Annotated in this window: 31 protein-coding genes, 1 tRNA gene, 3 rRNA genes and 2 pseudogenes (1 of these 37 running past the window's edge); 10 read left to right on the forward strand and 27 right to left on the reverse strand. The window is 66.9% G+C overall.

Annotated elements, in window-relative coordinates; all coding sequences use genetic code 11:
* Positions 1-658, forward strand: the 3' portion of a protein-coding gene (locus tag EDL96_RS04595) for an aminotransferase class I/II-fold pyridoxal phosphate-dependent enzyme (RefSeq protein ID WP_233568683.1). Its footprint begins 164 nt before the window's first position; 658 of the gene's 822 nt are visible here — the last part of the coding sequence; its start codon lies off the left edge, out of view; it ends in the stop codon at positions 656-658.
* Here EDL96_RS04595 and EDL96_RS04600 read toward each other — a convergent pair.
* Positions 655-1,751, reverse strand: a pseudogene (locus tag EDL96_RS04600) (IS3 family transposase). The gene EDL96_RS04595 and the pseudogene EDL96_RS04600 overlap by 4 nt on opposite strands.
* Positions 1,752-1,809: 58 nt before the next feature.
* On the opposite strand from EDL96_RS04600, the pseudogene EDL96_RS14070 reads away from it, so the two are divergent.
* Positions 1,810-2,620, forward strand: a pseudogene (locus EDL96_RS14070) (DDE-type integrase/transposase/recombinase); the annotation flags it as partial.
* A gap of 62 nt (positions 2,621-2,682) precedes the next feature.
* Here EDL96_RS14070 and EDL96_RS04610 read toward each other — a convergent pair.
* Together EDL96_RS04610 and EDL96_RS04615 are read right to left on the reverse strand one after the other, a co-directional pair.
* Positions 2,683-2,756, reverse strand: a tRNA-Pro gene (locus EDL96_RS04610).
* Between the two features lie 121 nt (positions 2,757-2,877).
* Positions 2,878-6,330, reverse strand: coding sequence for a pyruvate carboxylase (locus EDL96_RS04615; protein ID WP_123824635.1), 3,453 nt, complete (start codon positions 6,328-6,330; stop codon positions 2,878-2,880).
* A 263-nt stretch (positions 6,331-6,593) separates the two neighbouring features.
* Between EDL96_RS04615 and EDL96_RS04620 the strand changes: the two genes are divergently transcribed.
* Entirely contained in the window at positions 6,594-7,823 is a 1,230-nt protein-coding gene (locus EDL96_RS04620; RefSeq protein ID WP_123824636.1) for an FAD-dependent oxidoreductase, read from the forward strand.
* A 29-nt stretch (positions 7,824-7,852) separates the two neighbouring features.
* Here EDL96_RS04620 and EDL96_RS04625 read toward each other — a convergent pair whose 3' ends face one another.
* The 9 genes from EDL96_RS04625 to EDL96_RS04665 all read right to left on the reverse strand — a co-directional run bounded on the left by EDL96_RS04625 (position 7,853) and on the right by EDL96_RS04665 (position 18,073).
* The gene (locus tag EDL96_RS04625; protein ID WP_123824637.1) at positions 7,853-8,725 is read right to left on the reverse strand and encodes a CPBP family glutamic-type intramembrane protease; all 873 of its coding nucleotides are present in this window, start codon (positions 8,723-8,725) and stop codon (positions 7,853-7,855) included.
* A 281-nt stretch (positions 8,726-9,006) separates the two neighbouring features.
* Positions 9,007-10,575 carry a ribosome biogenesis GTPase Der gene (gene der, locus EDL96_RS04630; RefSeq protein ID WP_123824638.1) on the reverse strand — a complete coding sequence of 523 codons (1,569 nt, stop codon included), beginning with the start codon at positions 10,573-10,575 and terminating at the stop codon, positions 9,007-9,009.
* Between the two features lie 50 nt (positions 10,576-10,625).
* Positions 10,626-11,324, reverse strand: a complete 699-nt coding sequence (gene cmk / locus EDL96_RS04635; protein ID WP_123824639.1) for a (d)CMP kinase — start codon at positions 11,322-11,324, stop codon at positions 10,626-10,628.
* Entirely contained in the window at positions 11,306-12,385 is a 1,080-nt protein-coding gene (locus tag EDL96_RS04640) for a prephenate dehydrogenase (RefSeq protein WP_233568693.1), read from the reverse strand. The genes cmk and EDL96_RS04640 overlap by 19 nt, the downstream gene beginning before the upstream one ends.
* Before the next feature lie 100 nt (positions 12,386-12,485).
* Complete coding sequence (locus tag EDL96_RS04645) at positions 12,486-13,685, reverse strand: pseudouridine synthase (RefSeq protein WP_123824640.1); 1,200 nt, start codon at positions 13,683-13,685, stop codon at positions 12,486-12,488.
* 308 nt (positions 13,686-13,993) lie between these two features.
* Positions 13,994-14,593, reverse strand: coding sequence for an SMC-Scp complex subunit ScpB (scpB, locus tag EDL96_RS04650; protein ID WP_233568685.1), 600 nt, complete (start codon positions 14,591-14,593; stop codon positions 13,994-13,996).
* Positions 14,590-15,492, reverse strand: coding sequence for a segregation and condensation protein A (locus EDL96_RS04655; protein ID WP_123824641.1), 903 nt, complete (start codon positions 15,490-15,492; stop codon positions 14,590-14,592). The genes scpB and EDL96_RS04655 overlap by 4 nt, the downstream gene beginning before the upstream one ends.
* Entirely contained in the window at positions 15,492-16,385 is an 894-nt protein-coding gene (locus EDL96_RS04660) for a ParA family protein (RefSeq protein WP_123824642.1), read from the reverse strand. Before EDL96_RS04660 ends, EDL96_RS04655 begins: the two co-directional genes overlap by 1 nt.
* A gap of 269 nt (positions 16,386-16,654) precedes the next feature.
* Positions 16,655-18,073: a cation:dicarboxylate symporter family transporter gene (locus EDL96_RS04665; protein ID WP_123824643.1), complete on the reverse strand. Its 1,419-nt coding sequence runs from the start codon at positions 18,071-18,073 to the stop codon at positions 16,655-16,657.
* A gap of 229 nt (positions 18,074-18,302) precedes the next feature.
* Between EDL96_RS04665 and EDL96_RS04670 the strand changes: the two genes are divergently transcribed.
* Positions 18,303-20,063 (forward strand): sensor histidine kinase, encoded by a 1,761-nt coding sequence (locus tag EDL96_RS04670; protein WP_123824644.1) that lies wholly within the window; start codon positions 18,303-18,305, stop codon positions 20,061-20,063.
* On the forward strand, positions 20,060-20,791 hold the full coding sequence (locus EDL96_RS04675) for a response regulator (RefSeq protein ID WP_123824645.1): 732 nt from the start codon (positions 20,060-20,062) through the stop codon (positions 20,789-20,791). Before EDL96_RS04670 ends, EDL96_RS04675 begins: the two co-directional genes overlap by 4 nt.
* A 4-nt stretch (positions 20,792-20,795) precedes the next feature.
* On the opposite strand, the gene EDL96_RS04680 is transcribed toward EDL96_RS04675, so the two are convergent.
* The gene (locus EDL96_RS04680) at positions 20,796-22,787 is read right to left on the reverse strand and encodes an AMP-binding protein (protein ID WP_123824646.1); all 1,992 of its coding nucleotides are present in this window, start codon (positions 22,785-22,787) and stop codon (positions 20,796-20,798) included.
* A gap of 229 nt (positions 22,788-23,016) precedes the next feature.
* Between EDL96_RS04680 and EDL96_RS04685 the strand changes: the two genes are divergently transcribed.
* The 4 genes from EDL96_RS04685 (at position 23,017) to EDL96_RS04700 (ending at position 27,382) form a co-directional block, all read left to right on the forward strand.
* Positions 23,017-23,745 carry a GntR family transcriptional regulator gene (locus EDL96_RS04685; RefSeq protein WP_123824647.1) on the forward strand — a complete coding sequence of 243 codons (729 nt, stop codon included), beginning with the start codon at positions 23,017-23,019 and terminating at the stop codon, positions 23,743-23,745.
* Positions 23,746-23,814: 69 nt separating this feature from the next.
* Positions 23,815-25,335: an MmgE/PrpD family protein gene (locus EDL96_RS04690; protein ID WP_123824648.1), complete on the forward strand. Its 1,521-nt coding sequence runs from the start codon at positions 23,815-23,817 to the stop codon at positions 25,333-25,335.
* Positions 25,335-26,243 carry a methylisocitrate lyase gene (prpB, locus tag EDL96_RS04695; RefSeq protein ID WP_123824649.1) on the forward strand — a complete coding sequence of 303 codons (909 nt, stop codon included), beginning with the start codon at positions 25,335-25,337 and terminating at the stop codon, positions 26,241-26,243. The genes EDL96_RS04690 and prpB overlap by 1 nt, the downstream gene beginning before the upstream one ends.
* Positions 26,240-27,382 (forward strand): bifunctional 2-methylcitrate synthase/citrate synthase, encoded by a 1,143-nt coding sequence (locus EDL96_RS04700; RefSeq protein ID WP_123824650.1) that lies wholly within the window; start codon positions 26,240-26,242, stop codon positions 27,380-27,382. The genes prpB and EDL96_RS04700 overlap by 4 nt, the downstream gene beginning before the upstream one ends.
* Before the next feature lie 213 nt (positions 27,383-27,595).
* On the opposite strand, the gene EDL96_RS04705 is transcribed toward EDL96_RS04700, so the two are convergent.
* The 11 genes from EDL96_RS04705 to EDL96_RS04755 all read right to left on the reverse strand — a co-directional run bounded on the left by EDL96_RS04705 (position 27,596) and on the right by EDL96_RS04755 (position 39,165).
* A complete protein-coding gene (locus EDL96_RS04705) occupies positions 27,596-28,819 on the reverse strand; it encodes a D-alanyl-D-alanine carboxypeptidase family protein (RefSeq protein ID WP_123824651.1) in 1,224 nt (407 codons plus the stop codon).
* A 105-nt stretch (positions 28,820-28,924) separates the two neighbouring features.
* Positions 28,925-29,923 (reverse strand): site-specific tyrosine recombinase XerD, encoded by a 999-nt coding sequence (locus tag EDL96_RS04710; protein WP_233568686.1) that lies wholly within the window; start codon positions 29,921-29,923, stop codon positions 28,925-28,927.
* A gap of 19 nt (positions 29,924-29,942) precedes the next feature.
* Positions 29,943-30,644 carry an NUDIX domain-containing protein gene (locus tag EDL96_RS04715; protein ID WP_123824652.1) on the reverse strand — a complete coding sequence of 234 codons (702 nt, stop codon included), beginning with the start codon at positions 30,642-30,644 and terminating at the stop codon, positions 29,943-29,945.
* Between the two features lie 90 nt (positions 30,645-30,734).
* Positions 30,735-32,468 (reverse strand): CTP synthase, encoded by a 1,734-nt coding sequence (locus EDL96_RS04720; RefSeq protein WP_123824653.1) that lies wholly within the window; start codon positions 32,466-32,468, stop codon positions 30,735-30,737.
* Between the two features lie 48 nt (positions 32,469-32,516).
* On the reverse strand, positions 32,517-34,253 hold the full coding sequence (gene recN, locus EDL96_RS04725; protein WP_123824654.1) for a DNA repair protein RecN: 1,737 nt from the start codon (positions 34,251-34,253) through the stop codon (positions 32,517-32,519).
* Complete coding sequence (locus EDL96_RS04730; protein WP_123824655.1) at positions 34,250-35,365, reverse strand: NAD kinase; 1,116 nt, start codon at positions 35,363-35,365, stop codon at positions 34,250-34,252. The genes recN and EDL96_RS04730 overlap by 4 nt, the downstream gene beginning before the upstream one ends.
* Before the next feature lie 37 nt (positions 35,366-35,402).
* Entirely contained in the window at positions 35,403-36,164 is a 762-nt protein-coding gene (locus tag EDL96_RS04735) for a TlyA family RNA methyltransferase (protein WP_199732534.1), read from the reverse strand.
* Entirely contained in the window at positions 36,161-36,382 is a 222-nt protein-coding gene (locus tag EDL96_RS04740) for a hypothetical protein (RefSeq protein WP_123824656.1), read from the reverse strand. The genes EDL96_RS04735 and EDL96_RS04740 overlap by 4 nt, the downstream gene beginning before the upstream one ends.
* The gene (locus tag EDL96_RS04745; RefSeq protein ID WP_123824657.1) at positions 36,379-37,410 is read right to left on the reverse strand and encodes an HAD-IIA family hydrolase; all 1,032 of its coding nucleotides are present in this window, start codon (positions 37,408-37,410) and stop codon (positions 36,379-36,381) included. The genes EDL96_RS04740 and EDL96_RS04745 overlap by 4 nt, the downstream gene beginning before the upstream one ends.
* On the reverse strand, positions 37,400-38,245 hold the full coding sequence (locus EDL96_RS04750) for a hypothetical protein (protein WP_123824658.1): 846 nt from the start codon (positions 38,243-38,245) through the stop codon (positions 37,400-37,402). The genes EDL96_RS04745 and EDL96_RS04750 overlap by 11 nt, the downstream gene beginning before the upstream one ends.
* Positions 38,242-39,165 (reverse strand): hypothetical protein, encoded by a 924-nt coding sequence (locus EDL96_RS04755; RefSeq protein WP_123824659.1) that lies wholly within the window; start codon positions 39,163-39,165, stop codon positions 38,242-38,244. Before EDL96_RS04755 ends, EDL96_RS04750 begins: the two co-directional genes overlap by 4 nt.
* A 206-nt stretch (positions 39,166-39,371) precedes the next feature.
* Here EDL96_RS04755 and EDL96_RS04760 point away from each other — a divergent pair, with 206 nt between their 5' ends.
* Entirely contained in the window at positions 39,372-40,583 is a 1,212-nt protein-coding gene (locus EDL96_RS04760; RefSeq protein WP_123824660.1) for a dicarboxylate/amino acid:cation symporter, read from the forward strand.
* A 406-nt stretch (positions 40,584-40,989) separates the two neighbouring features.
* Here the strand turns inward: EDL96_RS04760 and rrf are convergent.
* From rrf to EDL96_RS04775, 3 genes are all read right to left on the reverse strand, one after another.
* A 5S ribosomal RNA gene (gene rrf / locus EDL96_RS04765) occupies positions 40,990-41,106 on the reverse strand.
* A 182-nt stretch (positions 41,107-41,288) separates the two neighbouring features.
* Positions 41,289-44,423, reverse strand: a 23S ribosomal RNA gene (locus tag EDL96_RS04770).
* 593 nt (positions 44,424-45,016) lie between these two features.
* Positions 45,017-45,123 (reverse strand): 16S ribosomal RNA (locus EDL96_RS04775); the annotation flags it as partial.

Below are 45,123 nucleotides of genomic sequence, written 5' to 3' on the forward strand. Positions count from 1 at the left end.
CGGCAAACGGCGCGATGAGGCCGGACTGCGGCGTCGGCTGCGGGCGCTGCCCGGGGCGTGCGTGGACCTCGCCTCGAACGACTACCTGGGGCTGTCCCGGGATCCGCGCGTGGTCACGGCGGCGCGCGAGGCACTGGACGCCCACGGCACGGGATCCCGCGCATCGCACCTCGTCACAGGGACATTGGGGATCCACGCGCGGCTGGAGCGGGAGCTGTGCGCGCTCACCGGCCAGCCCGCGGCGCTGGTGTTCTCGAGCGGCTACGCCGCCAACACGGGGGTGCTCACGGCACTGGGAGATGCGGACACGCTCATCGTCTCGGATGCCCACGCACATGCGTCGCTGGTGGACGGGGCGCGACTGTCTCGTTCCCCGGTGCGGATCGCGCGGCACTCGGACGTGGCCCACGTGGCGCGGCTACTGGCCGAGCGCTCGGAGGCACGCGCCATCGTGGTGGTGGAATCGGTCTACTCGGTGTGGGGAGACCACGCGCCACTCCAGGAGCTCGCGGAGATATGCCGGGCGTGGAATGCCCTCCTGCTCGTGGACGAGGCACACGGCATCGGCGTGGCCGGCCGGGGGCGGGGGCTCGTGCACGAACACGGTCTTGCAGGATCCCCGGGCGTGAGGAACGAACTGATGACAGATTCGGTTTAGGCCGCGAGTGTGAGCGGCTCGGTTAGTTTCGCTTCGAACTCGATGGGCGTCAACCCGCCGAGCGTGTCCTGCGCTCGCTGCCGGTGATACTTCCGCTCGATCCAGACCACGATGGCCAGACGCAGCTCCTGGCGTGTGGCCCACCGTTGCTGGTTCAGCACGTTCGTCTGCAGCAGTGACCAGAACGATTCCATCGCGGCGTTATCTCCGGCTGCGCCGACTCTGCCCATCGAGCCGACCATGTCGTGGCGGCGCAGTTCCCGGGCCATGGCACGGCTGCGGAACTGGCAGCCCCTGTCAGCGTGCAGGATGCACCCGGCGACCTCACCGCGGCGGGCGCCAGCGTTGCGGACGGCGTCGACGGCGAGCTTCGCGGTCATCCGGTCCGAGATCGAGTAGCCGACGATGCGATTCGAGAACACGTCCTTGATCGCTCAGCAGTAAAGCTTGCCCTCGCTGGTCCAGTGCTCCGTGATATCCGTCAGCCAGAGCCGGTTCGGCTCGTCGGCGCGGAAGACCCGCTGGACATGGTCGTCGAACACCGGCGGGCCGGCCTTCTTGCCCTTCCCGCGCCGTCGGCGTTGCGCAGACGAGAGGATCCCGGCCTGCGAGCACAGCTTCCACGCCGTCCGCCGACTCATCCGCCACCCGGCCCGCCGAGCCTCGTCTGCCAGGTATCGGTATCCGAACGTCGGGTCGTCATCGTGGGCATCCCGCAGTGCGTTGATGCGGTGCGCACGGAGGAGGTCCGCGTCTCGGACGGGAGCGTTGCGCCACCGGTAGTAGGGCTGTCTGGCGAGCTTGAGGACCCGGCACGACACCGTCACGGGAATCCCCGCGTCGGCGAGCTCAGCAACGAGCGGGTATGTCATTTTGGGGAACCACCAAGGCGCAGATTCGCCTGCGACAGATACGCCGCAGTCTGACCAGGACGGTTGCCGTCCTCGACGTCGGCCTGGCGGAGCCAGTTCTGCAACGTCGCTTCGCTGATACCGAAATCCGTGGCGATCTGTTTGATGGTGACGCCGCTCTCGCGACGCCGAGCGACCGCGACGACATCCTCGCGGAACTCTCTGGGATAAGGACCAGGCATGATGACATCCTCCCCGCCAGCGCCCCTAAGCGCTAACGATCAGTTGTCACCGATTCGTTCCTCACGCCCCAACGAAACCTGGCAGTCCGACTTCACCCACTACCGACTCACCCGCCCCGACGGCCAACCCGGCCCAGACGTCGAGATCATCACCTGGCTTGACGACTGCACCCGCTACGCCCTACACGTAACGGCGCACCCCCGGGTGACCACCCCGATCGTGGTCGCCACGTTCCGCGAAGCCCTTGCAGACCACGGGACCCCCGCGTCCACACTCACCGACAACGGCATGGTCTACACCCTCAGACTGGCCGGCCACGGCCGCCAGGACGGCAAGAACTCCTTCGAGGCCGAACTGTCCCCATCGACACATCGTGCAGAAGAACTCCCGGCCTGGCCACCCCACCACCTGCGGCAAGGTCGAGCGGTTCCAGCAGACGATGAAGAAGTGGCTGCGCGCCCAACCCGTGCAGCCAGCCACCACCACCGAGCTCCAGACGCTTCTCGACCTCTTCGTCGCCGAATACAACCACCGACGACCGCACCGCGCCACTCCCGCGACACTCTACGACTCGATGCCCAAGGCGCATCCCGGCCCGGCCGCCGGCCCCATCACCCACAAGCGAGTCCGGCACGACCGCGTCGACAAGGCCGGGTCAGTCACCCTGCGACACAACAGCCGACTCCACCACATCGGCATCGGACGAACCCACGCCGGAACCTGCGTCATCCTGCTCGTCCAAGACCTCCAGATCCGCGTCCTCAACGCAACCACCGGCGAACTCCTCCGCGAGCTGACCCTCGACCCCACACGCGACTACCAGCCCACCGGAACACCCAAAGGCCCCACTCGACGACCCCTGAAATGAACAACACCCGGACCTGCAAACGCAGGTCCGGGTGTCGCCGATGTCCTGAGACATCACAAACGTCGGGATGACAGGATTTGAACCTGCGACCCCTTGACCCCCAGTCAAGTGCGCTACCAAGCTGCGCCACATCCCGTGGACGGCGAACCGCCCAACATGTGCTCCACAAGGCGGTCAGACCGCCCCGAGCACCCGCCATACATTACCCCAACGGCCCGGCGATTTCACATCGCCGGGCCGTCAGCGGACCGCAGAGATCAAGCGGAGGGTTCGATCTCCACCACCAGGTCCCCACCGTCAACCGGCGAGGGCCCGGTGACCACCACGCGCTTGACCGTGCCGCCCACGGGCGTGGTCACGGAGGCTTCCATCTTCATGGCCTCGATCGTCGCCACGCGGTCGCCCGCAGACACCGAGTCCCCCTCGGTAACGGTGGCAATGATCGACCCCGCGAACGGTGCCGCCACGTGCCCGGGCTTGGAGGAATCCGCCTTCTCCGCCTCCACGTGATCCGTGGCCACGGACGTGTCGCGGATCTCCAGCATGCGCATCTGACCGTTCAGGGTGACCATCACGGTGCGCATGCCCTTGTCGTCGGCCGGGCCGATGGCCTGCAGCATGACCAGCAGACGCACGCCCTTGCCCAGGGAGATCACGTGCTCACGGTCCGGCATCAACCCGTACAGGAAGTCACGCGTGTGCAGCACGGAGACGTCGCCGTAGTCCTTCTGCTTGGACTCGAAATCGGCCGTGGGTCCTGGGAACAGCAGGCGGTTGAGCGTGGCTCGCCGAACAGCGGACTCGCCGGAAAGACCAGAGAGGTCCTCGTCGGACAGCTCGGCCACGGAGGGCTTCTCGTGCCGCCCTTCCAAAGCACGAGACCGGAACGGCTCCGGCCATCCGGCCGGCGGAGTACCCAGCTCCCCGTTGAGGAACCCGATCACCGAATCCGGGATGTCGAACTTCTGCGGGTTCGCCTCGAACTCGGCCGGATCCACGTTCATGCCCACCAGCTGCAGGGCCAGGTCACCGACCACCTTGGACGACGGCGTCACCTTCACCAGGTGCCCCAGCATCTTGTCCGCGGCGTAGTACATGTCCTCGACCTGCTCGAACCTCTCACCCAGCCCCAGCGCGATGGCCTGCTGGCGCAGGTTGGAGAGCTGCCCGCCCGGAATCTCGTGCCGGTACACGCGCCCGGTCGGCCCGGACAGCCCGGATTCGAACGGCTTGTAGATCCCGCGGATGATCTCCCAGTACGGCTCCATGTCGCACACGGCCTGCAGGGACAGTCCCGTGTCCCGCTCGGTGTGCGCCAGCGCGGCCACCAGCGCCGACGCCGAAGGCTGCGACGTCGTACCCGCCATGGTCGCCGTCGCAACGTCCACCGCATCCACCCCGGCATCGATCGCGGCCAGCAGGGTCCCGATCTGGCCACCCGCGGTGTCGTGGGTGTGCAGGTGAACCGGCAGGTCAAAACGCTCGCGCAGCGCGGTCACCAGACGACGCGCGGCCTCCGGACGCAGCAGACCCGCCATGTCCTTGATCGCCAGGATGTGCGCCCCGGCGTCCACGCACTGCTGCGCCAGATCCAGGTAGTAGTCCAGCGTGTAGACCTTCTCCTCCGGGTCCAGCAGGTCAGAGGTGTAGCACAGCGCCACCTCCGCCACCGCGGTCCCGGTCTTCCGCACGGCAGAAATCGCGGGCGCCATCTGGGAGACGTCGTTGAGGGCGTCGAAGATGCGGAAGATGTCGATCCCGGTCTCCGCGGCCTCCTTCACAAAGGCATCCGTGACCTCCGTGGGATACGGCGTGTACCCCACGGTGTTCCGGCCGCGCAGCAGCATCTGCAGCGGAATGTTCGGCATCGCTTCGCGCAGGTACCGCAGCCGCTCCCACGGGTCCTCACCCAGGAACCGCAGGGCGACGTCGTAGGTCGCCCCGCCCCAGGCCTCCATGGAGAACAACTGCGGCAGGGTGTGCGCGTAGGCGGGAGCCGAAGCCAGCAGGTCACGGGTGCGGATGCGGGTGGCCAGCAGCGACTGGTGCGCGTCACGCATGGTCGTGTCCGTGACGGCGACGGCGGTCTGCGCGCGCAACTTGGCCGCAAAACCCTCGGGGCCCTCGTCCAGGAGGACCTTGCGCCAGCCGTCCGGCGGGGTGTGTTCGCCCGGTCCGTCGAAGGGGGAACGGTCCGGGTCCTCGACCTTGTCACCGGGGTACCGCGGCAACTTGGTGCGCGGGTCGATGCCCTCGATGCGCTCACCGTTGGGCTTGTTGACCGTGACCTCGGCCAGGTAGGTCAACGCGCGGGTACCGCGGTCAGCGGTTCCGCGGGCTTCCAACAGCTCCGGTCGGCGCTCGATGAAGTCCGTGGTCACGTTGCCCGCCAGGAACTCCGGGTCCTCCAGCACGGACTGCAGGAACGGGATGTTGGTGGCCACACCGCGGATGCGGAACTCGGCCAGCGCACGACGGGCGCGGTGCACGGCAGTCTCGTAGTCACGGCCACGGCAGGTCAGCTTGACCAGCATGGAGTCGAAGTGCGGGGAGATCTCAGCGCCCGCGTACAGGGTGCCGCCGTCGAGCCTGACCCCGGCGCCACCGGCCGAACGGTAGGCGGTGACCTTTCCGACGTCGGGCCGGAACCCGTTGGCCGGGTCCTCCGTGGTGATGCGGCACTGCATGGCGAACCCGCGAACGCCCAGTTCCTCCTGGCGGATGCCGATCTGCTCCAGGGTCTCCCCCGCGGCAATGCGCATCTGGGCCTGGACCAGGTCCACGTCCGTGACTTCCTCGGTCACGGTGTGCTCCACCTGGATGCGGGGGTTCATCTCGATGAACACGTGCTCACCGGCCCGCTCGCCCACCGTGTCCAGCAGGAACTCGACCGTACCGGCGTTGACGTAGCCCAGTTCGCGGGCGAACTTCACGGCGTCGCGGTGCAGGGCCTCACGGACCTCCGGGTCCAGGTTGGGCGCCGGTGCGATCTCCACGACCTTCTGGTGGCGGCGCTGCAACGAGCAGTCGCGCTCGAACAGGTGCACGGTCTCCCCCGTGGCGTCGGCCAGGATCTGCACCTCGATATGACGCGGGCGCAGCACGGCCTGCTCCAGGAACACGGTGGGATCACCGAACGCAGTGCCGGCCTCCCGCATGGCGGCGTCCAGCGCATCCGGCAGTTCCTCCGGCGTCTCCACGCGACGCATTCCGCGCCCGCCACCACCGGCCACGGCCTTGACGAAGATAGGGAACCCGATGTCCCCGGCGGCCGCGATCAGTTCCTCCGGGTCCGACGACGGCTCCGAGTCCTTCAGCGTGGGAATGCCCGCCTTCTTGGCTGCCTTGAGTGCTGCGACCTTGTTGCCGGCCAGGTCCAGCACGTCTGCGGCGGGGCCGATGAAGGTGATGCCGTTCTCCGCACAGGCCTTGGCCAGGCCGGGGTTCTCGGAGAGGAAACCGTAGCCCGGGTACACAGCGTCCGCACCGGATTCCTTGGCCACGCGGATGATTTCGTCCACATCCAGGTACGCCTTGACGGGGTGACCCTCCGTGCCGATCCGGTAGGCCTCGTCAGCCTTCTGCCGGTGAATCGAGTTGCGGTCCTCCAGCGGGTACACACCCACCGTCTTGGCGCCGAGCTCATAGGCGGCTCGGAAGGCGCGGACGGCGATTTCACCGCGGTTGGCCACCAGGATCTTCTTGAACACAGGCACTCCTTCTATACGGGACCGGTCCGGGCGTCGTCGTGGTTGAACGAACCCCAAGGTCCCTGACGCAGTTTCATGCGGTCATCCGGTCCACTCATCGTCGAGTGGGGACGGCAGTGGCACCAGCTTACGGTGACACCTATCTATTTGTGCGGTGTCACACCAAACTCAGCCCTCTGGGTACTTCATACCAGCATGACGTGTCCCGGGTGTAACCGCGCGCACCCGTGGACGCCGGAGACCCCGCTTGTTAGATTCCGGGCATGCGCGTTGTGGTAGTTGGCGGAGGCATTGGAGGCCTGGCCCTGGCCCAAGGGCTCACCCTTCGCGGTATCCACACAGACGTGTTGGAACGCGATACCAATCTCACTCGGACGGGCGGTTACAAGCTCCATTTGGGGCCAATGGCTGTCCGCGCTCTGCACCAACTTCTGCCACCCGAACGCATGGCCGATTTGAGGGCTGCATCCGTTCGCACTGAGGCATTCGAGCTGGCAGTACGCAACCAGCGGGGGCAGCTACTGCTCACAGCCGGGGAAGTTGAAACGGGCGAGTCCTTGGACATCGATCGCATCACACTGCGACGGATCTTGGCCGAGGGCCTGGAACCTCACCTTCTCACTGACCGAGCTGCCACGTCCTACGACCTCACGCGACGTCAAGTGACCGTTCACACGCGTCAGGGCCAGGTCCACCATGCAGACGTGCTGGTGATCGCCAATGGCGCGCACTCCACCCTGATCCAACAACTGTCCGGCGGTATCACCAACAGGCCAACAGGTCTGGTGGGGATCGCTGGTCGCACGGCAACATCCGCGCTGACCCACACTTCCCACGGCCTGCTGCGTGAACGTCCCTCTCTGGCTGTCGGCCCCGGCGGGGTGGGCCTCTTCACGTCCTGGCATGCACCGCAAATCTCCTACGGCCGGACTGGGCTCACCGAAGGCCCGCCTGAACCTGTGGTCATCTGGGGGATGATCGCCACTGAGGAGCAACTCCCGAGCGACTTTCGAGACCTACCGAGCCCCCACCTGGCTGAACTCGCAGCGGAACTGTTGGGCCGGCGTCGTTGGCTACGGGATCTTCAGCAACTACCTCAGCGCTCGAACCCGCAATCCGTGGGTGCGTTCCGCTTCCTGGCAGCCGACCCTCTGAACGTTGCCACTTGGGCACCTGGGCCGGTCACAGCCCTGGGCGACGCCGCCCATGCCATGCCTCCCACAGGTGGGCAGGGGGCGGCCACCGCCATCCGCGACGCCGCGCACCTGACCGCAGAACTGGCACGGGCCGCTGACGGTGAGGTCACAATCGCTGAAGCCACTGCATCATTCCAGCGCACCATGCTCGGCTACGCGCCCCAGGCCGTCCGGGACTCCCTGGAGCCCGTGCGGTGGATCAAGGCCTCAGCGCACCCGGTCGCTCGGGTGGCGCTGACGGGACTGCTCCCCGCGTCCGGGTACGCCTCGGCCGCGGTGAGGCGCTTCCGGCGGTGAGAGCGGTACGCCCTCCCACGCTGTCAAGATCATGCGTTGGTGCACTCTCTGGGCAGGATTCTGGACTGCTGCATGTCTTGGGCGGTCAGTGGTCTTGAGTGTCTGCCCGCCAGCGGTGGCCTCTGTCGACGAGCCAGGTGAACCAGCAACACCGCCGCACCCAGCCAGGCCACCCAGCCAATGGCTTCGACCGGCCAGGAGACAGAGGATGAGGAAGCCACCGACTGCGTGAAGAACACCCGAATGCTGTTTAGCGCTCCGTGCGCCACCACGGCCGCCCACACGGAGCCCGTGAGCTGGCGCAGTGCCAGCAAGAACGGCGCCCAGGACATGATGGCCAGCAGATAAGCCGCAGCCCGCTGCCAATCACCGTCCACAACAATCAACGGCACTGCGGGCAGGTGCCAGAAAGCCCATGCCACGGCGGACACCGTTGCTGCCGCAGCAAAGGGGTAGCGGGCGGTTCGCGTGGCGAGCCATCCCCGCCAGCCCAGCTCTTCGCCGATGGCAAAAGCGGATTGCAGGACCAGGAACGGCACCACTGCAATCCCTGCGGGCACGATCATCTCCAGAGGGCGCACCTGCCATTCGCCCACCGTCAGCCCGGCAATCAACTGGGCCGCACTGATCACAGCCACGGCGCTCACACCGATTCCCACACCTGCCCATGACCAGCGCATCGCGAACGCAGTGGTGAAGGTGCCCGGGCGCATGACGGCCCAGAAGATCAGCGCTGTCAGAAAGGGTGTCAGTTGGGCCACGGGCACCACCAGGCCTGCGATGTCACCGGGAATCACCCCCAGCAGCGCCGGTGCTGCCGCAGCCACACACAGCAAACTGGCCACCAGCACGTACGCCGTGATCTCCACGGCACCACCACGGCGGATCTGTGGATCCCGCATGTCCTCACCAGCTTCCCGGTCATCTCAGCAACGCTCGTACATTGCTGAGATTAGGAAGGTGCTGGCAGCCGCGGCGTCGGCTGAAATGACGAAAAGGGGACCGCGCGGCGTCGTCCTTGCAGCGCCGCCGAGATCATGCGTTGGTGAACTTGACGCGCAAAAGGTGCACTTTCTGATGATCTCGGCAACCTGGACCAAAAAACGACGACGGCGCCCCCTCCCGCGCGCCCCTGACATCAGAGGGGTGGGAGGAGGCGCCGTCGTGGTGAAGGCTGGAAGCCTCAGCGCTTGTTGCGCGGACGCCGCTCCCGGACGCGCATGGCGACCTCGATCGGGGTGCCTTCGAAGCCGAAGGTCTCCCGCAGGCGGCGGGTGATGAAGCGGCGGTAGCCCGGATCCAGGAACCCGGTGGTGAAGAGCACGAACTTGGGTGGCCGCGCCGAAGCCTGCGTGCCGAACAGGATGCGGGGCTGTTTTCCGCCGCGCAGCGGGTGCGGGTGGGCGGCAACGAGTTCACCCAGGAACGCGTTGAGGCGCCCGGTGGGGATGCGGGTGTCCCAGGACTCCAGGGACTTCTCCAGGGCCGGGACCAGCTTGTCCTTGTGCCAGCCGGTCTTGGCGGAGATGTTCACGCGGGGCGCCCAGGCCACGTGGGCCAGGTCCTTCTCGATCTCCCGGTCCAGGTAGTAGCGGCGCTCCTCGTCCAGCAGGTCCCACTTGTTGAAGGCCAGGACCAGGGCACGGCCGGAGTCGATGGCCATCTGCAGGATGCGAACATCCTGCTCCGCCAGGGGCTCGGAGACGTCCAGAAGCACCACGGCCACCTCGGTGCGTTCCAGCGCGGACTGGGTGCGCAGCGAGGCGTAGTAGTCCGCGCCCTGCTGCATGTGCACGCGGCGGCGGATACCGGCCGTATCCACAAAGCGCCAGGGGCGGCCACCCAGCTCGACCATCTCGTCCACCGGGTCGCGGGTGGTGCCGGCCAACTCGTTGACCACCACACGCTCGGCCCCGGCCAACTTGTTGAGCAGGGAGGACTTGCCCACGTTCGGACGGCCGATCAGCGCCACGCGGCGCGGACCGCCGATCACCTCAGGCTCGGCCACCTGGGAGAACTCGGGCAGGATCTCGAACAGGGCGTCCAGCAGGTCACCCGCGCCCTTGCCGTGCAGCGCGGAGACCGGGTACGGCTCCCCCATACCCAGGGACCACAGCTCGGTGGCCTGCAGTTCCAGCGCCCGTGAATCGCACTTGTTGGCCACCAGGATCACGGGACGCCCGGAACGGCGCAGCATCTTCACGATGGCCTCGTCCGTGGCGGTCACCCCCACCACGGTGTCCAGGACCAGCAGCACGGCATCCGCGCGCTGCACGGCCAGTTCCGCCTGGTCAGCCACGGTCTTGTCGATCCCGCGGGCATCCGACTCCCAACCGCCGGTGTCCACCATGGTGAACGGGCGGCCGAGCCACTCGGCGCTGTAGGACACGCGGTCGCGGGTCACGCCGGGAACGTCCTCCACCACGGCTTCGCGGCGGCCGATCACGCGGTTGACCAGGGTCGACTTGCCCACGTTGGGGCGACCCACCACGGCGACGACGGGTGCGGGCTTGCGGGTCAGGGCTGCGAGTTCGTCGTCGTCCCAGTCGCCCAGGAGAGCCAGGTCCTCGTCGTCGAGGTCGTAGTCCTCCAGACCGGCACGGAGGGCGTCGGCGCGCTGGTCGGCCTCGTCGTCGTCGATGGCGCTGAGGCGCTCGACGACGTCGTCGTCATCGCCTCCCAGCACGGACTCGACGTAGGGATCCACCGGGCGCTGCCACGGTTCAAGGTTGGGGGTGGGGTTCTCGGTCATCGAGGACCCTCCTCTCACTAAGACTTTTACGAAAAGTGTGGGGCCTGCAATCAGGCAAGTTCGGGAACGGCGCGCAGGACCAGGTCCATGACGGCCTGCACGGACTGCTCCAGGTTCAGCTCGGAGTTGTCCAGGGTGGTCACGCCGTCGGCGGCGGTGGAGAAGTTGACCACGGTGGAGTCCTTGGCATCCCGCCCGACCACTTGCTGCCGCAAGGCGTCGGCGTTCTGCGATCCACCCAGCTGGGCGCCGCGGCGGTTCATGCGCGCCTGTTCGGAGGCCACCAGCAGGATGCGGACCTCAGCGTCCGGGGCCACCACGGTGGTGATGTCCCGGCCCTCTGCCACGATGCGGCGGCCAGAGTCCTCGATCACCTGCCGCTGCCGGTCCACCAGGACCTCACGAGCGGCGGGGACGGTGGCCACCGAGGACACGTGGGAGGTCACCTCGGGCGTGCGGATCGCCTCCGTCACGTCGGTCTCCCCCACGCGCACGGTCTGGCGGTCCGGGTCCGTAGAAATCTCCACGGGGGCGTTGCGGGCGGCGTCGACGACGGCAGCCGGGTTACTCAGGTCCACGCCCTGGTCCAGGGCCCACCACGCGACGGCCCGGTACATCGCCCCGGTGTCCAGGTAGCCGAGGTCCAAGCGGCGGGCGATCTCCTTGGAGACCGTGGACTTCCCGGAACCCGAGGGCCCGTCGATCGCCACGACAACCTGCACTGGATCCGTCACTGGACCACCTTCCATCCGTTTGCGGTGAGAGCTTCCACGAGTTCGTCCCGGCGGTTGGGCTCCACCGACACTTCTGCCAGACCCACCGGTTGCCCGGGTGAATGGTCCAGGCGCAAGTCTTCCAGGTTGATGCCGATCTCCCCGATGAACGTGAGCAGGTGCGCGATGGTCCCGGGGATGTCGTCCACCAGGACCGTCAGCTGTGCGAAGGCCTTGGGCGCGCCGCCGTGTTTGCCCGGAATGCGTGCCTGCCCCGCGTTGCCTTCGGCGATCAGCTGGGCCACGTCCAGGCGCGCACCCGGGGCGGTGGGTGCTTCCAGCGTGGTGATCAGGCGTTCCAGGTCCTCGCGCACCCCGTGCAGCGCCGGGACCAGGGAGGACGCATTGGCGCTGAGGATCTGCACCCACAGGCCCGGGTCCGATCCGGCGATCCGCGTGGTGTCTCGCAGCCCCTGACCCGCCAGGGCCAGGTGGTGCAGGGCGGTGTCCTGCAGGCGGGAGGCCAGCAAGGAGGACATGACCTGCGGCAGGTGGGAAATCAGGGCCACGGTGTCGTCGTGTTCCTGCGCGGACATTTCGGTGACCGTGGCACCCAGTTCCACGGCGAGCGCCTTCACCAGCCGGCGGGTGGACGGAGCTGTCTGCTCGGCCGAGCACAGGACCCACGGCATGGAGGTGAACAGCTCACCGCGTGCGGCCACCGGCCCGGACTTCTCCCGCCCGGCCATGGGGTGCGAGCCCACGTAGCGGGCCAGATCGGCTCCGGCCTCTTCCAGCCCACGCAGCACGGCACCCTTGACGGAGGCCACGTCCGTGACGACGGCGTGCGGGAACTCCCGCAGCGCTGCCGCCACCAGGTCCACCGTGACATCCGGCGGGGTGGCCACGACCACCAGCTGCGGGTCGCCCATCTGCCCCGGCCAGGCGCGTTCGCTCAGGCCCGCGCCGATGTCCTCCCCCACGGCTTCCGCCGTCGGTGAGGCGTCCCGCAGCCAGGTGTCGACTCCCAGGTTGCGCAGTCCCAGGCCGATCGAGGCGCCCAACAGCCCGGCGCCGACGATCAGGACCGTGCCCACGGGGGCGTTGGTCGCCGTCGTCGCTGATTCGGGTACCGAGGATTCAGGCTCCGTCGATTCCGTCAGGGAATCCGCGTCCCGCCCTGCGTCAGCGACCACGTCAGCTGCTCAGTCCGACGGAGGCGAGCAGGTGCCCCACCTCGGTCTTGGACAGGTCGCGGACCACGCCCTGCTTCTGGTTGCCGATGCGGATCGGTCCCACCTGGGTGCGGACCAGCCGCTCCACGGGGTGCCCCACGGCGTCGAAGAGGCGACGCACAATGCGGTTGCGACCCGAGTGCAGGACGACCTCCACCAGGATGTGCCCCGGGACGGAGTCGACCAGGCGGAAGGAGTCGACCTTGGCGATGCCGTCGTCGAGCATGATCCCTTCCTTCATCTGATCGCCCACGCCCTTCTCCATGGGGCCGCGGACCTGCACCAGGTAGGTCTTGGGGACCTCGTAGGAGGGGTGGGTGAGGCGGTTGGTGAGTTCGCCGTCGTTGGTCAGCAGCAGCAGACCTTCGGTCTCGATGTCCAGGCGCCCCACGTGGAAGATGCGGTGCTGGTGACGGTGTGGCACCAGGAAGTCGGAGATGCATTGGCGGCCCTCCTGGTCTTCCATGGTGGAGACCACGCCTTCGGGCTTGTTGAACGCGTAGTAGACCAGTTTGTCGTCCAGCTGGATGGGCAGGCCGTCCACGGTGATCTCCGCGGTCTTGGGGTCCACGCGCACGCCGAGTTCGGTGACCACCTCACCGTCCACGGTCACGCGCCCCTCGGAGATCATCTCCTCGCACACGCGCCGGGACGCGACTCCCGCGTTGGCCAGCAGCTTCTGCAGGCGCACGCCCTCGGCATCGTGGACCTCGAGGCGGTCCACGGGCGGGTTCTTGGGACGACGACGACGGTGCGGTCCGTAGATCGCCACCTTGTCCGGCATCTTGCGGCCGTAGCGATCGGTGTTCGCGTAGGGACGGTCACCGCTCTGCTGGCCGCCGCGCTGCGGTCCCTTGCCTGCGGGGGCCTTGCCCGCCGGGGCCTTGGCGTTGCGGCCGGGACCGGACTTGCCCGGACCACTCTTGCCGGGGGCGGTGAACTTGCCCTGGCCGGACTTCCCGGAGCCGCCCGGGCCTGCCTTCCCCGCGGGGCCGCGGGAACCGGGCTTGCCACCCGGACGTCCGGCACTTCCGCCGGCGCGGTTGCCCGCTCCCGCACCGGAACGACCACCGGCTCCGCCGCCGGGGCGTCCCTGTCCGCGGCCGGATCCGGCCTGACCTGGGCGTCCGCCGCGGTTGTTGTTCTGTCTGTTCTCAGCCATGTCTCACTGTCCTGTTCAGGTCTGTGGTGGAGTTCGCGCGGGGGATGGCTCATCCGCACCGCGTGGGGCGCCGTCGTCGTGAATGACTTTCCGCACGATCCCGCCAGGGGACGGGGATTGCGGGGCGCAGCAAAGCCCCAAGTCTACCGCGAGCCACCCTCCAGCGCCCGACCACACCGTTAGCTGTCGATCACACCTCGCATACGCGGTGTGGTCGCAATGGCCGGTGGGGTTGGCGGGGAAAGGGGCACGGGAAAAGGTGCGCGGGGCGCGGGCGGGAAGGGCGGGGCGGGAAGGGGGCGGCGGGCCTAGCCCTGGAACTCGTCCAGCTGGTCGACGCCGGGCAGGTGCGGGGAGATCTGCGGGAGCTCCTCCAGGGAGTCCAACCCGAGCTTCTCCAGGAAGTACGGGGTGGTCGCGTACAGCAACGCGCCGCTGATCGGGTCCCGGTCCACCTCAGCCAGCAATCCTCGCGCCACCAGGGTGCGGATCACGCCGTCCACGTTCACGCCGCGGATCGCGGACACCCGGGCGCGGCTCACGGGTTGCCGGTACGCGACGACCGCCAGCGTCTCCATCGCCGCCTGGCTCAGCCGGGAGGTCTGTCCCTCCAGGACGAAGGCCTGGACCAGGGGGGCGAATTCGGCGCGGGAGTAGAACCGCCAGCCACCGCCCACCTTGCGCAGTTCGAAGCCGCGCGGGACGCCGCCGGCCGGGCCCACGCCGTCGTACTCGGCACGCAAGGAATCCAAGGTCGCGCGGATCTCGGCCACGGGCACGGACAGCACCTCGGCCAGGTCGAAGTCGCTCACGGGCCGATCGGCCACCATGAGCACGGCCTCCAACGCAGCGGCCAGTCCCCCGGGCAAGGTGTCCGGATCCGGGACCGTCGACGGTTCGGCGCTCACGAGCCCACCTCCGCAGCAGTTTCCGGTCCGGCCGCGGCGTCGTCCTCGGGAAGCACCGGGCGGTCGTGTTCGTCGGAGAGCCGGTCGGAGGTCCAGTCCGAGTCGGCCGTCCAGGTGACCCACAGTTCGTCCAGGGGCGCCTCCTGCCGCAGCTCGACGGCGCGGTCCCGGAACAGTTCCAGAATCGCCAGGAACCGTACGACGACGACCAACACGGACTCCGCCTGCGCGATCAACGAACGAAAACCGTGCTCCGCACCGTCCTCCAAGAGCAGCCGCAACTCCTCGGCCTCCTGGCGAACCGTGACCGCGAATCCGTGCAGGTGATCGGTCCCGACCTCCGTGGGGATCTCGGCGCGGGTCTCGAACGCCTTCCGGGCGATCTCGGCGAACTGCTCGGGCGTGGTGCGCCACACCAGTTCGGGCAGCAGGGACGCGAATTCGGGGTCAAGCGGCACGGACCGGGCCTGCCGGGCGGATTCGGTGCGCATGGAATCGGCCATGAGGTGGGAGACGTCCTTGAACGCCTTGTACTGCAACAGGCGGGCGAACAGCAGGTCCCGGGCCTCCAGCAGAGCCAGGTCCTCTTCGTCGTCGACCTCCCCGCGGGGAAGCAACCGAGCGGCCTTGAGATCCAGCAGGGTCGCGGCCACCACCAGGAACTCCGAGGCCGCGTCGAGCGCCGCCGGGGAGTTCTCCAGGCGCAGCGCCCGCACGTACTCGATGAACTCGTCCGTGACCGCGGACAACGCGACGGTGGTGATGTCCAGCTCGTGCTTGCCGATCAGACCCAGGAGCACCTCGAACGGACCGGCGAAGTTCTCCAGTTCCACGGAGAACCCGGAGGACAGACCCGGCGACAGCTCACCGGAATCCACCTCGGCCACCAGTGCGGTCATCAGGGCGCGCCGCCGCGGGAGATCAGTTCCCGTGCCAACTGCCGGTAGGACTCCGCACCCGGGTGGTTGGAGGCGAAGGACAGGATCGGTTCGGCGGCCACCGTCGCGTCCGGGAACTTGACGGTGCGCTTGATGACGGTGTCGAAGACCTTGTCCCCGAAGGCCTCCACGATCCGGTCCAGCACCTCACGCGAGTGCAGGGTGCGGGAGTCGAACATGGTGGCCAGCACGCCGTCGATCACCAGCTTGGGGTTCAGACGATCCTGGACCTTCTCGATCGAGTCGACCAGCAGTGCGACGGCGCGCAGTGCGAAGAACTCGCAGATCAGCGGGATGATCACGCCGTGGGAGGCGGTCAGCGCGTTGACGGTCAGCAGGCCCAGGGAGGGCTGGCAGTCGATCAGGATGACGTCGTAGTGCTCCTCGACCTTGCGCAGCGCGGAGGCCAGGACCTGTTCTCGGGCCACCTCGGAGACCAACTGCACCTCGGCCGCGGACAGGTCGATGTTCGCGGGCATGAGGTCGATGTTCTCGACCTCCGTCTCCAGGATCACGTCCCAGGGGTCCACACCGCGTTCCATCATGACGTTGTAGATGGTCTGGTCCAGCTCGTGCGGGTTCACGCCGAATCCGGCGGACAGCGCGCCCTGCGGGTCGAAGTCCACCATGAGCACCTTGCGCCCGCATTCGGCCAGCGCGGCACCCAGGTTGATGGTCGACGTCGTCTTCCCCACGCCGCCCTTCTGGTTGACCATGGCGATGATCCGCGCAGGGCCGTGAGAGTCCAGGGGCGCAGGATCCGGGAAGGTCCGTAACGGGCGACCCGTGGGGCCGACTTTGCCCGCGCTGGCGTCGTCCAGTTCCGGGAACCGGTCCTCGCTCTTGCTGCTCACTCGCGTACTCTCCTCGGAATCTCGGAAGTCTGGTGTGTGTGCGCGGCGTCGTACCCGCGACATCACGGGTTCACCGGGGGAAGGCGGTGGCGGCAGGCGCACACGTTCCCGGCCAGACTACCGCCGGGGCCAGTTTTGCGCAGAACCGGTGAGACCGCCCCGGACCAGGGCTGAGACAAGCACCTGAACAAGCACTGACCGGTGCGTTCGCCCGCCCATCGTTGATGATGGGCGGGCGAACGCACCGGTCAGCGGGAAACCAGGGTGGGTCAGTAGACCTTCGAGCCCGGGTAGCCCTCGGTGGCCTGTTCGGCCGAGTTGGGCGAGGCGTGCGGATCTACGGCCATGCTGGACTCGTCGAAGGGCAGCTGGCCGGAGAGGACGTCACGGACGCGCTGCTTGTCGACCTGCTTGACCCAGACGCCGAGCACCAGAGTAGCCACGGCGTTGCCGGAGAAGTTGGTCAGGGCACGGGCCTCGGACATGAACCGGTCGATGCCGACCACCAGACCCACGCCGTCCACCAGATCGGCGCGGTGCGCCTGCAGGCCGGCAGCCAGGGTGGCCAGACCGGCGCCGGAGACACCGGCGGCACCCTTGGAGGCGATGATCATGAAGACCAGCAGCGTGATCTGCTCCCCCAATGCCAGGGGCGTACCCATCGCGTCGGCCACGAACAGCGAACCCATGGTCAGGTAGATCGCGGTGCCGTCCAGGTTGAAGGAGTAGCCGGTCGGAACCACGATGCCCACCACGGGCTTGGAGACGCCCAAGTGCTCCATCTTGGCAATCAACCGCGGCAGAGCGGCTTCCGAGGACGAGGTGGAGAAGATCAGCAGGTATTCGCGGGCCAGGTACTTCATGAGCGAGAAGATGTTGACCCCGCTCACGACCTTCAGCATGATCCCCAGGATCACCACGATGAACAGCACGCACGTGATGTAGAAGGCCGCCATGAGCACCACCATCGAGGTGATGGCATCCACACCGGTGGTACCAACCACGGCGGCGATCGCGCCGAAGGCACCCAGCGGGGCCAGCCACATGACCATCATGAGCAGTCGGAAGACGATCGCCTGGATGTAGGTCACGGCTTTGAGCACGGGCTTGCCGGATTCGCCCATGGCCTGCAGGGCGAAGCCGACCAACAGGGCGATGAACAGGGTCTGCAGAATATTGCCGTCGGTCAGGGCGGAAAGCAGCGTGGTGGGGATGATGCCCAGCAGGAAGCCGACCATGCCGCCTTCTTCACTGCTACCGCTGTGCGCGGCATCCGCGGTGGCCGGCACCTCGTAGGTTGCCTGACTCATGTCCAGGTTGCTGCCGGGGTGGATGATGTTTCCCACCACCAGGCCGATGGCCAGGGCGAACGTGGACATGGTCAGGAAGTACGCCAGAGCCATGCCGCCGACCTTGCCCACGGTGGCTGCCTGGGCGATCGAACCCACGCCCAGCACGATGGTGCAGAAGATCACGGGCGCGATCATCATCTTGATCAGCGCGATGAATGCCGTACCCACGGGCTTGAGCGCCACCGCGACGTCGGGGGCGACCAGACCCAGGACGGCACCGGCGATCACGGCGACGATCACGGAGATGTAGAGAAGGTGGGTGCGGTCCTTCTTCTTGGCGGGTTTGCCCTGCGACGACGGTGTCGCGTTGGCGGGCTCAGAAGCTGCGTTGGCCATGAGTTCCCCTCTTTCGCATCAGCTTGCACATCAGCATGTCGGCGCCGGTGAATTCACGGCGGATACTGGACGGGCCGGTCCCGAGGCACTCTCGCCTCAGATTCACGTCATAGAGTCCCCCGGGAACGTGACCGGCGTCGCATTACGGTCATAGTGGTCGTGATCACAAGTCAGATTGCCGTGGCCGCCCGCCGTCGCAATCCCCCGTCCCGCGAGAGGAGCACCCGCCGTGTCCCTGGCACGCCGCTTCCTGCTGATGCAGCTCCTGTTGGTGCTGGGCATCACCGTGATCGTGGCCGTCGTCCTGGTGGATCGCACCTCCTCCGACGTGGAGGCCCGGGCCCGCAGCGTCACGCGGGCCACCACGCTGACCCTCTCCGAAGACATGTGGATCGCCGAACAGGCCAAGACCGAGGACCCCCACGCCACGCTGCAGCCGTTGGCCGACGAACTCGTGGCGGATTCGGACATCGACTGGGTCACGATCATGGACACCGACGGCACCCGGTGGACCCACCCGTGGCCCGAGTACGTGGGCAAGCCCTACAGCGGGTCGATCGACGCCGCCATGGACGGCCAGATGAGCACCACCACGGAGATGGGACAGATGGGCATGTCCGCCCGCACGATCGCACCGGTGCGTGACGAGAACGGGGAGATCGTGGCCCTGGTGGCCACCGGTGTTTTGTTGGACAACATTGCCTCGGACTCCTGGGCGCAGGTCCCCCTGCTGATCGCGATCGCGGTGGTCCTGTTCCTGGCCGCCAGCGCCGTCACGGCCGGGCTCTCCCGCTACCTGTCCCGCGTCACGGGCGGTCGCCAACCGGAGGAACTGGCCGAGGCCGTGGCCGTCCAGGACGCCGTTCTGGAGCGAGCCGCGCAGGGCCTGCTGCTGGTCGACGACGGTCGCCTGGTCCTGGCCAACCCCAGAGCCCGCGAACTCCTGGACACCGACGACGACGTCCTTTCCGAACCGAGAGTCCACACCTCCACGCTGTGGCGCATGCTCGAACGACGGCGAGCGCGCGGCGTCAAGCTCGAGGACCTGAACCTGCCCGAGGAGCTCGTGGCCTTGTTGCTGGCGGAGGAGAACGTACTGGAACGCTGGGTCGTGGTCGGCGAGCACACGCTGATCATCAGCACCGCCCCGGCGTCCAAGCCCTCCAACGGCACCGTGGCCGTGGTCCGGGACCACACAGAGCTGAGCCGATTGTCGGGCCAGCTGCAGTCGACCACTCTCATGGCCGATGCCCTGCGCTCGCAGACCCACGAGCACGCCAACCGGATGCACACGGTGGTCTCCCTGCTGGAGCTGGACCGCCCGGAGGAGGCGCTGCGTTTCGCCTCCGAGGACCTGCGGCGTTCGCGCAACCTCTCCGGCGATCTCGAATCCGCCGTCACCGACCCGGTGCTGGCCGCTCTCCTCCTGGGCAAGACCTCGTCCGCACATGAACGCGGCGTCCGCCTGGACGTCAGCGTGCACGGGAATCCGCCGTCGTTGCCGTTCACCCCGGGTGAGACGGTGACCGTCGTCGGGAATCTGATCGACAACGCCGTGGACGCCCTGGTCGAGTACCGGGACACAGCGGGACCGGAGGTCAACTCGGCAGAGGCCCCGGCGGCACCCCCGACCGTGGAGGTCGAGCTGACGGAGATCGACGACGGCGGTCGCCCCGCCGCGCTGCTCACGGTCGCGGACAACGGCCCCGGCATCTCCCCGGAGCTGCAGGACACCGTCTTCCAACGCGGCTTCAGCACCAAACCGGTGGACAACGGGGACCCGAATCGTGGCGTCGGGTTGGCCCTGGTGCGCACGGTCGTGCAGCGGCACGGTGGCACCATCGAGTGTCACGACGACGGCGGGGCCGTGTTCGTGGTGACGTTGCCCCTGGTTCCCTCAGAGGAATCCCTTGAACGCACGCCCGCCCCTGCGGCCCTGGACCGCGGTCCCGAACCGAATCCGACTCGCCCGATGGAGGCCGACGCATGAACCCCGAGGTGACGCGAAACCTCGGCGGGACCGGCCCAGCCCTGCGGGTGTTGATCGTGGAGGACGAGCCGCTGACCGCCGAGTCGCACTACGAGTACGTGCGCCACACCCCCGGGTTCGAACCCGTGGGAACGGCCGGGACGGCGGCGGAGGCGTTGCGTGCCGTGGCCGGTTTGCGGAAGACCGGGCGCCCCGTGGACCTGATCCTGTTGGACGTGAACCTTCCGGATGCCACGGGCCTGGACGTTGCCCGCAGGTTGCGCGGTGCCGGGGAGAACGTGGACCTGCTCGCGGTCACGGCCCACCGGGACGTGGACACGGTCCGGGCGGCCAGCGCCCTGGGCGTGGTGGGGTACGTGATCAAGCCCTTCCTCCGGGAGGACCTGGTCCGTCGGCTCGAGGCCTACCGCGACTACCGGCAGGCCCTGGACGCCACTGGCACGATCGACCAGGTCAACCTGGACCGGGCCATGACCGCGCTGCGCTCCCCCGGTCAATCCACCACCACCCCCAAGGGGTTGGCACCGGACACCCTGCAACGGGTCCAGGAGGTCCTGGCCGGCGGGGAATGGTTGTCCGCGACCGAACTGGCCGCCCGGGCCGGCATGTCCCGGGTCACCGCTCGCCGCTACCTGGAACACCTGGCCGAACGGCATCTCGCGCAGCGGCGTCCGCGGCACGGAACCGTCGGGCGGCCGGAGATGGAGTACGGCCGCCCGACGGCATGAGCACTCAGGCTCCCGCGCGCAGCACTCCCGAAATGGCTTCCAGCACCGCCGGGTCCTCGATGGTCGACGGCACGGGAGCCTCGACGCCGTCGGCGATCTGACGCATGGTCTTGCGCAGGATCTTGCCGGAGCGGGTCTTGGGCAGTGCGTCGACCACCGCGATGTGCTTGAGGTCGGCCACGGCACCGATCTGGTTGCGCACCATGGCCACGAGTTCCTGGATCAGGCGCTCCTCGTCGATGTCCGCGCCCGCCTTGAGCACCACGTAGCCGGAGGGTCGCTGCCCCTTGAGGTCGTCGGCCACACCGATGACCGCGCACTCGGCCACCTTGGGGTGGGAGGACAGGACCTGCTCCATGTGCCCCGTGGAGAGCCGGTGGCCCGAGACGTTGATGACGTCGTCGGTGCGGCCCATGACGTAGACGTACCCGTCCTGGTCCATGAGCCCGGAGTCACCGGTCGCGTAGTACCCGTCGAAGGCACTCAGGTAGGAGTCGATGAAGCGCTGGTCATTGCCCCACAAGGTGGCCAGCGTGCCCGGGGGCAACGGCAGTTTCACCGCGATGTTGCCCTCCTCGCCACGCTGCACGGGATCTCCCAGCGGGTCCAGGATCTCCACCTGGTAGCCGGGGATCGGAACGGTCGGGGACCCGGACTTGAGTTCCAGGGCCTCCAGCCCCATGGGGTTGCCCGCGATCGCCCAGCCCGTTTCGGTCTGCCACCAGTGGTCGACGACGGGAACGTTCAGGACGCGGGAGGCCCAGCTCCACGTCTCCGGGTCCAGTCGCTCGCCGGCCACGTAGAGGGTTCGCAGGCTGGAGATGTCGTAGTCCTTGACCAGCTCGCCCTCCGGGTCCTGGCGTCGGATGGCGCGCAGCGCGGTGGGCGCGGTGAAGAACGACTTGACGTCGTGGTCCTGGATCAACCGCCAGAACGCACCGGCGTCCGGGGTGCCCACGGGCTTGCCCTCGTAGATGACCGTGGTCGCACCGGCGATCAAGGGTCCGTAGACGATGTAGGAGTGGCCCACCACCCAGCCGACGTCGGAGGCCGTGCACATGACCTCCCCGGGCGCCACGTCGTAGATGTTCTCCATGGACCAGGCCAGGGCCGTGGCGTGCCCGCCGTTGTCGCGCACCACGCCCTTGGGCGTGCCCGTGGTGCCGGAGGTGTAGAGCACGTAGAGAGGATCGGTGGCCGCCACGGGAACGCAGTCGGCCGGTTCGGCCTCCGCGACCGCACCGGCCCAGGACTTCCAGGCCACGCCGCTGGAAGAACTGTCGGCCTCCGCCTGCATCTCCTGGACGGAGTGCTCGAACCCGTCCCGCTCGTGCACGAACACGGTTCCGGGGGTGTGCTCGGCCATGCCGATCGCCTCGGCCACCGCGGGCAGGTACTCGATACGACGCTTCGGCTCCACACCACCGGAGGCCGTCACGACGGCGGTCGGCCGGCAGTCGTCGATACGCGCCGCGAGTTCCTTGGGCGCAAAGCCGCCGAACACCACCGAGTGGACAGCGCCCAACCGGGCTGTGGCAAGCATGGCGATCGCGGCCTGGGGAATCATGGGCAGGTAGATCAGGACGCGGTCGCCCTTGCCCACACCAGCCCCTGCGAGCACGCCCGCGAACGCGGCGACCTTTTCCTGCAGCTGCGCGTAGGTGATCTTCTCCTGGAAGCCGAGCACGGCGGAGTCGTAGATGATCGCGGTGCGGTCCCCGTGGCCGGCTTGCACGTGGCGGTCCACGGCGTTGTGGCAGGTGTTGAGCACACCGTCCGGGAACCAGCGATAGATCGGGGCGTTGGAGTCGTCGAGTGCCTTGGTGGGTGCGGTCTCCCAGTCGACGCGCTGCGCGGCATCCAGCCAGAACCCCTCGTGGTCTTGGACGCTGCGGGCGAATTCGGTCGCGTAGGTGCCGTCGCCGGGCAACGAACCGAGGTCCCCGGCTGCGCGCGGCTCCGTGGTGTCCTGAGTGGGTTCTTCGTGCTGGCTCATGGCCGGTTCCTTTCGCTGCGGTCTCGGACTCGGTACCCCTTGTACTCGGGTGCCCGTACCGGTCTTCGTCACTCGTCCGTCACTGATGGCCACACTAGTGACCCCGGTCACGCACCACCACCCCTATGTATACATTTTTCCAAGTTTCTTCGAGCATTTTGCGGCAGATGCTGTGAATTGCGCGATCTATGTATACATTAGGCGCAACGGCTACGAGAGGAGGGTCACCGTGCGAGCCAGCCAACGCGTGTACGAACAACTGCGCAGCGAGATTCTCGACGGCGTCCTTCCCCCCGGTCAGGTGCTCGGTGAGGTCGAGCAGTCCCAACGGTTCGGCATCTCCCGCACCCCCGTGCGTGAGGCCATCGGCCGCTTGGCCGCAGAAGGCCTGGCCGAACAGCAGGGTGGCCGCGGCGTCGTCGTCTCCGAAGTCACGGTGGACGACATCGCGCCCCTGTTCGAGGTGCGGGAAGCCCTGGACATCCAAGCGGCCCGGCTGGCGGCCCTGCGCTGCGACCCCGCCGAGTTCGCGGCGCTGGCCGACCGGCTCGAGGAGGTCGCGGGCCTTTTCGACTCCTCCCAGCACAGCACTGACCAGGATCCGCCCGCCACGTACTACGAGCTCGTGGAGCAGATGGATCGCGCCATCGACGCCGCGGCCGCCAACCCATGGCTGGACGCGGCGTCGTCGACCGTGCGTATGCAGCTGGCCCGCGTGCGGCGCCTGGCAGCCCATGACCCTTCGCGCCTGGCAGCCGCGGCGCGGGAACACGAACAGATCGCCCGCGCCATTTCCACCGGCTCCACCCAGTTGGCCGAAGCGGCGGTCCGTCTGCACCTGAACAACGCCCTGAACTCGGCGCTCACCCGAGCACCGCTCAGTGGCCAGCGCGAAGCAAGCCTGCCGGAAGCAAGCCACACAGAAACAAGCCCGCGGGAAGCACCCGCCCGTACCTGACACCGGGCAACCGCCCGAATCCCAGCAAGTGGCCCGGCGCCGTCGGGCAGAACCACGAGAGGACACTCCATGACCGTCAACCACTCCGTCCGAGTCCACCCGTCATCGGACAACCTGGCCAAGGACGACCAGTTGGCATGGAAGGTCGCCGAGGTGGCGGCGGACCCCGTGGAGGTCACGCCGGAGGTCACCGACATGGTGATCAACCGCGTCCTGGACAACGCCTCCGTGGCCATCGCCTCCCTCAACCGCGGGCCGATTGTCTCCGCACGTGACCAGGCGCTGACGCACAAGCCCGGCCCCGGCGGGACCGGTGCGGGCGTGTTCGGCGTGGATGCCGCCCAGACCAAGGTCTCCCCCGAATGGGCTGCCTGGGCCAACGGCGTGGCCGTCCGCGAGCTGGACTACCACGACACCTTCCTGGCCGCCGAGTACTCCCACCCCGGTGACAACATCCCGCCGATCCTGGCCGTGGCCCAGCACGCGGGGTCCAACGGCCGGGACCTGGTCCGCGGTCTGGCCACCGGCTACGAGATCCAGGTGGATCTGGTCAAGGCGATCTGCCTGCACAAGCACAAGATCGACCACGTGGCGCACCTGGGCCCCTCCGCTGCCGCGGGCATCGGCACCCTGCTGGGGCTGGACAAGGACACGATCTTCCACGCCATCGGCCAGGCGCTGCACACCACCACCGCCACCCGGCAGTCCCGCAAGGGCGAGATCTCCACCTGGAAGGCCCACGCCCCGGCGTTCGCCGGCAAGATGGCCGTCGAGGCCGTGGACCGTGCGATGCGCGGCCAGACCTCCCCCACCCCCATCTGGGAGGGCGAGGACGGTGTGATCGCCTGGATGCTGGACGGCAAGGACGCCGCCTACGAGGTCCCCCTGCCCGCCCCGGGCGAGGCCAAGCGCGCCATCCTGGACTCCTACACCAAGGAGCACTCGGCCGAGTACCAGGCCCAGGCCTGGATCGACCTGGCCCGCAAGCTGCACTCCCAGCACCCGGAGATTGCCGATCCGGCCAACGTGGAGCGCATCGTGCTGCACACCTCCCACCACACGCACTACGTGATCGGTTCGGGCGCGAACGATCCCCAGAAGTACGACCCCAAGGCCACCCGCGAGACCCTGGACCACTCGATCCCCTACATCTTCACGGTGGCCCTGCAGGACGGGTCCTGGCATCACGTGGACTCCTACGCCCCCGAGCGTGCGGGCCGTCCGGACACCGTCGAGCTGTGGCACAAGATCACCACGGAGGAGGACGCCGAGTGGACCCGCCGGTACCACTCGCTGGACATCTCCGAGAAGGCCTTCGGCGGCCGCGCGGAGATCGTGCTCAAGGACGGCTCCACGATCGTCGACGAGATCGCCGTGGCCGACGCCCACCCGCTGGGTGCCCGCCCGTTCGCCCGGGAGCAGTACCTCACCAAGCTGCGCACCCTGGCCGACGGCCTGGTCGCAGACATTGAACTGGAGCGGTTCATCCAGGCCGCCGAGAGCCTGCCCGAGTTGGGCGCCGGGGACCTGGACGCACTCAACGTGACCGCCGCCGTCGAACTCAAGACCGGCACGAAGGGGATCTTCTGATGCTGTACTCACACGTCACACCCGAGGCCAAGCGCCTCAAGTTCCGCGAATTGCTCGCCGAGGACCGTTGTGTCCAGTTCCCGGGCACCTTCACCCCGCTGGCCACCAAGGTCATCCAGGACAAGGGTTTCGACGGCGTCTACATCTCCGGTGGCGTGCTGGCCAACGAACTCGGGCTTCCCGACGTCGGCCTGACCACCCTCACGGAAGTGGCCCAGCGCGGCGCCCAGATCGCCCGGTCCACGGACCTGCCCACCCTGATCGACGCGGACACGGGATTCGGTGAGCCGATGAACGTGGCCCGCACCATCCAGGAACTCGAGAACGCCGGCGTCTCTGGATGCCACATCGAGGACCAGTTCAACCCCAAGCGCTGCGGCCACCTGGACGGCAAGTCCGTGGTGGACCTGGAGACCGCCGTCAAGCGCATCCAGGCCGGGGTGCAGGCACGCCGCGACCCGAACTTCGTCATCATGGCGCGCACGGACATCCGGGCGATCGAACCTCTCGAGGTGGCGATCGAACGCGCCCAGGCCCTCGTGGAGGCCGGCGCGGACGTGATCTTCCCGGAGGCGCTGCGGGACATCTCCGAGTTCGAGGCCGTGGCCTCGGCCGTGTCCGTCCCGGTGCTGGCCAACATGACGGAGTTCGGCAAGTCCGAGCTGTTCACGGTCCAGCAGCTCCAGGACGCCGGGGTGTCCATGGTGATCTACCCGGTCTCGGCCCAGCGGGCCGCCATGGGTGCGGTCGAGCGACTGTTGGACACCATCAAGGCCGACGGCACCCAGCAGGCCGCCGTGGCCGACATGCAGACACGTGCCCGCTTGTACGAGACAGTGGACTACGACGGTTACGGCGCATTCGACAGCAATGTCTTCAACTTCGAGGTTCCCGGAGGACGATCATGAGCGAGAATACTGAGATCAAAAAGGGCCTGGCCGGTGTGGTGGCCGATGTCACCGCCGTCTCCAAGGTCAACCCCGATTCCAACTCCCTGCTCTACCGGGGTTATCCGGTGCAGGAACTGGCCGCCAACTGCTCGTTCGAGCAGGTCGCGCTGCTCATGTGGAACGGGGAGCTGCCCTCCGACGAGGAGCTGGCGGAGTTCACCGCGTTCGAGCGTGCCAATCGCGCGTTGACCCCGGAGCTCAAGGCCGTCATCGACGCCCTGCCGACCGACTGCCACCCCATGGACGTGTGCCGTACCGCGGCCTCCGTCCTGGGTGCCCAGCATCTCAAGGCCGAGGACGAGTCCCCCGAAGCAGAGCTGGAGAAGGCTCAAGCGCTGTTCGCCCAGATGCCGGCCGTGGTCTGCTACGACCAGCGCCGCCGCCACGGGCAGGAGCCGATCGAGCCCCGCGAGGACCTCAACTATTCGCAGAACTTCCTGTGGATGGCCTTCGGCGAGGAGGCCGCACCGGAGGTGGTCGAGGCCTTCAACGTCTCGATGATCCTGTACGCGGAGCACTCCTTCAACGCCTCCACGTTCACCGCCCGCGTGGTGACCTCCACGCTGTCCGACCTGCACTCGGCCGTGACCGCTGCAATTGGCGCACTCAAGGGCCCACTGCACGGCGGCGCCAACGAGGCCGTCATGCACACCTTCGAGGAACTCGGCATCCGCAAGGACGAATCCGCGGAGGAGGCCGAGGCCCGCGCCAAGGCCTGGATGGACGACGCCCTGGCCCAGAAGAAGAAGGTCATGGGATTCGGCCACCGCGTCTACAAGAACGGTGACTCCCGGGTGCCGACCATGCAGGACGCCCTGTTCCGCATGCTCGACCACTACGACCGCCCCGAGCTGCTGGGCCTCTACAACGGCCTGGCCAAGTCCATGGACGAGGCCAAGGGCATCAAGCCCAACCTGGACTACCCCGCGGGGCCGACCTACTGGCTCATGGGCTTCGACATCCCCACGTTCACCCCGATCTTCGTGTGCGCCCGCATCACCGGCTGGACCGCCCACATCATCGAGCAGCGTGCGGCGAACTCCCTGATCCGGCCCCTGTCGGCCTACAACGGTGCGGAGGAACGCCATCTGAGCTGAGCCCCTTGGCCTCCCGGCCCGTGACGTCCCTCTTCGGGAGCGACGGCGATGGGTGGCCTCCCTTGAACTGCTTCGCTTGACGTTCCACGGGAGGCCACCCATCGCCGTCGTCGTCGTTCCTGGCTGCTTGCCAGGGACTGTGACAGGGATAAGGCCCTCCCGGCGGCCCGGAAGTGGCCTTTTCCCTGTCAGAGTCTGCTGGCGGTCAGGGCCTCAGTAGGTCGGGGCCTTCGGCTGGCCCAAGTACCCCTCGTACGTCACGTACCCGCTGTTGTGGAGCGATGTGGAGGTCTTGGTCCCGACGTACCGCAGATGCCACGGCTCGTAGGCGTACCCGGTGGTGGCAGTGTGGCCCTTGGGGTAGCGGATGATGAACCCGTACTTCCAGCCGTTGTTGGCGATCCACCGGCCGGCCGGAGTGGTCTCGAAGCAGGCTTGGAGCGCGCAGGCTCCGTTCGGGTTGCCCACGTCCACGGTGAGTCCGGTCTGGTGTTCGCTGTACCCCGGCCGGGCGGAGATCAGGTCCGCCTGGGCTTGGCCGTACTGGTTCACGTACCCGTTGTAGAGCGACGACTGGGTGGAGTAGGAGCGGTATCCGCTGATCGCGGTCAGCGCCACGCCTTGTGCCGAGGCGTCACCGCGCATCCGGTCCCAGGCGTCCGCGGCAGGGTCGCGCAGGTAGATGCCGCTGGTGGCACGCAGGTCGCCCGGGACATGGGTCTTGGGGTTCAGCGGGCGCCTCTTGTTGACCAGGACGAAGACGCTGCTGGCCTGGTCGGTGCTCCGATGAGTTCGCGTGCCCCCACCGGCGGTCCACGTGATGCGGCCGCGTTCGAAGGACTGACTGCACCCTGAGGATCCACAGCCCTTGTCGGTCGTGGGGTAGCCCAGCGGCCCGCTCGCCCGCTTCTGAGCGTCCCACGCCGAGTACGTCGCACCGTTCACGGGGTGAGCGCCGTTGCCCGGGCTCCAGTAGATCCGCCCGCGTTGGAAGGGCTGCCAGCACGCCCCGTCCCGCAGTCCGCAGGCTTTGTCTGCCGTGGGGTACCCGAGGGTTCCGCCTTCGCGACCGTGCTTGAGATACGAACTCAGGGTGGCTCCGGAGACCACCTTTGCACCGGTTCTCGGTGACCACAGGATGATGGCCCTCCGGTAGCCCCGCACACACCCGCCCTGCGCCAACCCGCAGCGTTCCGCAGTGACGGGCGGCCCCATCCACCCGGACGAGCCGCCTTCAGCGGCGTGTTTGGCGTCAATCGCCGTGGCCGCTGAGGCCGATGTCTGGGAGGTGGCTGCCAGCGTCGACGACGTCAGCAGCGCCACGACCAACAGGACAAGAACCCGCCAGATGCTTCGGTGTCCCAGTGCATGTTGTGCAGTTGCCTGCGCTGCAACGCTGTGGGAGACCTGGGCGGCGGACGGCGCAGTCATGCTCATGCTCAGACACTAGATCCGTCGGGCCCAAAAATGTGCCCTCCGTCACATTGCACGTTGGTCACGATCCCGGTGCAGGTCACGGAAGAGTCGAGGCCCTGAAACCACTCACCGCGCCCGCGGGTGCGCGGTGCTCCAGACCTCCCGCAGGGAGTCGGCGGTGACCAACGTGTAGACCTGGGTGGTGGTCACGGACGCGTGGCCCAACAACTCCTGCACCACGCGAAGATCCGCCCCGCCCTCCAACAGGTGCGTGGCGAACGAATGGCGCAACGTGTGCGGGGTGACCTCCACGCCTTCCTCCGTCAGGCCAGATCGTTCGGCCGCGGCCTTGATCGTGTTCCACGCGGTCTGCCGACTGATCCGTCCGCCGCGAGCGTTCAGCAAGACGGCCGCCGTGGCCTTGCCCTTCGCCGACAACTCCGGTCGGCCACGAACCAGCCAGGCGTCCAAGGCCGCCACCGCCGGCCGCCCCAGCGGGACCATCCGCTGCTTGGATCCCTTGCCGAACAGCCGGATGAACGGGAGGCCGGGGTCCTCGCCGTCGGAGGCACCGCGGACCGCGGCGGAAAGGTCGTCGACGTCCAGACCGATCGCCTCCGAGACGCGGGCACCCGTCGAGTACATGACCTCCAACAGGGCGCGGTCCCGCAGCCCGGCAGGTGTGGAGGGGTCGGGAGCTTCCAGCAGCCGGGTTACCTCCCGCACCGAGATGGCCTTCGGGAGGCGCATGCCCGGCGTGGGCGGGGGTACTTCGGCCGCCGGGTCCGTCGTCGTCAAACCTTCCAGCGCCCAGAACCGGTGCGCTCCCCTGACCGCCACGACGACGCGCGCCGCGCTCCGGGCACTCAGACCGGCCCCAGACGGTGACCCGTCGACCGGACGCTGCAGGTGACGAACGAAGGCCGAGACGTGAGCGGCCTGGACCAACGTGGGGTCGTCAACGGGCGGAGCGACCGGCGGGTCCGCAACCTGCTGGACGAACTCCACGTATCGCGCAAGATCACGCCGGTAGGCACTGAGCGTGTTGGCGGCCAGCCCGCGCTCGACCACCAGGTGTTGGAGATAGCGATCAACGGCGCGTTCCAGCCGCGTGGGGGCAGTCACTGGTCTTGGCCGATGGCGGTCATCGCTGGTCCGGTGGGACGATCGAGCGGGTCACCACTCCCCCGGAGTGTCGGAGTTGCGGGTGAGCCGGCCAGGCTGCTGACGGGTCGCGCAGGGTGGACCACCCCGCGGCGCGGGCGGCGTGGGCCGCGAGCGCGCCGACCACCAGGTTGGGGCTGGTGACGCGGCCGTCCAGAACCGCCGCGACGACGTCGTCCAGGGGAACCCGGGCGCTGACGATCTCCGATTCCTCGTCGGAACGTTCGTGCCGCTCGCCTTCCGGGACCTCGCTCAGACCGCGGGCCAGGAACACCCGGATGGCCTCGGCCGAGGACCCGGGGCTGTTGTCGAAGTCCGCCAGGATCTGCAGATCCTCCGCCTCCAGGTCGGCTTCCTCCGCCAACTCCCGACGGGCCGTGACCTCCGGACGTTCACCCGCCACGTCCAGGATGCCCGCGGGGATCTCCCACATGGTCATCCCCACCGGGTGCCGGTACTGGCGGATCAGGTGCATACGGTCCTGGTCGTCCAGGGCCACCACTGTCACGGCACCCGGGTGGGTGATGAAGTCGCGGGTCATCCGCGGCCCTCCATCAGAGAGCTCGAACTCCTCGGACTGGACGTCCCAGATCCGACCTTCGTACACGCGCTCGGAACTCAGGACGCGCCGCGGGTCCACGGCGTCGGCAAGCTCCTGGGCTGCCAGTTCGACGAACTCCACGGCGATCCTTCCGGGTCGGTTGGTATGCGGTCGGTTAGTTGGCGGTCGGATGACGGTTACGGACGCCGAGCCGGTTCCGGCCCGCAGCGATCAGGCCTGGGCGGGTTCCTCGGCGCGAGAGGCCTGCCGGTCCAGGGCCGCCTTGACCAGACCGTCGAACAACGGGTGCGGGCGGGTCGGGCGGGAGAGGTACTCCGGGTGCGCCTGCGTGGACACGTAGTAGGGGTGCACCTCCGCGGGCAGCTCCACGAACTCGACCAGCGTCCCGTCCGGCGAGGTACCGCCGAAGACCAGGCCGGCGTCCTCGAGCTGCTGCCGGTAGGCGTTGTTGACCTCGTAGCGGTGACGGTGGCGTTCCTGGACCTCGGTCGCACCGTAGGTCGCAGCGACCACGGACCCTTCCTTGAGGGCGGCCGGGTACAGGCCCAGGCGCATGGTCCCGCCCAGGTCGCCCGCGCCCTCCACGAAGGCCTTCTGTTCCTCCATGGTGGCGATCACGGGCGTGGTGGTGTCCGGGTCGAACTCCGTGGAGGAAGCCTCCGGCAGCCCGGCAACGTTGCGCGCGTACTCCATGACCATGCACTGCAGACCCAGGCACAGGCCGATGGTCGGCAGGCCGGTGGTTCGGGCGAACTTCAGGGCGCCGAGCTTGCCCTCCAGACCGCGGATGCCGAAGCCACCCGGGACACAGATGGCATCCACGTCACCGAGTTCGCGAGCAGCGCCTTCCGGTGTCGCACAGAGGTCGGAGGCAACCCACTTGAGCTTGACCCTGGCGTTGTTGGCGAACCCGCCGGCACGTAGGGCCTCCGAGACGGACAGGTAGGCGTCCGGGAGGTCGATGTACTTGCCGACCAGACCCACGGTCACGTGGTTCGCCGGCTCGTGTACGGCGGAGAGCAGGCGGTCCCACTGCTGGAAGTCCGCGTCCTCGGAGGGAATGCCGAACCAGTCCAGGATGTAGGAATCCAGGTTCTGCGAGTGCAGCGTCTTGGGGATGTTGTAGATCGACGGCGCATCGGCGCAGGAGATCACAGCATCCACGTCGACGTCGCAGGAGTCGCCGACCTTCTTGCGCATCCCGTCCGGGACCTCACGATCGCAGCGCAGGACCAGGGCGTCCGGCTGGATGCCCAGGTTCCGCAGCGCGGCAACCGAGTGCTGGGTCGGCTTGGTCTTGAGTTCCCCGGAGGGGCCGATGAACGGGATCAGGGAGACGTGCAGGTAGAACACGTTCTTGCGCCCGATGTCGCGGCGGACCTGGCGGGCGGCCTCGATGAACGGCTGGGACTCGATGTCGCCGACCGTGCCGCCGATCTCGGTGATGATGATGTCCGGCGCCTCTTCACCCTCCGGCACGTTGTCCGCGTGCCAGCGCATCCGGGTCTTGAGTTCGTCGGTGATGTGCGGGATGACCTGCACGGTCTGTCCCAGGTACTCGCCGCGGCGTTCCTTCGCGATGACCGCGGAGTACACCTGGCCGGTGGTCACGTTGGAGGAGGCGTCCAGGTTCTCGTCCAGGAACCGTTCGTAGTGCCCGATGTCCAGGTCGGTTTCGGCGCCGTCGTCGGTCACGAAGACTTCACCGTGCTGGAAGGGGTTCATGGTGCCCGGATCCACGTTGAGGTAGGGATCGAGCTTCTGCATGGTGACATTGAGGCCACGGGCCTTGAGGATCATGCCCAGTGAGGAGGCTGTGAGTCCCTTGCCCAGGGAGGAGGCGACACCTCCCGTGACGAAAATCTGTCGGGTGACCTTCGCGGGAGCGGGGGTCTCGGACTGCGTCTGGCCTGCCGTCGAGGCGGCGTCGTATGCGTTCACCACGGGATTCGAGCCTATCACTGGAGGGAGGGGATCAGGAGGGGAAATACGTCAGGAGCCGTGTGACTCCGGTAGCACCGCGTTGTTGAGCAGTTCCTGGGCGTGTTCGCGTGCGGCCCGGGAGTCCTCATGGCCCGCGAGCATGCGCGCCAGTTCGACGACGCGTTCGTCATTGTCCAGGACGCGGACGTCGGAGACGGTCGAGTCCGAGCTCTTGGACACCAGGATGTGTTCGTCGGCGAATGCGGCGACCTGCGGCAGGTGGGTGACCACCAGCACCTGGACGTGCTGGGCCAGCATCTTGAGGCGGCGGCCGATCTCCACGGCGGCCTTGCCGCCCACCCCGGAGTCGACCTCGTCGAACACGAACGTGGGCACGGGATCGACGGCGGCCAGCACGACTTCCAGCGCGAGCATGAGCCGGGAGAGTTCACCGCCGGAGGCGCCCTTGCCCAACGGGCGCGGGGTGGCCTCCGCGTGGGGACGCAGCAGGAACTCCACGCGGTCGCGGCCGTTGCGGTCGAAGGACTCCGTAGGTTCGACCTCCACGACCAGTGCCGCGTTCGGCATGGCCAGGGCCCCCAGTTCCGCACGCACGGAGGTGCACAGTGCTTCTGCGGCGGCGCGTCGGCGATCGGTCAGTGCGAGCGCCTGTGCAGTCAGTTCGCGTTCGAGTTCCTCGAGCCGTTCGGCGAGTTCTTCCTCGCGGTGCGGGTCCTCGACCAGTGTCTCGAGTCGTTCGCGCGCGGTGCGGGCGAACTCGAGGACTTCGGTGATGTCGGCACCGTAGGTGCGGGTCAAGGACCGCAGTGCGGCTCGGCGGGACTCGACCTCGGCCAGCCGCGCCGGTCCGTCCTCGTCCAACCCCGCGGCGTACCCGGACAGGTCCCCCGCGACGTCGTTGACCAGGATGGACAGTTCCCTGACGCGTTTGGCCAGGTCTTCGAGTTCCGGATCCGCGTCCGACTCCTGGTCCAGCGCGTTCTGCGCCGCTGCGACCAGGACGACGGCGGCCGGTGCGTCCGGCTCGGCGTCGTCCCCGTTGAGGGCCGCGTGCGCGGTGGTCGCGGCCGTGCGCAAGGACTCGAGGTGGGTCAGTTTCTGCGATTCGGCATCCAGCTCGACGTCTTCGCCGGGCTGGGGTTCCACGGCGTCGATCTCTTCGAGCGCGACCTGCAGACTCTGTGCTTCGAGCGCGCGTTCGCGAACCTTTTCCCGGATCTCGCGCAGTTCGGCACGCGTGGTTTCGAACTCCTGGAGGGTCTGGCGATAGGTGCCCAAGAGCTGCGGGAAGTCGCCCGAGGCGTGCACAGTGGCGTAGGTGTCCAGGGCGTGCCGCTGCGCGGCCGCGGAGGTCAACCGCAGCTGGTCGGACTGGCCGTGGACCGCCACCAAGGTCTCGCCGATCTCCCCCAGCCGGGCGACGGGAGCGCCCCGGCCACCCACGTGGGCGCGTGATCGTCCGGCCGCCGCGACCGTGCGGCTCAGCTGGAGGGTTGCCGTGCCGTTCTCACCGGGCTCCCGGTCGACGTCGCCGCCAGCGTCCTCGACCAGCGCGACGGCGGCGTGGTCGGCGGGCACCGTGACCACGGCTTCGGCCAGCGCCTTGTCCGCCCCCGTACGCACGGCCCCCGCATCGGCACGATGCCCCAGGAGCATGTCCAGGGCGGTGACCACCATGGTCTTGCCCGCGCCGGTTTCGCCAGAGAGGATGCTCAGGCCCGGCCCCAGCGGCAGGACGGCGTCGGTGATGACGCCCAGGTCGCGGATGTGGATCTCCTCGATCACGAGGGGTCCCCGTCCTGTCCGCTTTCCTTCCCGCTCCGGTGGTCGGCGTCGTCGAACGGGTCCTGTGCGATCTCGCGGCCCACAGGGATGCGTTGACCCTCGACGGGTTGGGTGCCGTACGTCGGCTGGACGATGGGCAAGGTGGTGGTGGGCGGAGCGGCGTCCTCGGACGGGGTGCGCGGACCGCGCCAACCGACCGTGGGCAGCTCGAACTTCCGCACCAGACGTTCCGAGAACGGGGTCAGGTGCATGCGTGCCAGGGTCACTGGCCGCGGCGAGCGCGTGACCTCGATCCGGGACCCGGGCGGGAGGTCGACCGTGCGTCGCCCGTCGCACCACAGCACACCGCGGGCATCCGTCCGGGTCAGAACCTCCACAGCCATGGTCGAGGACGGTGCGACGACCAGCGGACGGGAGAACAGGGCGTGCGCAGACAGGGGCACCATCAGCAGGGCTTCCACCTCCGGCCAGACGACCGGGCCGCCGGCGGAGAACGCGTAGGCGGTGGAACCGGTGGGCGTGGCCAAGATGACTCCGTCGCAGCCGAAGCTGGAGATGGGTCGCTGGTCGATCTCGGTGACGACCTCGAGCATCTTCTCCCGGTCGCCTTTTTCGATCGAGGCCTCGTTCAGGGCCCAGGTGTGCAGCACCTTCTTGCCGTCCTGCCACACCACCACGTCCAGGGCCATGCGGTTCTCCACCGTGTAGCGGCCGTCGACCACGGCTTCCACGGTCTCGGCCAAACCCGATCGTTCGGATTCGGCCAGGAACCCGACGTGCCCCAGGTTGACGCCCAGCAACGGGACGTCGACGTCGCGAATGATCTCTGCGGCGCGCAGGATGGAGCCGTCGCCGCCCAGCACCATGACGAGTTCCAGTTCCCGCAGCGCACAGTCCGTGGGCAGCAGGTCCACCGGAGGCATGGCCTGCCCGTTCGTCGCATCGGCCAGGGCCCGGCTATCGTCCTCGGTCAGGACCGGCCGTAGACCGGCGTCATGCAATTGCTGAACGGTCTGTTCGGCGGCGATGCGCGCTTCAGCGCGGCCCATGTGGGCGAGCACCAGGACGCGACGGGGGCCCGCAACCTGGTCACCGGTCACGTCAGTAGTCATGCGTTCCAGCCTACGTGTTCGGGAGGACACCGTGGGTTCAGGCGCCGTCGTCCGGCCTGCGGAGCCACAGGAAGAACTCCCGGTTCCCGTCCTGTCCGGGCAGTGGGGAGAGGACACGCCCGTGCTCCTCCAGCCCCGTAGCGCGTGCCGCGGTCACCACGGTCTCGACGGCCTCGAGCCGCTGGTGCTCGCTGGTCACCACGCCCGTGCGGCCCAACCGTTCCGCGCCGACCTCGAACTGTGGCTTGACCATCAGGATCAGGTCACCGCCAGGCTCTGTGGCCTCCGCCAGCGGTTCGACCACCAGGGTGAGGGAGATGAAGGAGAGGTCGCACACCGTGAGCTGAGCCGGGCCGCCGATCTGCTCGGGTGTCAGGTACCGGACGTTGAGGCCCTCGTACACGTGGACCCGGTCGTCCCGGCGCAGGGAGTCGACCAGTTGACCGTGACCGACGTCGACCGCGACCACGTGGTCCGCCCCTCGGCGCAGCAGGACGTCCGTGAATCCGCCCGTCGAGGCCCCTGCGTCCAGGCACCGGCGGCCCTCCACACGGACGTCGGGGAACGCGTCCAGCGCACCGGCCAGTTTGTGCCCGGCGCGGCTCACGTACTCGGGTTCGGCACCGGGAGCCACGGTGACCTGGGATTCCGGGCCCACCTTGGCGGAGGCCTTGCGCACGACGACGCCGTCGACGCTCACCCGTCCCTCGTCCAGCCAGCCGGCCGCCTGCGTCCGCGAGCGGGCCAGACCGCGGTCCACCAGGGCGCGGTCCAGGCGCACGGAATCCGCGGAACTCAATCCCGAGGCCCCGGCGTGGAGCTGGCGGGCACGGCGTTCACGGGTGCGTCGAGAACCTCCGTCAGACGTGCGTGGGCTTCCTGATAGAGCCGCGCATGCTCCGCCACGGGACTGGCCGCGACCTGCTCCAGCTCCGTCAGCGCGCGGTCCACGGCGGTGTGCCCCGTGCGGGTGAACTCGCCCTGAGCCGCCTCCGCCGACGTCACGCCCTCACTCACGCGTGCTCCCACACGACGCGTGGCGACGTCGGTTCATCAGCTTGCGGGTTCAGCTCCCACCACGCCGCAAAAGCCGCTCGCCACGCGTCCAGATCCTCCGAGTCCCCGCGCACCACCACGCTCTGGCCTTGCGCCCTGGCGCTGGCCTGCCCGCAGTCAGCGCGCACCCAGTGGCCGGAGACCTCTCCTTCGGTGCCGTCGTCACCCAGTTCCGTGCGCACCACGGGTGCGGGTTCGAACAGCTCGGCCAGGGTGTTGATGACGTGGGTGGGGCGCTGCTCCGTCACGGCGCCCAGGATCGTTTCGGGGGTGTCCACGCCGGTCAGCACGGCGATCGTCGCGAATCCGGCGCGGTTGCCGCCCTGAATGTCTGTGTCGAGTCGATCGCCGATGACCACGGGGCGCACGGCACCCACCCGTTTGGCGCCGTCGAGAAAAATCGGTGCTTCCGGCTTGCCCGCCACCAGAGGAGTGCGCTTGGTCGCCGAGGCGACAGCCGCCACCAACGTCCCGTTGCCGGGGGCAATGCCCCGGGCCTGCGGAATGGAGCCGTCGGTGTTGGTGGCGACCCAGAGCACGTTCGGATCGGCGAGGACGAAAGCGGCTTCGGCCAGGTCCTTCCACGCGATCCCGGGATCGAATCCTTGCACCACGGCCTGGGGAGCATCATCCTCCGACCACACGGGTTCCAGGCCCGCGTCGGCGACGATCTGTGCCAGAGCGCGGGAACCCGTGATCATGACCTTCGATCCGGGGGCCAGTTTCTCCGCCAGGACGCCTGCGCCGGCCTGGGCGGAGCTGATGACCTCCGCACCCGTGGTCTGGACGCCAAGGTCGCTCAGGTGTTGTGCCACGTGGTCCACGGACCGGGAGGCGTTGTTCGTCACGAAGATCACCGGGAACCCCTGGGCCTTGACGGCCTCCAGGGCTTCCGGCGCCCCCGGGATGGCGTCCGGACCCGCGTAGACCACACCGTCCAGATCGGAGAGAACCGCGTCGAAAGCGTCGATCAGCCGGTCACCGGTCACCGTCGGGTCCCTCCGTGGCCTCTGGCTCTGCGGTCTCCGGTTCAGCGTCGACGTCGGTCTCCGGCTCGGAGACCGACTCCGCCTTGCCCTCAGGGCCCGTCTCGCCCTCCGGATCCGGCTCCTCCTCGGGGTTCGTCTCGCCCTCGGGATCGGCAAGGGCCACGCCCTCCTCGGGTTCCGCTTCGGGTTCGTCACCGGCCAGGTCGAAGATTTCCGGTTCGCTGAACTGGCCCAGGCCCAAGGCGGCTTCGGCCACAACGGCCTGCCGTTCCCAACCCTGGGCTTCGCGTTCCCTGCCCACACCGCGCAGTGCTTCGCCGTAGGCCCGGAACAGCCGTGGGCTGTAGGAGAAGCCGCGGTTGCGGTCCAGCTGCGGGATCTCCAAGGCCTTGAGCGACCCCTCCAGATCCCCCTGGTCCCGTCGGATACCGGCGACGACGATCGCGAGCTCCACCTTGGCGTTGGCGTCCAGGTTCTCGACCGCTTCCGAGGTGGCCAGTTCGAGCGCCTTGTCGGGCTTCCCCAGTGCCCGCTCGCAGTCGACCATGAGCGGGAGGTGCACGTCGTCTCCGGTCATGCGGCGGTAGGTACGGAACTCCTTGAGAGCTTCGTGGTACTCGCCGCACTCGTAGGCCGCGACGGCGGCAGCCTCACGCGCAGCCGCCACGCGTCCAGCTCGGCTCACTGCGTAGCGTGCGTGTTCCAGGGCGAACTCCGGCGCGTCGTAGAGGTAACGCCCCACCATGACCAGGTGCTTGGCAACGCCCTCGGCGTTCGTGGCCTCCAACGAGCGGATCTGGTGCAAGGTCGCGCGATCCAGTTCCTCGCCGGTCACGTCCTCGTCCAATTCGGGCGCGACCAGGCGCGGTTTACGGTCTGCGTCGTCCCGGAAGCGGTCCTGCGTCCGTCGGTCCTCCCGCTGCGACCCCCGGAACTCGCCACGGCGGTCGTCGCGGCGATCGCCCCTGCGGTCGTCACGGCGGCTGTCGCGGCGGTCCCCACCTCGGTTGTCACGCCGGTCATCCCGCCGCTCACCCGCACGACCCTCGCGCCAGGCACCCCGTCGGTCGTCGCGCCGGTCGCCGCTGCGCTCGTCACGCCGGTTGTCGCGACGGTCGCCGCTGCGGTCGCTCCGTGCATCGTGCCGACGGTCATCTCGTTCGTCGCGGCGTCCGAAGCGGTCCGTGCGCTGTTCCTCGCGGCGCCCCGACTCCCACCTGTTTCGTGCGTCGGGTCGGCCGCCGTCACGCCCACCCTGGCGCGGCTGCCACCGGTCACCACCTTCGCGACGTCCGCTTCCGGCAGGACGCCCCGCCCGCTGATCATCACGACGGTCGCCGCGCGCGCCCCGGTCCTCCCGGCCGGCGTCGCCGCGGTCGTTCCGACGGCCGTCCCCCCGGTCGTTCCAGCGGTCGTTGCGACGCTCCTTCGAACGCCCTTCGCCCCGCTGGCCACCACGGTTGTCACGACCGCCGCTTCCGCCGTATCCACGTCCTTCACGCCGGTCCCCGCCGCCGTCGCGGGATCCGTAGCCACGTCCTTCTCCGCGCTCGGAACGTCGGCCACCAGCGCGGTCGTCAGACCGGCCCCCTTGCCGAGATCCCCGGTAACCTCCACGACGATCTTCGGAGGACCGGCCGCCCTGACCGGGTCGGCCGCCGCGACGGTCATCGCGGCCGCTTGAGCCACCAGACCGGTCCCGACCTCCAGCATTACGATCTTGAGATCCCTCGGAAGGGGAATCGGACATGTCACTCCTCATCGCGCCACTCATCCGTGGTGCTTGACCCTCTATGTGCACAAAGCTTGTGAGCCGCCGTCGCTCCTTGGGAGGTGCGGCATCCGCAGCAGTCTACTAGCCACCGCCCCGACGCTGGCCGCGCGGCGGCCGGCACCACGTGTCAGGTCATGAACTGGCAAGCTGTTTTGCATCACTCCCCGGCGGCGCGGATGATCTACGCATGCTCAAGCGCATTTTCGCACCACTGCTGCCGCGGGTGATCGCGGCCATCATCCTCGGAGTCTTGTGTGGACTCTTCTTCCCCGAATGGCTTGCACGGGTCTTCACCACGTTCAACGGCCTCTTCAGCAACTTCCTCGGGTTCATCATCCCCGTGCTGATCCTGGCGCTCGTGGCACCGGCCATCGCCGATCTGGGACGCGGAGCCGGGCGATGGCTGCTGATAACAGCGGTCATCGCCTACGTGTCGACGATCGTTGCAGGCTTCACCGCGTTCGGAACGGCCATGGCTCTCTTCCCAACCCTCCTCGGCGAACGCAGTGTCGGCAGCTTCACCGATCCATCCGAGAACGCCCTCACGCCGTATTTCGAAGTCGCCATGGCTCCGCCCATGGAGATCATGACTGCACTGCTGCTCGCGTTCTGCATCGGCGTCGGCATCACCCTGATCAAGGGCGACACCCTGCACCGGGGCCTGGAAGAACTGCGCAACATCATTATGAAGATCGTGATCTCCGTGATCATCCCGATGTTGCCGATCTACATCTTCGGCTCTTTCCTGGGGCTGACCATGAATGGTCAGATCGGCACGGTCATCAACACGTTCCTCAAGGTCGTGATCGTGGCCTTCGCGCTCACGATCCTCTACCTGTTGCTCCAGTACTCGGTGGCAGGTGCCGTGGCCGGACGCAATCCGCTCAAGCTGCTCCGCAACATGCTGCCGGCCTACTTCACGGCACTGGGCACCTCCTCCTCCGCCGCAACCATCCCCGTGACGCTGCAGTGCACGATCAAGAACGGGGTGCGCGAGGACGTCGCGGGCTTCACGGTTCCCCTGTGTGCGACCATCCACCTGGCGGGTTCCACGCTCAAGATCGTGCTGTTCAGCGTGGCCGTCATGATGTTCATGGGACGTGAGATCGACCCCGGCACGTACATCGGATTCATCTTCATGCTCGGCATTACCATGGTGGCCGCTCCGGGTGTCCCTGGTGGCGCGATCATGGCCGCCGTCGGCATCCTCAGCACCATGCTCGGGTTCGACGAGACCATGGTGTCGATCATGATCGCCACCTACGTCGCCATCGACTCCTTCGGCACCGCCTGCAACGTCACCGGCGACGGCGCCATCGCTGTGGCGGTCAACAAGCTCTACGGCGACCGTGAGAGCACCCTCGAGGCAGCCCAGGAGCCCACACCGCAGGCCTCCTGAGCGTCCGCACTGTCCACAAACGACGAACGCCCCCGGTCACCAATGACCGGGGGCGTTCGTCATGCCGAAGCCACTCGAGCGGGCTCCACTCCCCCCTTCCCATGCCCATCACCAGACAGACGCAGAAGGCAGGGAGCGGGGGATCGAGAAGGTCATGAACGGCCCGCAGGGCCTACACAAGAGTCCGGACCTGGACGCTCCACATCGGCATGATGCATGGTGACACCGACACGGAAACGCTCGCGAAACCACATCAGGGAATCATCTACGATTTCAAGGCATGCAAAAGGGAGGGGTTCTTCCACGCGCGGTACGGAGAACCCCTCCCGTTGAATAGCAAATTCTTCAAGAGAAATGGCGGAAAGCCCCGACGGGTGGGTGGGGCTTTCCGTGTGGTGTGGTGTTGTTGCGGCGGTGTCTTACTCTCCCACACCCTTACGAGTGCAGTACCATCAGCGCTATGGGCCTTAGCTTCCGGGTTCGGGATGGGACCGGGCGTTTCCCCCATGCTATGACCACCGCAAAACCATTACTGGTCACCACAAGAACCTATGCTGTTATACCAGACACACAGTGCTGGTGTCCTGCGAACCCTCACCCCCGGGGGTGTTGTTCGGGGACCGTATAGTGGACGCGAGCACACACTCCTTGTTCACCACCACCAGGACTGGTAACCCAGCCACACGCGGTGTTGTGATGTGTGTTGTGTGTAGATCTTCGGTGTATTAGTACCAGTCAGCTCCACAACTCTTCAGTCGTTGCTTCCACATCTGGCCTATCAACCCAGTCATCTCCTGGGCACCTTCACCAACAAGATTGGATGGAAATCTCATCTCGAAGCAAGCTTCCCGCTTAGATGCTTTCAGCGGTTATCTCTCCCGAACGTAGCCAATCAGCGATGCTCCTGGCGGAACAACTGACACACCAGAGGTTCGTCCGTCCCGGTCCTCTCGTACTAAGGACAGACCTTCTCAAATTTCCAACGCGCGCAGCGGATAGGGACCGAACTGTCTCACGACGTTCTGAACCCAGCTCGCGTGCCGCTTTAATGGGCGAACAGCCCAACCCTTGGGACCAACTCCAGCCCCAGGATGCGACGAGCCGACATCGAGGTGCCAAACCATGCCGTCGATATGGACTCTTGGGCAAGATCAGCCTGTTATCCCCGAGGTACCTTTTATCCGTTGAGCGACGGCCATTCCACAATGTACCGCCGGATCACTAGTCCCGACTTTCGTCCCTGCTCGAGCCGTCACTCTCACAGTCAAGCTCCCTTGTGCACTTACACTCAACACCTGATTGCCAACCAGGCTGAGGGAACCTTTGGGCGCCTCCGTTACTCTTTAGGAGGCAACCGCCCCAGTTAAACTACCCATCAGGCACTGTCCCTGACCCGGATCACGGGCCGAAGTTAGACATCCAGAGCGACCAGAGTGGTATTTCAACAACGACTCCACCAACACTAGCGTGCCAGTCTCACAGTCTCCCACCTATCCTACACAAGCCGCACCAAACACCAATACCAAACTATAGTAAAGGTCACGGGGTCTTTCCGTCCTGCTGCGCGTAACGAGCATCTTTACTCGTACTGCAATTTCGCCGAGTTCATGGTTGAGACAGTAGGGAAGTCGTTACTCCATTCGTGCAGGTCGGAACTTACCCGACAAGGAATTTCGCTACCTTAGGATGGTTATAGTTACCACCGCCGTTTACTGGGGCTTAAATTCTCCGCTTCGACAAACGTCTAACGAGTCCTCTTAACCTTCCAGCACCGGGCAGGAGTCAGTCCGTATACATCGTCTTACGACTTCGCACGGACCTGTGTTTTTGATAAACAGTCGCTTCCCCCTGGTCTCTGCGACCCCTACACGCCTCCACACCGCACGGGTGCTTCACGCTCAGGGCCCCCCTTCTCCCGAAGTTACGGGGGCATTTTGCCGAGTTCCTTAACCATGATTCTCTCGAACGCCTTAGTATTCTCTACCTGATCACCTGTGTCGGTTTAGGGTACGGGCGGCTAGAACCTCACGTCGATGCTTTTCTCGGCAGCATAGGATCACCGAATCCCCCACCAAAGGGGTCCCATCACGTCTCAGGCATCACGACCCACGCATTTAACAATGGGTCACCCTACACGCTTAGACCAGGACAACCATCGCCTGGCTCGGCTACCTTCCTGCGTCACACCTGTTAACACGCTTACCTCCCCGGATCAGGTCCCACGCCACACACCACAACAACACACCAACACAAAGGCCAGCGCATTGAAACGGGTGCGCGGGGTGGTTAGTATCCCCAGCTCGATATGGGCGGTTCTTCGCCGGTACGGGAATATCAACCCGTTGTCCATCGACTACGCCTGTCGGCCTCGCCTTAGGTCCCGACTCACCCAGGGCAGATTAGCTTGACCCTGGAACCCTTGATCATCCGGCGGACGGGTTTCTCACCCGTCATTCGCTACTCATGCCTGCATTCTCACTCGAACGGGTTCCACCACTCGGTTACCCGGCGACTTCACCACCCGCTCGACGCTCCCCTACCCAACACACACCCCATTACAGGATCACGCGTGTATTGCCACGACTTCGGCGGTGTACTTGAGCCCCGCTACATTGTCGGCGCGGAATCACTTGACCAGTGAGCTATTACGCACTCTTTCAAGGATGGCTGCTTCTAAGCCAACCTCCTGGTTGTCTAAGCAACTCCACATCCTTTCCCACTTAGCACACGCTTAGGGGCCTTAGTCGGTGGTCTGGGCTGTTTCCCTCTCGACCATGAAGCTTATCCCCCACGGTCTCACTGCCACGCTCTCACTTCACCGGCATTCGGAGTTTGGTTGACGTCAGTAACCCTGTGGGGCCCATCAGCCATCCAGTAGCTCTACCTCCGGGAAGAAACACGCAACGCTGCACCTAAATGCATTTCGGGGAGAACCAGCTATCACGAAGTTTGATTGGCCTTTCACCCCTACCCACAGCTCATCCCCTCCATTTTCAACTGAAGTGGGTTCGGTCCTCCACACGCTCTTACACGCGCTTCAACCTGGCCATGGGTAGATCACTTCGCTTCGGGTCTAGATCACGCCACTGCAACGCCCTCTTCAGACTCGCTTTCGCTACGGCTACCCCACACGGGTTAACCTCGCGACATGACACTAACTCGCAGGCTCATTCTTCAAAAGGCACGCCATCACCCCACACCCCACAAGGGCCAAGGCTCTGACGGCTTGTAAGCACACGGTTTCAGGTACTCTTTCACTCCCCTCCCGGGGTACTTTTCACCTTTCCCTCACGGTACTGGTCCGCTATCGGTCATTAGGTAGTATTCAGGCTTACCAGGTGGTCCTGGCAGATTCACACGAGATTCCACGAGCCCCGTGCTACTCGGGAATACGCCACACGCGGCAGACAGCAGTTTCGTCTACGGGACTCACACCCTCTACGGCACACCACTCAACGATGATTCGACTACCACCCCGCACTCACGCACCCAGGTCGACAGCCCTGAGAACAACGCATCCCACAACCCCGCTGATGCAACCCCTGCCAGGTATCACACACCAACGGTTTAGCCTCATCCGCTTTCGCTCGCCACTACTCACGGAATCACAATTGTTTTCTCTTCCTGCGGGTACTGAGATGTTTCACTTCCCCGCGTTCCCCCCTACACCCTATGAATTCAGATGCAGGTCGCCACCCTCACAGATGACGGGGTTTCCCCATTCGGACATCCTCGGATCACAGCTCGTTTATCAACTCCCCGAGGCTTATCGCAGATTACCACGTCCTTCATCGGCTCCTAATGCCAAGGCATCCACCGTGCGCCCTTAACAATCTACAAACAGACACACAAAAAAATCAGCACCCACACACACCACACACCACCCACAAACCGGGGCAGCACACGACACATGCGGGCACAAAGATGTTCTTACAAATCACATAAAGAACAAGATGCTCGCGTCCACTATACAGTTCTCAAACAACACACCCACCACCACAGACCACCCAACACACGCCAGGCACCCCATGATGAGAGTCACCAGAAACAACCACCCCACACACCCCACCACCACCACACCACTCACCACAACAAGGGCAAGCAGCACAGCACATGGTCGCCGGGCCGGCGGGGCCCTGTTGCTCCAGGACCCAACAGTGTTCCGCTCCCCACCCCTCAGACACCAGCAAACCCCCACACACTGTGAGAACACCACCAGCACCCATGAAGCAGGCACCACCCCCACCCCCACCAACACACAGCCAGCAGGACACCCACCAACACAGTCAGCACAAGCCAACACGGTCAACAGGAAGAGATGATGGTTTGTTGACATTCCACCCATGAACACACACCACAACCAGCCCCGAACCCACAACAGGGACGACACTGATGGTCACCACACGGTGACACCGGATGTGAATGCTCCTTAGAAAGGAGGTGATCCAGCCGCACCTTCCGGTACGGCTACCTTGTTACGACTTAGTCCCAATCGCTCGTCCCACCTTCGACGGCTCCCCCCACAAGGGTTAGGCCACCG

Origin of the sequence: Kocuria soli, from assembly GCF_003797835.1 — a bacterium.
GTDB classification, from domain to species: Bacteria; Actinomycetota; Actinomycetes; order Actinomycetales; family Micrococcaceae; genus Kocuria; species Kocuria soli.

What these genes read in the sequence shown, in the direction of transcription:
- EDL96_RS04620 (WP_123824636.1), top strand. Translation starts at nt 6,594, where the DNA reads ATGCGCGTTGTGGTAGTTGGCGGAGGCATTGGAGGCCTGGCCCTGGCC.
- prpB (WP_123824649.1), top strand. Translation starts at nt 25,335, where the DNA reads ATGCTGTACTCACACGTCACACCCGAGGCCAAGCGCCTCAAGTTCCGC.
- EDL96_RS04645 (WP_123824640.1), bottom strand. Translation starts at nt 13,685, where the DNA reads ATGGCTGAGAACAGACAGAACAACAACCGCGGCGGACGCCCAGGTCAG.
- EDL96_RS04675 (WP_123824645.1), top strand. Translation starts at nt 20,060, where the DNA reads ATGAACCCCGAGGTGACGCGAAACCTCGGCGGGACCGGCCCAGCCCTG.
- EDL96_RS04690 (WP_123824648.1), top strand. Translation starts at nt 23,815, where the DNA reads ATGACCGTCAACCACTCCGTCCGAGTCCACCCGTCATCGGACAACCTG.
- der (WP_123824638.1), bottom strand. Translation starts at nt 10,575, where the DNA reads ATGACCGAGAACCCCACCCCCAACCTTGAACCGTGGCAGCGCCCGGTG.
- EDL96_RS04655 (WP_123824641.1), bottom strand. Translation starts at nt 15,492, where the DNA reads ATGACCGCACTGGTGGCCGAGGTGGATTCCGGTGAGCTGTCGCCGGGT.
- EDL96_RS04705 (WP_123824651.1), bottom strand. Translation starts at nt 28,819, where the DNA reads ATGAGCATGACTGCGCCGTCCGCCGCCCAGGTCTCCCACAGCGTTGCA.
- EDL96_RS04680 (WP_123824646.1), bottom strand. Translation starts at nt 22,787, where the DNA reads ATGAGCCAGCACGAAGAACCCACTCAGGACACCACGGAGCCGCGCGCA.
- EDL96_RS04665 (WP_123824643.1), bottom strand. Translation starts at nt 18,073, where the DNA reads ATGGCCAACGCAGCTTCTGAGCCCGCCAACGCGACACCGTCGTCGCAG.
- EDL96_RS04760 (WP_123824660.1), top strand. Translation starts at nt 39,372, where the DNA reads ATGCTCAAGCGCATTTTCGCACCACTGCTGCCGCGGGTGATCGCGGCC.
- EDL96_RS04700 (WP_123824650.1), top strand. Translation starts at nt 26,240, where the DNA reads ATGAGCGAGAATACTGAGATCAAAAAGGGCCTGGCCGGTGTGGTGGCC.
- cmk (WP_123824639.1), bottom strand. Translation starts at nt 11,324, where the DNA reads ATGGAAGGTGGTCCAGTGACGGATCCAGTGCAGGTTGTCGTGGCGATC.
- EDL96_RS04730 (WP_123824655.1), bottom strand. Translation starts at nt 35,365, where the DNA reads ATGACTACTGACGTGACCGGTGACCAGGTTGCGGGCCCCCGTCGCGTC.
- EDL96_RS04625 (WP_123824637.1), bottom strand. Translation starts at nt 8,725, where the DNA reads ATGCGGGATCCACAGATCCGCCGTGGTGGTGCCGTGGAGATCACGGCG.